Origin of the sequence: Corynebacterium sp. CCUG 71335 (assembly GCF_024454075.1) — a bacterium.
Taxonomy (GTDB): Bacteria; Actinomycetota; Actinomycetes; order Mycobacteriales; family Mycobacteriaceae; genus Corynebacterium; species Corynebacterium genitalium.
Genome location: NZ_JAGPYY010000007.1, coordinates 1 through 56,573, shown reverse-complemented (window position 1 = coordinate 56,573; position 56,573 = coordinate 1). Strand labels below are relative to the sequence as shown.

Here is a 56,573-nt window from a genome sequence, read left to right as displayed (position 1 = left end):
CCAGGCGGCCCCTACACCGAGGAAGGGGCGGGCACGTTCCGCCCCATCGGTGCGCCCGGAATGAACGTGGGCAAGGGCGAAGAGCAGGTGGTGCGCTTCAGCACCGAGGTTGAAGACGGCATTGACACCAGCCGCTTCGGTGGTGATGACAGCTTTGCCACGATGGTGGACACCACCTTGTCCGACCCGCGCGGGTGGACTAATGATCCGGGTGTGCGCTTCGAGCACGTCAGCGCCAGTGATGAACCGGATCTGCGTATCCAACTGGCATCGGTGGGAACAGCCCGCGAGTTGTGCGGCGACGACTTGGGCCTGGAAACGTCGTGCCGTCTCTTCAGTGAGGAGCACGGTGACAGGGTGCTCATCAACGAGTCCCGCTGGGTCCGCGGTGCCGCCCCCTTCAACGGTGACTTGGGGTCCTACCGCCAGTACGTGATCAACCACGAGGTCGGCCACGCCCTGGGGTATGCGGCCCACGAGCCGTGCCCGACCAACGGGGAGCTCGCGCCGATCATGATGCAGCAGACTCTGAGCCTGAACAACGCTGAGCTGCTGCGTGTCGCGCCGAGCGAGGTCTACCCGGATAACGCGGACACCTGCCTTGCGAACCCGTGGCCGTATCCGCGCCCGGCTGCGTTGTAGGAAGGGCGGCTGATATGGCGATTCCGGGGCATGTATTGACGTCTTTCCAAGTCGATGACGCACGCCCGGAGCCGCTCGGCAACGAGTGGGGCAACGGGGTACGCTACGGGCGCATCGTCATTTCTTCTGCGCCCGCGCACGCCGCGTGGTCGTCGAAACTGCGGGAAAAGGTCACCGTTCCGGGTCTGCGGATCGCGCGGCCCGTCCGAACCACCGACGGCCGCTTCACTCTGGCCGGTTTCCGCGCCACCGACTTCATCGAGGGCCAGCCCGGCCCCCGTATCGACGAGGCGATCGCCGCAGCCTTGCGTTTCGACGACGCTGTCGCCTATTTCCCCGCCCCCGCCATCCAGCGTGATGATGCTTGGGCCCGCGCCGAGCGTGCCGCTTGGTCTTCCGCGCCCGGCGCCGCCGTCAAGGGCGGGCAGCTCACCCACGCGGATTTCCTCGCCTGTTGCCTTTTCTCCGGCTCGCTCGCCCCCGCGCTCAGCGACATTGTGCCCAGCGCTGAGCCGCGCCCGCACGGTTACACCGCGGCCCTGACGCTTATCGACGGGCTGTTGGCCGGCGCCGTCGACGACCACGTCCTCAGCCGCTGGTCCCACATCCCGGACCTGTTCTTCCTGTGCGAGCGCGCGTTGGAGTACAGGGCGATCTTAGCGGCCGGTAACCCTCGCGTGGCGGCGGCACAGACCGAGCGGATCGAGCGCGTTCGGGCTTTGTTGGCGCTCTAGCCGTCTGCGCTTGGGGCTCGCCGAGGCCTGCGGCCCCCTCCCCATGGCGATTAGCTAGATCCAGACGACTAGAAGGCTCCGTTTCGGGCCAAAATTCGGACAATCTAGCTGTCTGGCTCTAGCTATTCGCCGGGTGGGGCCTGCACCGGACCCCTATTCGCCGAGCGGGGCGCGCACCGGACCCGATTAGAAAACGTGTTCCAATCCTTTGCGGCGTGTTCCGCCCCGGTGTCGGGGTGAGATGAGAGACTGTTATCCATGAGTTCGCCGCACCTGACTCTCCCTCCGAACCCGCAGGCCTACCTGGTCCACCGGGAGCGCCGCGACAGCACGCGGTCGTGGCCGGTTGATCTGCCCGAACGCGGTGTGCACAAGGTCACCGGTGAGGCTGGGGCCGGTGTGACGAGCTTCCTCATCGACGTTGCCGCCGCCCGCATCGCAGCTGGACAGGACCCCTCCAGCATCGTCTTCGTCACAGCGTCGAAGGAGTCGGCTGCCCGCGTGCGCGAGGAATTGTCCGAGAAGCTCACCTCTTCCGGGTTCGTGGCTGACGAGCCGATCGCCCGCTCCGTCCACTCCTTGGCCTTCGCGTTGCTGCGCGCCAGCGAGGATCCGGCGGCCGCCGCGGCGACCCCGATTCGGTTGATCTCGGGTGCTGAGCAGGACTTCGCCATCCGTGAGCTGTTGCAGGGCAATGCCGCCGACGGCACTGGCTCGTGGCCGGAGGAGCTGCGGCCTGCGTTGCCCATGGTCGGGTTTGCGCGCCAGCTGCGCGATTTCCTGCTCCGCGCCGTTGAACGCACCCTCACTCCCGGTCAGCTGCGGGACATGGGCCGCACTCACGGCATTCCGGTCTGGTCCGCGGCGGGGGATTTCCTCGCCGAGTACCAGGATGTCATGGCGCTCTACGGCGCTCGCAGTTATTCCGCCTCCGAGCTCGTGGCCGAGGTCGTGCGGCGCCCGCTGCCGCGCACGTGGGGCACAGTGCTTATCGACGATGCTCAGCACCTCGACCCCGCCTCCGGCATCCTTGTGAACCAACTCATCGCGGAGGCGGACCTTGCCGTGGTGGGTGGTGACGAGGAGCAGGCTGTATTCCGGTTCCGCGGCGCCTCCCCGTTGTTTTTCAAGAATCTGGCCGCGCCCACCATCGACCTCGGTGTTTCCCGGCGCACTCCCACTGCACGGGCAGTCATCGCTCCGGATGCCGCGATGAACAACGCGTTCGTGGCCGACACCTTGCGCCGCGCTCATCTGGAAGAGGGGGTGCCGTGGCGGGACATGGCAGTCGTCGTGCGCTCGGTAGGGATGATCGAACCGCTGCGTCGCACGCTCCTCCAAGCAGGGGTGCCAGTGGCGATCAACCCGACGGACCTCGTGCTGGGGGAGCAACGCATTGTCGCTGCGATGCTGCTGGGTCTGCGCGCTCTGAACGGTCTGGATGCCACGCACTGGCGTGAGCTCCTGCTCGGACCGGTCGGTGGTGCAGATCCGGTCACGTTGCGTCGTCTGCTGCGCGGCCTGCGCCGCTGGCGGCCAGAGGTCCGCGCGGAGGACACGCTGAGCGAACTGCTGGCGTTGCGCGGAGAGTTGCCCGATTTCGGAGCCATGCTCACCCAGCGCGAGCTGGACATCCTGGACCGCATCCGCGGGGTTCTGGAAGCTGGGCGCACTTCGCTTGATGACGGCGGCAGCGTCGAAGAGGTGCTCTGGGCCGTCTGGGCGCAGACTGGTCTGGCAGAATCCCTCATGGCCATTGCGCTGCGCGGCGGGGCGGCCGGATCCCAGGCAGACCGTGACCTAGACGCGATGATGGCGCTGTTCGACGCAGCGGGTGACTTCACTGAGCGTCGCCCGACTGCCACCATTGAGGCTTTCATCGCGCACATTGAGGAGCAGGAGTTGCCCACCGGTGTGCGCGACCGGCGCACCGCCGTTCCGGACGCGGTGCCGTTGCTCACGGCCCACGGTGTGGCGGGGCGTGAGTTCGCCCGGGTCATCGTCAGTGAAGTGCAGGAGCTGTCCTGGCCCACATTGAGCGAGACCGGCACGCTCATGCGCCAGGAAGACCTCATCGACCTTGTTGATCAAGGCATTGATCCAGCGACACCGGTCTCTCACACCGTGGACCGCCTCAAGGAGGAACGCCGCCTCTTCCACGTCGCTGTCACCCGTGCAACGGAGCAGGTGATCGTCACCGCTGTGGACGCTCCGGACGGGGATGAGGTCATCGAGCCCTCGCGCTTCCTACAGCAGTTCGCCGACGCGCGTGGCACCATTCCGGAGCATGTTAGCACCGGCACTGCCGCGTCCGGAGCTGCCGAGCAGCAGCCCCTGTTCGACGGGGTGGACACCGGCACCACCGGTAGAGAAGAAGTGCACGTCGATGTGGCACCGGTCCGGGTGCTCGCAGTCGAAGACATTGTCGCTGAACTGCGCCGCGCCATCGCCGACGAGTCCTCCAGCGAGGACGTCAAACGCCAGGCTGCCCGCCAGCTCGCCCGCCTCGCCGAGGCCGGTGTGCCTGGGGCGGATCCGGGTCAGTGGTGGGGGATCAGGGAGGCGTCGATAAGCGAAGGTGTGGAACCGCCTGGACGCCTGTCGCCGTCGCGCATTGAGGGACTACTGGAATGCCCCATGCGCAACGTGCTGGAGCGCGATGTCGCGCCTGCGTCGAGCGACGCAATGACACGCGGAACGCTCGCGCACTACTTCTTCGAGGCTGTCGGAAACGGGGCCGATGTGGAACTCGCCCAAGCGGACACGCTGGAGGCATACCGCGCACTGTTCACCGTTCCGTCCTGGAAAGAGGTCAGCGATCTGGGGGAGTTCACGCGTCTGCTCGGTCGCGCGGCGCAATGGGTCGAGGAGACGCGCGGCACGTTCGAGCTTGTGGACACAGAAGTTCCGGTCGACGTGGAGGTCGCACCGGGGCTGCGCATCGGCGGTCGGATCGACCGGCTGGAGCGCGAGGAAAGCGGAGCGGTCCACATCGTCGACTTGAAGACCGGCAAGAATCATCCGTCTGCCGCAGAGGCGGAAGAAAACCCGCAGCTGTTCGCCTACCAGCTCGCACTGTCGCGCGGGGCTCTCAGGGAGGGCACAGACGCCTCGGTGGCGACGGCGGGTGAGACCGACTCCCTCGACGTCGGCGGGGGAACGCTGATTTACCCTGGCAGCGACCAGGTGAAGGTGACCGCTGCCCACCAAGCCCCAAAGGACGCGGAGCAACTCGAGGAGTTCGCGGCGCGCATTGCCACGCTGCCTGCGGAGATGACGGGGCCGCGGCTGCGCGCTGTGACAGGCAAGCACTGTGACTTCTGCCATGTCAAAGCAATCTGTCCGGTGCAACCGGAAGGGGAGGTGACCACCCGTGGCTGACATGCAACCCGTGACACTGTCGCGGTATCTGAAGGAGAAGTTCCCGCCGACCGATCAGCAGGCGGCGGTCATCGGGGCAGACCCCGGCCCGCTCCTCGTTGTCGCCGGCGCGGGCGCAGGCAAGACCGAAACGATGGCGGCCCGCGTCGTGTGGCTGGTGGCCAACGGCTACGTCCGGCCGGAGGAAGTGCTCGGCCTGACGTTCACGCGAAAGGCCGCGCAAGAGCTGGGTAGGCGCATTCGCACCCGGTTGGAGAAGCTCGCCGCGAATGAGCAGCTGGTGCGCCATTTGGACCCCAGCGGCGGACTGGCCGAGACACTCGAGGTCATCGCGCCGACCGTGTCCACCTATGACGCCTATGCCGGCGACCTCATCCGCGAATACGGCCTGCTCGTCCCCGTGGAGCCTGACGCGCGGCTTATCACCGACGCCGAGCTGCATTCCATCGCCTGGGACGTAGTGAGCAATCACGGTGGCGCTTTGCTCGACGGCGTCGATGCCAACCCGGGCGTGAGCACCGTCGTGGACACTCTGCTGCGGCTCGTGGCCAACATGGGCAACGACCTCATGCCGCCGTCGCGGGTGCGGGAGGAAGCGGAGGCGTTCATCGATAACGTCGCAGCCCTTCCCCGCGGCAGAGCGAAAGAGCAGTACGCCAAGGAAGTCCGCGGCTGGATAGACAAGCAGCGTCTTCGCGCCGCCTACACCGACCTCGCGGAGGAGCTCAGCCGCGAGCTGCGCGAACGCGGAGTGGTCACGTTCAACGAGCAAATGTCCGTCGCGGCGCAACTGGCCAGCAACCACCCGTCGGTCGGGGAGAGCCAACGCGGCCGCTTCCGGGTGGTCATGTTGGATGAATACCAGGACACCTCCCACGCCCAGCGCGTGCTTCTGCGCAGCTTGTTCGGCGAAAACCGCGACAACCCCGCGCGGCACCCGCACCCGCTGACCGTCACCGCCGTCGGTGACCCGATGCAAGCGATTTACGGCTGGCGCGGAGCCACTGCCGCTAATCTGCAGGCGTTCGTCGACGACTTTCCGCTTGCCGACGGTGCCTCCGCCCCGAAAGCCCAGCTCACCACCTCATGGCGCAACCCACCGGAAGTGCTGGCACTGGCCAACTCAGTGTCGTCGGCCGTGCTCGGCGCCCCGGGGCCGCAGCGCGCCGTCGAACCGCTCAATCCGAATCCGGCGTCTGAGCCTGGCACTGTAGAGGTAGGCTTCTACGGGCCTGTGGACGAGGAAATCGCCGCCGTCGCTGACATGCTGGCCGCGGACTTCCACGAGCAGCTCGCTGAGCACGGTGATGTCTCCTCGGCTGTGCTGGTGCGCAAGAACAAGCAGTCCGCGCTGATCGCTGAAGCTCTGGAGGAGCGCGGCATTCCATATGAGATTGTCGGTCTGGCAGGTCTACTGACCGTGCCGGAGGTCGCCGATGCGGTGGCTGTCGCGAAAATGCTCGTTCACCCGCAAGATTCTGCCGCTGCTCTGCGCATCCTGGCTGGCCCCGCATGCGGATTGGGGCTGAAAGACATCACGGCCTTGTCTCGGCGAGCAGTGAACCTGGCCGGCGGCCGGGCGCACGACCAAGAAGACAGCGCCGTAGCGGGGCTGGGGCCTGATGCAGATCCGCGGGAACGGTTGCAAGCCCAGCTCACCGACTTGATCCGCGAGGCCGAGAACGCCGTCGGGGAGAACGAGCGCTCCGTTGGTCTAGCCGACGCGGTGGCAGACCTCGGTGAGCCGGAGCGCTACACGGAGGAAGGTCTGGCCCGCCTGCAGGTGCTGTCCTCACAGCTGCGCGCCCTGCGCAAGCGCAGCTTGGGGAAGCGCCTGCCGGACCTGTTCGACGACATCGTCTCCATCTTCGGCATCCGCACCGAGGTGCTCTCCCGCCCCTCCGACACCGGCACTGTGCATCTGGACAAATTCGCTGAAACGGTCGCGTCCTATCCGGGTGCGGATCTGGAAGGCTTCCTGAACTACCTGGAGCTAGCCACCGAGCATGAGGACGGCCTGGCGCCCGGAACTGTTGCCAACACCGGCGACCGAGTGCAGATTCTCACCGCGCACAAGGCGAAAGGCTTGGAATGGCGCACCGTCGCTGTCGCCCACGCTGACGCCGCAACGTACGGCGGAACGGCGGAGACTTTCCTTGGGTATGTGGCGACGATCCCGGACGACACGTACACGGCGCTCGACGAAGCCGACACCCGCAGCGACTTCCAGAAGCTCACCAACCAGTACAAAAAGGACAAGACCGCCGAGCTTGCCGAAGAGTCAGCGCGCCTGTTCTATGTCGCGGTGACCCGGGCGGAGCGGCGTCTTTTGGTCACGGCGTCCGGGATCTCTCCGACGCGGAAGAAGCCGGTGGAGCCCTACGCCCACTTCCTGCCTTTCCGGGATATGGCGGAGGTGTTGTCCTGGTGGGACGGGACGGTGACGGATGAGCTGACGGACATTCGCGAACGCGAAGGCTTCTGGCCGCACTACAGCGCCGAGCCTGCCGCAGTGGATGCCGCTGAGCGCGTCAACGCGGCCCTTACGGACCTGCCGCAGCTCACCGCCGGTGAGCTCTACGGGCTGTGGGAGCGCGATGTGACAGCGCTGATCGAGGAGCATGAGGCCACCATGAGCCCGTCGGTGCCGGTCATCATGCCCGCAATGCTCACCGCCTCCGACATCGTCGCGCTGCGCGCTAACCCGGAGCAGTTCGCCCGCCGCGCGCGCCGCCCTGTGCCGTTCAAACCGAACTCTTACGCCAAGCGCGGAACAGCGTTCCACGAGTGGATCGAGGGGTTCTTCGGCGCGCGTCCGCTTCTCGACGACGACGAGCTGCCCGGCAACACCGAACCCGACGTCGACGCGACCACACTGGCACGCCTCAAGGCGTCCTTTGAGGCCAGCCACTGGGCACAGCGCGCTCCGGCGCACATCGAGCACCCCTTTGAGATCGACTTGGGCTCGGCGACCGTGCGCGGCCGCATTGACGCTGTGTACCGTGACGCGCCCACACCAGAGGCGCCGCACGGCAGCTGGACCATCGTCGACTGGAAGACCGGCGCCAAACCCCAGGCGACGGAGATGCGGGCCGCGAAACTGCAGCTGGCCGTCTACCGGGAGGCGTGGAAACGCATCGCCGGCGACGGGCTGCCAGTCAACGCAGTGTTCTTCTACGTCCGCACCGGGGAAGACTTCGCCCCGCACGACCTGCCAGAACGCGGCGAGCTGGAGGAGCTGCTGCAAACCGCCGCGGCGACAGGTCTAGAGTCCGATATAGACATGCAGCATTAAGGAGGTGACCCATGGCGCCATCGTTTCGTCCGCCGATCCGTTTCCGCGATAACCGCAGCGACGAGTTGACGGCGTTGCCAGACCACGCTCTACTAAATGTCATCCGTCTGCCGCAGGCGGACAAGGCGACGCCGTGGGCACTGATCAGCCGGCGGTTCCTGTACGCCATCTTGCTTGTTGTCATCGTCGCTGTGCTCGTGTGGCTGGACAAGGACGGTTATTCGGAGCACCTCACCTTCATCGACGCGGTGTACTACTCAGCGGTGTCGCTATCCACCACAGGTTACGGCGACATCACCCCGGTGACGCAGACGGCGCGCCTAGTGAATATCTTGGTGGTCACCCCGATGCGTGTGGCGTTCCTGATGCTGCTCGTCGGTACCACCTTGTCCGTCCTGACCGAAGACTCGCGTAAGACCCTGCAACTGCAGCGCTGGAGGAAAACCGTGCGCAACCACACCATCGTCGTCGGCTATGGAACGAAGGGCCGCTCCGCGGTCGAGGCGTTGATCGCAGAAGGCATGCCACCCTCCGACATTGTCGTCATCGACGACAATCAGGAGGCCTTGTCCCACGCCGAAAACCGTGGCCTCATTGCCGTCCACGGCAACGCCACGAAGTCCGATGTGCTCAAAATCGCCGGAGTGAGCCGCGCCCGCTCTGTCGTGGTCGCACCGTCCAGCGACGACACAGCCGTTTTGGTCACGTTGTCGGTGCGCGAGATCAACCAGGGGGTCAACATCGTCGCGTCGGTACGCGAAGGCGAGAACCAGCACCTGCTCGAGCAGTCCGGGGCGGACTCGGTGGTCATCTCCTCGGAAACCGCGGGCCGCCTGCTCGGCATCGCTACGTCGACACCGACGGTGGTGGAGATGATCGAGGACCTGCTCAGCCCCGATGCCGGTTTCGCCGTGGCTGAGCGCGCGATTATTGATGACGAAGTCGGCGCCAACCCCCGGCACCTCGCCGATATTGTGCTGGGCGTGGTCCGCTCCGGCGAGCTCTACCGCCTCGATTCGCCGGAAGCGGAGACCGTCGAGCCGGGCGACCGCCTGCTGTACATCCGCTACACCGACGAGACTCCGGACGACCTGAGCGAAGCCGCCCGCGCAGAGGAAGAGGACCGCTAGCCGATGATCGACCTGAGCCAGCTCGAAACTCAGCTCGACCCCGATCAGCTCGTCGCCGCCACCGCTCCGCGCGGGCCGGTGTGCATTCTCGCCGGCGCTGGCACCGGTAAGACGCGCACCATCACCTACCGCATCGCGCACCTCATCGATCAAGGTTTTGTCGCCCCGCAGCGCGTGCTCGCCGTGACGTTCACCTCGCGTGCGGCAGGGGAGATGCGTGACCGTTTGCGCGACATGGGTATCGGTGGTGTGCAGGCGCGCACGTTCCACGCTGCAGCGTTGCGCCAGCTGCGTTACTTCTGGCCGCAGGTGGCAGGCGACATGCCGTGGCACCTCATTGACAACAAGTTCCCCCTGGTCGGTCGCGCAGCGCGCTCTGTGGGGCTCGAGTCCCACAAGGATATGGTGCGTGACCTGCTCAGCGAGATCGAGTGGGCCAAAGCGTCTCTAGTCACCCCGGAAAGCTACGCCGAGACCGTCGCTAACTCTCACCGTGAGCCGCCAACGGACGCGGAGAAGGTCGCCGCCGTGTACAAGCGCTACGAGCAGTCGAAGACCAGCCCCGAGGGCATGGCGCTCGACTTCGACGACCTGCTGCTCCACGTCGCCGGAGCCCTGGAGAACGCGCCAGCGGTGGCAGAGGAGTTCCGCACCCAGTACCAAACCTTCGTCGTCGACGAGTACCAAGATGTCACCCCGCTCCAGCAACGTGTGCTTGAAGGCTGGCTGGGCCAGCGCGATGATCTGACTGTCGTCGGCGACGCTAACCAGACCATTTACTCGTTCACCGGGGCTTCCCCGGACTATCTGCTGAACTTTTCGCGGACGTACGGGCACGCGACCGTGGTCAAGCTGCAGCGCGACTACCGCTCCACCCCGGAGGTGACGGATCTGGCGAACACCGTGATCTCCAAAGCGTCCGGCCGCGCTGCTGGCACCCGCCTTGAGCTGCAGGGCATGCGCGCACCAGGCCCGGAGCCGACGTTCGCGTCCTATGCTGATGAGCCGACGGAGGCGCGCGAAGTCGCGGCACAGATTCGCACGCTTATCGACGGCGGCGTCCCACCCCGCGAGATCGCCATCCTCTACCGCCTCAACGCGCAGTCGGCGGTGTTCGAGCAGGCGTTGTCTGACGCTGGCATCGTCTACCAAGTCCGCGGCGGCGAAGGCTTTTTCAACCGCCCAGAGATCCGCGAGGCGATCGGCGTGCTCGTGCAGGCCACCCGCCGCAACGACCTGCCGGACGACCCGGTGACTGTCGCCCGCGCCGCTTTCGCCCCGCTGGGTCTGAGTGCCACGGAACCCGAGGGTGCGCAGCAGCGTGAACGGTGGCAGACACTCAACGCGTTGGTGGAGCTCATCGCCGACATCGTGAACACTGGGGAAGCAGACTCGCTGCCCGGAGTGTTGCAGTCGCTGCGCCAGCGCGCGGAGTCGAAGCAGCCCCCGGCTGTCGACGGTGTGACGTTGGCCAGCCTGCACGCCGCCAAAGGCCTTGAGTGGGATGCGGTCTTCCTTGTTGGCCTGGTGGAGAAGACGCTGCCCATCTCGCATGCGATCAAGGCTGGCGACGAGCAGATTGAGGAGGAGCGGCGCCTGTTCTACGTGGGCATCACCCGCGCCCGCGAACACCTGCACTTGTCGTGGTCGTTTGCCCGCCAGGAGGGTGGTCGGAAAAGCCGCGACAGGTCCCGGTTCCTCGACGGTATTGCCCCGCAGCTCGACGTCGAGACCACCCCTGACCGCCTCAAGCGTCCGAAGAGATGCCGGGTGTGCGGCAACCCCATCACCACGCCCGCCGAGAAGACCCTCGGCCGGCACGAGGAGTGCGAACCGACCTACAACGAGGCCGCATTCACAGCCTTGAAGCAGTGGCGCTTGGACACCGCCCGCGAGAAGCAGCACCCGCCGTACATGGTCTTCACTGATGCGACACTTCTGTCTGTCGTCGAGGCGATGCCGGCAAGCCTCGCAGAACTACTGGACATCTCCGGCATCGGCCCGTCCAAGCTGGAACAGTACGGCGAGGACGTGCTGGCCGTCTTGGAAGACTTCCGCTGACCCCTTCCGTGCCCCCTCACAAGCAGGCAGGGCAGCTCTTGTGCGTGCCCAGGGGGTGCTCAGCCACCCACTGCGGCCCGAAGGGGTCGATGATCAGCGCGATTCCGGGCTCCGCTTCCGGAACGAGCACACCGGGAGGTTCTGGCACCTCCGCGCACCGGCGCACGATCACCGCGGCGGCAGCTGCGCCAGCGGCGACCACCGCAGGATCCGGGGCATTCGTGCTCGAGGCCTGCGACAGTGCCGTAGCGGTGACATGCGTGTGCGGGTCGCGCTCCTGGGCGTGCATGAGCACACACTCAAGGCACGGACCGTCCCCGTCGAGGCTTGCCGGGCCGACCACCACCCGCGAATCCAACGTGAATACCGGGATGATCCACCCGGTGTGATCGGCCAGCGCCTCGCGCAGCCGCACCAGCTGGGGCACCTGGTCAACAACCACGACGGGTGTATCAGGGGATTGGCGGGAAAGGAAGGGGTGGAGGGGTTCGTCGATAAGCGGTGTGCGCACTGTGATCCCGCCGGTGCGCAGCAACCGCACCACCTCGTCCGCCAAAGCTGAAGTGCCGAGCACCACGACGGTGCGTTCGCTGGCGTCGACGAGGATGCGGTAGTTCAGCAAATCGTTGACCAGCGCCCGCGCCTCCGGCTCATCAATCTCGGGAATGCCTCGCAGGGCGTTGAGAACATCGCGCACGGCCGTAGGCTCGAGCATGGCATCCAGGATGGCCTTGAGCTGGCGCGGGTGCGCCGTGTCCAGCACCGCGCTTCTCGACGCATCCAGCCCGAACTGCACCGATCCCTCCCCACGGACCAGCACATTCACACCGGGCGCCAAACGAACTAATGTTGAGTCCCCCATAGGAGCCATTGCAGCACACGGGAGGACACTGCGCATGCTCGACCGCGACAACGTGGACGTGATCCGCTCTGAGCGCAGGACCCGCACGGTACAGGCGCGGTTCAAAGGCGACCGCATTGAAGTCCGCATTCCGGCACGTTTCACCGCCGCACAGGAACGCGAAGCTGTCGACGGAATCCTGGCGAAGATGGAGCGCAAGCTCACTACCAGCACGGTCTCCGATGAAGATCTGCTCGCTCGCGCTCAATCCCTCAACGACTCCGTCCTCGACGGGCAAGCGCGCATCGGGTCCGTGCGGTGGACCTCCAACCAGTCGACACTGTGGGGGTCCTGCAGCACGGCGACCGGTGACATTCGCATTTCTGACCGGCTACGGGACGTGCCCGACTGGGTGGTCGACGCTGTGCTGGTCCACGAACTCGTGCACACCTTCATCCCCGGCCACGGCCCTGAGTTCTGGGAGCACGCCGACAAAGCCCCCCGCGCTGAACGCGCGAAGGGCTATTTAGAGGCGTTCCAGAGGTTCGGGCAGAACTAGTCGTTCTTGTCGTCCTCGGTGCCGGAGCTGCCGTCAGTACCGCGGTCGTCCTCGCTTGGGCCGGGCTCTTCAGCGAGCATCTCCTCGAGTTTGGCGATCTCTTCGTCGAACTGGTCGTCCGGAGCATCGTCGAGAAGCGTGTCGATGAAGGCTGCCGGATTCTCCAGGTGCTCGCCCGTGGGCAACAGGTCCGGGTGATCCCACACCTTGTCGCGGCGCTCCGCACCGACGGCAGTGGTAGCGCGGCGCCACAGGTCAGCGGCTTCGTTCGTCTTCGGAGCGCCCAGCTCAATGCCGACGACGTTGGCAAAGGCGTTCTCAGCGGACCCGCCGGTCGCGCGGCGGCGTGCCCACGACTCCGTCATCGCCGCAGTGGACGGGATGCGGGAGCCGAGGGCGTCCTCGACGACAACCTCGACCCAGCCTTCGACGAGCGCGAGCAGCGTCTCCAAACGATCTGCTGCGGCAGCGTTGCGCGAAGTGACGCGCGGGGACATGTCCATGCCCTGCATCTCCTGCATCGCCTCCTGGATCTTCGCTGGGTCGCCCGACTCAAGGTTGAGATCCCGGATCTTCTCCTCAATGTGGGAAGTGTCCAGCTCCAGGCCGACGGAGTATTCCTCAACCGACGACACGATGCGCTCGACGAGCCACGGCACGTGGGTGAACAGGCGCTGGCGAGCGGCCTCGCGCGCCGAGATGTAGACGAGCACCTCTTGCCCCGGCACAGACAGCTGCTCCGAAATCGGCTCAATGTTCTTCGGCACGATGCCGATGACACCCTTCGGCGCGACCGGAAGGCCGAAGTCATTGCCGGTCAGCGCCTGGTTGGCTAAGTCACCGAGTGCCTGGCCGAGCTTGGCGCCGAAGTTCATCGAGTTGAAGTGGCCGAGCATCTGCGTGATGGGGCCGAAGATCTCGCGTGCTTCTTCCGGCATCGCGTCGAGCTGGGCGCGGGCCATGTGCTCCGCGACTGGACTGACCATGCGCTTCCAGGTGGGGAGGGTGTTGGTCAGCCAGTCGTCCGCGCTCCATGCCTCGGGGCGGGAGCCGGAATCGGGGAGCGCCGTTGCGTCATCAATCCACAGGTTCGCAAGCCTCGTCGACTCCGTAACGGCGTTCGTGTCGCCTGCAGTCGCACCACGCGGGTTCTTGACCACCTGGCGGGCAGCGCGCAGCGCCACGTCGTAGTTGACCGCGTCCTGCTTGGGGCGCTCTTGGCCGGCCTTATTGGCCTGCTCGCCCAAGCCGGAGAGCATCTCGCTGAACTGGCCCAGGACCTCGCCGAGGTTGCCGAAGCCGCCGCTAAAGCCTTGGGTGCCGCCAATGCCGAACCCGAACTGGCCGAACGGGTTGTCCTGGCGGCCCTGATCGTCGCGGCCGTTGCCGTCGTTGCGGCCGTTTCCGTCCTGGCCGTCCCGGTCGTCGCGATCATCGCGGTCGTCGTTAGGGAAAGAGAACCCGAATCCATTAACCATGGTGGCCAGCCTACCGGCGGTGAAACACGCCCTACAATGAAAAACGGGCTGAGCAGGCAACGCTCTAAGCGAACACGGTCTTTTGAACGGGCTGTTGTAGGCTTTACTGCCGTGACTTTGCCTGCTACTGCGGACCAACCCGCTCCTTCCGTGAAACGCCGCCGTGCTGCGGTGGTGTGGGGCGGTATTCCCCTTGCGGTGGCGGCGGCGTTGTTCGTGGCCGGGGGCATTCCGGGGACCGATATCCGGTTCACAGTGCCGTTCGCGGCGCAGGGGCCGGGGCCGACGTTCAACACCCTGGAAGAAGTCGATGGCACTCCCGTCATCGAAATTGAGGGGGTGGATGTCGATCCGACCGCAGGCAACCTGGACATGACGACAGTGTCTGTGCGCACCAACATGACCGTGGGGCAAGCACTGAGCCGCTGGCTGATCTCCGATGACACGCTCGTACCGATCAACCAGATCATGCCGGCAAATATGTCGGACGAGGAGATGCGCAAGCACAATGAGGCCACGTTCGTCGCCTCCGAAGCTGCCGCCACGGTCGCGGCAATGCGCTACCTGGGGGAGCCGACCCGCGTCCTCATTCACGACGTCCTCGAAGACGGCGCTGCGGCCGACGCACTCAAGCCCGAAGACATCATCACAGCTGTCGATGGCACCGATGTTTCCGCCCCGCAGGAGGTCCAGGACCTCGTCCGGTCAAAGAATCCCGGAGACGAGCTCACTATTTCTTACGAGCGCGACGGTGAGCCGGGGGAGGCCACCATCACCCTCGGCACCAACCCCCAGGATGAGTCCGTCCCGCTGCTGGGTGTGACCATGTCCTCGGAGCCCACTGGCGATGTTGCGGTGAACTACAACTTCAACGACGTGGGAGGCCCGAGCGCAGGAATGATCTTCTCGCTCGCGGTCATCGATAAGCTCTCGCCCGGCGAACTCAACGGCGGCAAGCACGTCGCGGGCACCGGCACCATCTCCGAAGATGGCTCCGTCGGTCCGATCGGCGGCATCACGCACAAGATCGAAGGCGCACGCGACGGCGGCGCAGAACTCTTCCTCGCGCCCGAGAACAACTGCAAGGAAGCAAGCAAGGTCGATGCGGGGGATATGGTTGTCGCGAGCGTCGCCACGCTTGACGACGCAGTAGCCGCCATGTCCGCCTTCTCCGAAGGATCCCCCGTCAAAACCTGCGCGGCGGACTAGCGCGCTACTGCTCGTTGGTGAGCTGCTTCGCGTCTTGCTCTTCTTGCTCGCCTTCCTGCTCTTCTTCATCCGTGGCGAGCGCAGGGGTCTTCACTCCGCTGCCGTCGTCTTCAGCTAGCCCCAGCTCGTAAATGCGCTGCTCAGGGTCAACATCTCCGCTGTCGACCATCTGCTGCAGCAGCTGGCCCTTGTCGGAGTCCACCACGGTGAGGACGGCGGTCCGGCCCAGCATCGACCAGCCGACGATCTTGTTGCCGTCCTCGGACTCTTCAACGATGCGGGAGCTCCTCAGCCCAGTCAGCAGATCCTTTGTGTCTGCGGCCATGGACTCGGACTCGAAGAACTGGATCTTTCCCACATCAGCGCCGGTGCATTCGATGGAGCCTTTCAGGCTGGTTTCCGAGCAGGTATCTAGTGCGTCGAAAAGCTCTGCGGGCGCAAGCGCCGCGAATTGCTCCGCGACTTGAGCCACGAGTTCTGAATCGTCGCTGCGGCGGCGCCACCCGTTCTGCTTGCTGGTTTCCGCCGTGGATTCCTCAGCCGTGGATTCGTCGGCCACAGTCTCAGCGGAGGTGGATTCCGGCGCAGGTGCCGGCAAAGGCTCTTTGCTCTCTTTGTCAGAGCAGGCGGCGAGCGTGACAACCAAGCTCATCGCCGCGAGCGCGACAGGCGCACGGCGATGGCGGGGCAGGGACGAAGACGGCACGGGGGTAACTCCTTTAAAGTAGACCCCCTTAGTGTAGATCGTCTTCCTGCGGATCGTTCTCCAAGCTGTACCGCAATGCGCCGATGACTGCGGGTGCGACGTTGGGTCCGCCGCGCAGTTGGATATCGTCTTCTGCGAACGGGCCAGCCGCTTCCAGCTCCTCTTCGGTCGGGCGGATCTGCAGCAAGGTCTGCTCAATATCTTCGTCCCGCAGCACGCCGGAGAACAACCGGGCCGGGGACGCTTCGGCAGTGCCGCTGGTGTCCATGAAGACGATCTCCTGCGCCAGGATGACGCCCTCGACCTCTGCTGGCCATGCCAGGCGCGCGATATAGTCGCCTAACTCGTCTGAACCAGGCAGGATGTGCTCCGGGAGCTCCTGAACCACCAAGGTCAACGGGGAATCCGCCTCCTCGTCGAGTGCGGCGAGCTGGTCCACGACCAACTCCGTCGGCACCAGGGCGAACAGCGTGGGCGGCGCGTCCCAGCCTTCCGCGTGGACGAACTCGACGGCCTCCATCATGGCCTTGTTGAGAGCTTGCTGGCGCAACTGGGGAACCCTTCTGGTCTTTTAGGCGTTAGGCACTTTAGTGTTAAAGCTTAATAGTTCATCGTTCTAAGCCGTTATAAGGAGCTGGATTTGGCCACGCGCCTGAACCGCCCCCGCCCGGAGTCGGGGAAATCCACGAATAAACTACTGGTGACCTTCGGAATCATTGCGCTGATTCTGTTCCTCGTCCCCCTACTTGTGGGCCTCTACACAGAGTTCCGCTGGTTCGGTGAGGTGGGGTACCGCGGGGTGTTCACCAACGTCATCCTCGCCCGTGTGGCACTGTTCGTGATCTTCGGTCTGCTCGGCGGCGCGATCACGTGGGCCGCAGCCTTCATCGCGTGGCGCACCCGCGAACGGGTCTCCGTCTTCGCCGACCCGAATTCGCCGATGGCGGCATACCAGTCCTCCATCCAGTCCAGCGTGCGCTCCATGCTGGTGTGGCTGCCCATCGTGGTGGGGCTCATCAGCGGCATGATCGGGCAGGGTTCCTGGCGGACATTCCTGCTGTGGATCAACTCCTCTTCCTTCGGCTCCCAGGACCCGCAATTCGGCCGTGACTTAGGCTTCTACGCCTTCGCGCTGCCGGCGCTGTCCACGCTGGTCAGCGTGCTGTCGATGCTGCTGATCGTTGCTTTCCTTGTCGCTTTGGTGACCCACTACTTGCTGGGCAGCATCCGGGTGGCCAACCAAGTCAGCGGGACGAAGGGCCACATTTCCAAGCCTGCGCGCGTCCAGCTCGCGGTCACTGCCGGTCTGTGGATGCTGGTCAAGGCGCTCGACTACTGGCTGGAGCGCTACACGCTGCTCTACGACAGCAATGACATCTTCACCGGTGCCTCCTACACCGATATCAACGCTCAGCTGCCGGCGCGCATCATCCTGGTAGTCATCGCGGTGCTGGTAGCGGCGGCATTCTTTGTGTCGATCATCTTCCGCGATTTCCGCATCCCCGTGCTGGCGACTGTGCTGATGCTGTTCTCCTCGCTCATTATCGGCCAGGCATGGCCCGCGATGGTTGAGCAGTTCTCCGTCAAACCCAACCGCCAGGCGCGCGAGTCCGAGTACATTCAGCGCAACATTGAAGCCACGCGTGAGGCGTACGGGCTTACCGACGCCACAGTGACCTACGAAAGCAACTGGGGTTCCGAAAGCACGAACGACGGGGAAGTGGGCCGCGACTCCGCGACCATCTCCAACATCCGTCTGCTCGACCCGGAGATCCTGTCGCCGACGTTCACGCAGAATCAGCAGCTGCGCAACTTCTACGGCTTCCCCGACCAGCTGGCCATGGACCGCTACACAGTCGACGGGGAGCTGCGCGACTATGTCGTCGCGGCTCGCGAGCTCGACCCGAATGCTCTGCGTGAGAACCAGCAAGACTGGCTCAACCGCCACACGGTGTACACGCACGGAAACGGCTTTGTGGCTGCACAGGCCAACATTGTCGACGAAGCTGCCCAGGACGCCGGCTCCACCCGCGGTGGCCTGCCGGTGTTCACGGTGTCGGACCTGCAAGCCAACGCCAACGCGGAAGAAAAGGAAGACGCCGAAGAGCTGGGTATCCGTGTGGACCAGCCGCGCGTCTACTACGGCCCAGTCATTGCGTCCGCTGAAGATGGCCTCGACTACGCCATCGTCGGCGATGTCGGCCAGGGCCCGCTCGAGTACGACACCGACTCTTCCTCGTTCACCTATGACGGTGAAGGCGGCGTGAGCATCGGCAACTGGATCGACCGCCTCGCGTACGCGGTGCAGTACCAGGAACTCAACCTCATCCTGTCGGACCGTGTCGGCAGCGAGTCCAAGATCTTGTACGACCGTGACCCGCGCCAGCGCGTGGAGAAGGTCGCACCGTGGCTGACCACCGACAGCACCACGTACCCCGCTGTTATCGACGGCCGCATCAAGTGGATCGTCGACGGCTACACCACGCTGTCTGCCCTGCCGTACTCCACCCGTGAATCCCTGCAGAACACCACGCAGGACGCGCTCAACCCGGAGGGCACCAACCAGCGATTGGTCAACAACGAGGTCGGTTACATCCGCAACTCCGTCAAGGCGACAGTCGACGCCTACGACGGTTCGGTCGACCTCTACGCCTTCGACGAAGAGGACCCCGTCCTCAAGGCGTGGATGGGTGCTTTTCCGGACACGGTGAAGCCCGCTTCGGAGATTTCCGATTCGCTGCGCGACCACCTGCGCTACCCGGAAGACCTGTTCAAGGTCCAGCGCGAGCTGCTGGCCCGCTACCACGTGTCTGACCCGGGCGTGTTCTTCAACAACGACGCGTTCTGGTCTGTCCCGAACGATCCGACCGCGCCGGAAGGCCGCCAGGAGCTCAACCAGCCGCCGTACTACGTCGTGGCCGCGGACCCAGAAACGGGTGACCCGGCCTTCCAGTTGATCACCCCGTACCGCGGTCTGAGCCGTGAGTTCCTCGCTGCGCACATGACGGTCACCTCCGACCCGGACAACTACGGCCAGATCACCGTCCGCGTTCTGCCGACTAATACGCAGACGCAGGGTCCGAAGCAGGCTCAGGACGCGCTGATGTCCTCTGACCAGGTCGCCCGCGACCGCACCCTGTGGGAGGGCTCCAACACGCTGAAGAATGGTAATTTGCTCACCCTGCCGGTTGCTAACGGCGAGATCCTGTATGTCGAGCCGATTTACTCGCAGCGCAAGGACCAGGAGTCCGCGTTCCCGAAGCTGCTGCGTGTGCTGGTGTTCTACAAGGGCCGTGTCGGTTACGCCCCGACGATCTCCCAGGCGCTCAGCCAGGTGGGCATTGACGCCAAGGAGGCCCAAGACATCTCCATCGTGGACTCCGACGACTCGACTACTTCCGACGCTGAGGATCAGGCCACGGCAACGGACCCGGACAACACCGACGCGGAGAGCGAGGAAAGCGAGGCCGACGGCGACACAGCCCCGCCGGCTAACCAAGAGGAAGCCCTGACGGCTATCGACGAGGCCCTGCGCGGCCTCGAGGACGCTCGTGACGGTTCCTTCGAGGAATACGGCCGAGCCCTTGACGAGCTCGATCGTGCCGTTGAGGACTACCAGAAGGGGCAGTAGTCGGGTGCGGCCCGACGGCCGTACCTGACCCATTAGCGGTGAACGATTTGAGGGTTCCAGCCCCATAACGGTCGCGCCATAAGCTCCTGACCGGCAGTTATTGTCTTGGACTTATGGGTCGGTGCGCTAAATCGTTCACGCAGTCTCAACCTGAATAGCTGGCGAACCCCCGGCGAACGGGCGGTGAACACCCCCACGAGCCCCTGGCCCACTTTCACGTGTGGCCAGGGGATTTGTTGTTCAGGACAAGTCTGCGTATAGTTAACACCCGTTGCCGATACGGCAGCAGGTGAAGTTCATAACTCACTCGACGCGGGGTGGAGCAGCTCGGTAGCTCGCTGGGCTCATAACCCAGAGGTCGTAGGTTCGAATCCTGCCCCCGCTACCAACGTTCAAACCTCCTAGCTGGCGTGATACCGGCTAGGGGGTTTTGTATCGGATGGTGCCGTCTTCGAGGATGGTGCCATCGCTCAGACGCACAGCAGCCAAGCCCCACAACTTGGCTTCGTCGCGGATGCCGAACTCGCTCATGGATTCTTCTTCGAGGTCGAGGCGCATATCGATGAAGTTCTCGCCATGCCCGATGATGTCGACGACATCGCACCACCGATAGCCAACTATGTCGATGGCTTTCGTGGGCTCTGCCGTGTCGTCAACTACGAAAGCCATTTCGGCGTAGGCCTCGGGGGTGAGAGCTTCACCGCCGGTGTCGATGTAGCGGTAGTGCTCAATGGGGTAGTCGGGGTGGATGACGCCGTATCCCGCCTCGTAGTCAGCGGGCTCGGCCAGGGTTGTCACTTTCACGGTCCCAGTGAAGTCGCTAAAGGCCATGCGGTCTTCCGGGCTGGCGTTGTTTGCGCGGATGCGGAAGGTGCCTGGCTCGACTTCGTCGATAAGCATGGCGTGGTTGCCGAGGTCTTGGATGAACTGCCCACCGAATGTGCGGTCCATCCAGGCGTTCGTGACGGTCACGATGGGATCGTCGCCAAGCTTATCGACGATCACCCACCCCCGGTTCGCCTCCGCGTGCACCCCGAGCACCTCTTTGGATGTGTCCATGCCGGGGAACCGGAAGCTGCAGCGAAACGCTTTGACCCGGATGGCGACCTCTTCCGGAGGGTGGGGCGAGTCAAAGTACCACTCGATGAGAGTTTGGTGCTCCTTCTGAGGATTGATTCTCAGGCGTCCGTGAAGGGTTTTCCCTTCAAACTCAATGCTCGATGATCCTGACTCGCCGAACATCTGATTGAACGTAGTGGACATGAGCCGGTCTCCTTATTGTGCGGGTCTCGGCGGTGTCCAGCCGATCTCTGCGTAGAGTTCGGCGATCGGTTCGCGGATCCATTCGGGTTTCGTCGTGCCAGACAGTTCATCGATGTAGCGTGCTCCGCGCCGCTCGTCGTAACCGAGGCTGTCCAGGTCGGGACGATGAAGGTCGTACTTCGAGCGGAAGTTGGATGCGTCCGCTTCGATGATGTTGAACAGCTGCTCTGCCGCTTTACGTTTGCGCGAGTTCTCGTCGTCGAAGTAGGACAATGTGAGCTGGCGGAGTTCATCAGCGGTCTGGATCCAGTTCTCGTCGACAAAGCTCTGGTCATGCTCCGACAGTTTGACGCGCTGCATCGGCACGCCGGTGAAGCTGACGTTCGCCAGGGTGCACTGGGACAGGTCGACCTCGTCCAGCTGCGTCTTGGTGTGATGCTCCATGAAGCTGACGTCTTCGAGGTGTCCGCTGATCGTGGTGTGCTCGACGATGTCGTAGAGGAATTTACCCTTGCGCAGGACGACATCGGTCAGCGTGCTTCCACTGATCCGGTCGAACCAATCGCCTTTCAGCGGGTGAACGGGGGAGATGACTGCGGTATCAATCAAGGCGATGTGTTCAACCGTTGATTTTTCGAACCGTGGTTGCTGAATGCGGCAGTTTTCAAACCGCACGGTTCTAAACGTGCAATTGTGGAAAGCCACGGCATTGAATGTGCAATTGCGGAACAGGGCGCCATGGAACGTCACGGACTCAAACACGTGCTCGTCGAAAAGCATGTCGTCGACAGGCCCCATGACCTTGTCGGGCAGTGCGTTTGCGGGATCGGTCATCAGATTTCCTCCGTGTAGGTGCGCATCCAGTCTGTCATTGTCGGGAATGGACCTTCGACATATTCCAGGTCCTCGAAGTGGAAGTGGCCGAACTCCGTGGAGCCGTCGTCCTTGAGGTGGTACAACGCGAATTCATCGAGGTCAAAGATTGCAACCGAGAACCATCTATCCGGGTCTTCTCCGAACATCTCTGCTGATTGGGTCAGTTGCTCATGCCCAGATTCAACGCTGAAAGGGCTATTTGGTGCGGAGGCCGGCGAAAGCCAGTCCACACCGGCGATGTGGAAAACTCCGTGCTGTTCAAGGAAGTTCCGGTATTCAGCGGGAACCCACCCCGGCATGCATGCCAGGCCCGTTTCGAAATCAGCTTCGGTGAATCTGCAAGGGACAATTTCTCCTAGGTGATCGTCGTTCGGTTCGCTCATCCGTTTACCCCTCCAGCTTGTCGGTCAGGCCAGCCTAGCTGGATGGGTGGGCCGTCGCTGTGCGAGCCGCGGCCCAGGTCCCGGGCGACAGCAAAACCGCAGGGACTCCGCAATGCGGAGTCAACGAAACGCCCCGCCCGGGCGACTAGCCAAAAGAGAAACTGTGGGTGAACTTATCGGGCCAGCTCAAAGCGGCTCTGGTAAGAAAGGGCATCGTGACAACCTCGACCGGCAAAACTGGAGCAGCAAACATTAGCCGAGGTTCGGCCTTTGAAGTGTTCAGGATTTTCCTGCGCCTCGGCTGTACTTCGTTCGGCGGCCCGACGGCGCACCTGGGCTTCTTCCGCGACGAATTCGTCGAGCGCCGGAAGTGGTTCAGAGACAAGGAGTACGCCGACCTCGTAGCGCTGTGCCAGTTCCTTCCCGGTCCGGCATCTAGCCAGGTCGGCATGGCCATTGGTCTGCAGCGCGCCGGATATATGGGCATGTTCGCGGCGTGGTTCGCATTCACTATGCCGTCGGTCGTGCTCATGGTGGTGTTCGCTGCCGGGGTGGCATACCTCGGCGACATCAGCGACGCCGGTTGGCTCATCGGTTTGAAGGCAGCTGCTGTGGCCGTCGTCGCCCAGGCGGTTTACGGCATGGCGCAGAACTTAATCACCGGCAAGATCCGTGCGGCCATCGCGGTGGCGGCGCTCGTCGTCGTGCTGCTCGTGCCGCATCCGCTGGTGCAGGTGCTCGCGATTGCGGTGGGCATCGTTGCGGGTCTGGCTTTTCTGAAGGGGGAGGGCCGTGAGGAGGAGCCGTCGGCAAGCGAAGGGAGCGGCTCGCGCACAGTCGGCATTGTCTGCCTCGTGCTCTTCGTGGTGCTGTTACTCGCTCTGCCGGCGATCGCACGCGCTGTCGGCGGAACCGGCATGGGGATCTTCGAATCCTTCTACCGCGCCGGCGCGCTCGTCTTCGGAGGCGGACACGTGGTGCTGCCGCTGCTGGAATCGGTGACGGTGCCCGACATGGTCAGCCATGACACTTTCCTCGCTGGGTATGGCGCTGCCCAGGCCATGCCTGGTCCGCTGTTCACGTTCGCATCGTTCCTCGGGGCCAGCGCGGACGGCATGCACTGGCTTGTGGGCGCGGCCATTGCCACGGTCGCGATCTTCCTACCCGCCGCGCTGCTGGTGCTCGGCGCGATGCCGTTCTGGGAACGCATCCGCCAGATGCCACGAGCAGGCAGTGCGCTCGCCGGAGCGAACGCAGCAGTGGTCGGCATCCTGGGCGCGGCCCTGTACACACCGGTGTTCACCGCGGGCATCACGGGCGTGGCGACGATGTCCGTCGCTGTCGTCTGCTTTACGGCTCTGACGTCGTGGAAGGTTCCGCCGTGGGCAGTGGTCATTGGCGCCGCCCTCGTTGGCGCGGTCGTGCTTTAACACACTCCCGCTAGGCTGGGCGCATGGACCACGAACAGTCGCTTCTTGACCTCTCCACCTCTCCGTACTGGGAGCTTCCCGGTTTCCAGCGGACCTTCCGTCCCGGCGAGCTCACAGTGGGCCTGTCGCTGCCGATCGAAGAGAACGCCGAGGCCAACCCCACCGACAGCCTGGATAACCAGCTGCGTCTTGTGCAGAAAGCGCAGGACGGTGGGATCGCAGCCGTGTGGGTGCGCGATATCCCGCTGCGCGTGGAGACCTTCGGCGATGTTGGCCAAGTCTACGACCCGTGGATGTATCTAAGCTACCTCGCCGCGCACACATCTGACATCGCGTTGGGTACAGCGGCGATTGTGGTGCCCTTCCAGCACCCGCTCCTGCTGGCTAAGCGCGCAGCGACGATTGACCGGCTGTCTGGCGGACGTTTCCTCATGGGTGTGGCCACGGGGGACCGGCCGGAAGAGTTCCCTGCGTTCGGCATGGACAAAGGCATCCGCGCGGAGGTCTTCCGCGAGCATGTGCATGCTTATCGACGCGCCACCACCACCTCCCACAAACCCCTCCGCTGGGAAGTTGCCGGGCAGGGCTTCAAGATGGGCGGAGCGGATGTGGTGCCTAAGCCGTCTGCGCGTGAAGTGCCCTTGCTGGCCACTGGCTCATGCCAGCAAACCCTTGAGTGGCGTGCGGAGCACACCCACGGCTGGTTCATGTACCACAAGGGCCTCGACGTGCAGCGGGTGAACGTGGCGAACTGGAATGCCGCAGTCGCCGAGTGGGCCGCACGCGAGGGCGCCACGGGGCCGGCAGCGTTCAAGCCGTTCGCTGAGTCGCTGTGGCTCGACTTGTCCACCGACCCGGATGAGCCAGCCAGCGGCGGGACTTTCGGCTACCGGCTCGGGCGCAATGTGCTCGTCCAGCTGCTGAAATCACAGCGCAGCATGGGCATTCACCATGTGTCGGTGAACTTCCGCACTTCCACGCGGCCGGCAGAGGAGCAGATCGACGAGCTGACCGAACACGTTTTGCCTGCGCTGCGCTAGGACAGCACCTGCTTGAGCGCGTCCTCGAAGCGCTCGACAGCGCGGTCAACATCGCCCCACTTATCCAGGCCGAACAGGCCAATGCGGAAGGTGGAGAAGTCTTCAGCTTCACCAATCTGGAGCGGGACGCCCGCGGCGATCTGCAGACCGGCTTGCTTGAAGGCGGAGCCGTTCTGCTGCTCGGGGGCGGTGGCGTGCATGACCACGATGGAGGAAGCCTCAAAACCTTCGGCGGCGACGGAGCGGAAGCCAGCGTCTGCCAGCACGCCACGGATGCGGCTGCCCAGCTCGACCTGGCGCTCGATGAGCTGCTCCAGGCCGGTCTCTTGCGCTTCCTTCATCACCTCGAGGTTGTGCTCGATGGTGTCCGTCGGCATCGTCGCGTGGTAGGCAGCGGAAGCGCCCACGTACCCCTCAGAAATGGCGGTCCACTTGGCCAGGTCCATGGCGAAAGAGTCGGAGGTGGTGTTGTCCAGCTCGGCTCGGGCAGCTTCAGAGAACATGACGTAACCGGTGGCCGGGGAGCCAGACCAGCCCTTCTGCGGGGCGGTGAGCAAGATGTCCACTCCAGTTGCTGCCATGTCGATCCATTTCGCGCCGGAGGCGACGCAGTCAAGAATCATCAGTCCGCCGGCGTCGTGGGCGGCGCGGGCCAGCTCGGTGATGTAGTCGGCCGGCAGTTCAAGACCGGCTGCGGTTTCCACGTGCGCGGCGATGACGAAGGATGGGCGCTCCTCACGAATGCGGGCGACGGCATTCTCAATTGCCGGCGGGGCGTAGGACGGGCGTGCCTCCTCGGTGGTCGGCTCGGCGCCCAGCACGATTGTCTCGTCGGCGAGCGAACCCATCTCGAAGATCTGGGACCAGCGGTAGGAGAACTGGCCGGTCCGGATGACCAGTGCCTTCTTCCCGCGCACGAACTGGCGGGCGACGGACTCCATAGCGAAGGTGCCGCCGCCGGGGATCACAGCCATGCTGGAGGCGTTGTAGGTGGAGCGCAGAATCTCCTGCAGCTCTTGCATGACGCCGATGAAGCGGGCGGACATGTGGTTGAGAGACCGGTCGCTGAACACGGCCGAGTATTCAAGAAGACCGCCGGGGTCGACGTCGTGGCGGGGGAGCTGGTTGCACGCGGAATCAGTCATGCCCACAACGCTAGCACCAGCAATGCCCTACCATGGGGCCCATTAATAATTAAGGAGAATCAATTATGAACTGGGTCGTTGCTATTGCCGGAGCTGTCATTGGTGCCTTGCTGACGGGGTGGATCCTGTCGATGCTGGGCGTCAGCGGCATCCTTTACACCATCCTCGTCCTGATCGGCTCCGCCTGCGTTTCCTCGCTAGCGGGCACTCTGTACCACCGCAGCAAGATGCGCTAGAGCGCGTTCACACCGCCCGGCAGGTTGACTAGCCGGATGTCGCGCTGGTCTGCCAGTGGCTGGAACGTGTCCACGAACCATTGGGACCGCACGCCGGATGCGCAGTAGACAACGACTTCGGAGTGCTCCGGGAGATCGTCGATAAGCTCCGCGGCCATGTTCGGGTGGAGCTCGATGTCGGACGTGGGCAACAAATGCCCGGGCACCGGCAGGTCTTTAATGGCTTTCTCGTGCGGTTCACGCACATCGAGCGCGATCGCCTCACCGCGCTCAAGCTTATCGACGAGTGGACCCGCCCCCTCCGGCACCGTGCACACCTCGCCATAATCTGGAGCTACCTTGGTGACCAGCGGTCGGCCTGGATCCCGGGTGACAGTGAACTGGCGGATGGACACGGTCAGAGCGTCATAAATGTGCAGCTTGCCGGGTGTGGAGTCGCCGATGCCGGTGAGGAACTTCACCACCTCAGTGGACATGAGTCCGCCGACCACCGACGTAGTCACACCGAGCACACCCGCCGTCGCGCAATCCGGCACGGAGTCCGCGTCTGGTTGCTCGGGGTAGAGGTCACGCATGCCAGCTCCGGTCTCAGGTGCACCGGGGCCGGTCCACCACAACGCCACATCGCCGCGGTAACGCAGCACCGAGCCCCACACCAGGGGAGTGCCGGTGATCTCGGCGGCGTCGGCGGCGAGGAACTTGGTGGAGAAGGTGTCGGAGCCGTCGATCAGCACATCGACCCCGTCGAGGAGATCCGTCGCGTTCGACGCATCCAGCCGGCCCTCGATCGTGTCAACGCGGATGCCTGGTTGCAGTTCCCGGAGGCGTTCTGCTGCCACCTCGATCTTCTTCCGCCCAACGTCGGAGGCCCCGAAGAGGATCTGGCGGTGGATGTTGGTCAAGTCGACCACGTCATCGTCGATAAGCGAAATGTGCCCGACGCCTGTCGCCGCAAGCGTCTGCATGATCGGGCACCCCAAGCCACCTGCGCCGATGACGAACACATGGGCGCGCTGAAGCGCTTCTTGCTGCTCAGGCCCGAAGCCGGGCAGGTTCATCTGCCGGGCAGTACGGCGAAGCTCATTCTCGTGTAGATCGCTCATAACCTAAACCTAATCACCATGTCCAAATTACGCTCGGACCCGCTGATCTTCTTCTCCGCGGCCGGATTCATCACAGTCTTCGTCGCCGCCACGATTGGATTCGGCGACTCTGCTAGAGAACTCTACTCCCACGTCTCCGCTTGGATGATGGACCACTTCTCGTGGCTCTACATCGGCGGAGTCTCTGCGGTGTTCCTGTTCCTCATCGTCATTTTCGTCTCCCGCTACGGAAATTTCCGTCTCGGTGATGACGACGACGAGCCAGAGTACTCGCTGCCCGTCTGATTCTCCATGCTCTTCGCAGCCGGCATGGGTGCGACCCTGATGTTCTGGGGTGCCGCAGAACCGCTGCACCACGCATTCAACCCGCCACGCGGCGGGTTTGAGTCCATGAGCGACGGTGCTGTGCGCCAAGCATTCGAGTTCACCTACTACCACTTTGGCATCCACATGTGGGTGATCTTCACCCTGCCGGGGCTGGCCATGGGCTAGTTCGTGTACAAGCGCAAGATGCCCGCCCGCTACTCGTCGATTTTCTCGCCGCTTCTGGGCAAGCGTGTTTACGAGTGGCCGCATCGATTTCTGTGGCGACGGGTCTGGACAAGGGCGTGAAGATTCTGTCCAACCTCAACATCGTCGGTTCCGTGATTCTGCTGGTGTTCCTGGTCTTGGCAGGACCGACGCTGAAGATTGTCCAGCACCTGACCGAGTCCTTCGGCATCTACGCGTCCTCGCTGCCGGAGTTGATGTTCTGGGTCGATGCCAACAACGAGAACCCCGGCTGGCACGCCACCTGGACCGCGTTCTACTGGGCGTGGACGATTTGTTGGTCGCCGTTCGTGGGCATGTTCTTCGCCCGCATTTCCCGCGGCCGCACCGTGCGCCAGTACATCGCCGGTACCATCCTTGCGCCGACCATTTTCGACATTGTCTGGTTCGCCGCCTTCGGCCGCACCGCCATCGAAGTGGAGCGCAACGACCCGGGAGTCCTTACCGGCCCCGTCGTCGAGGACGGCGATACTCCGCAGGCGCTGTTCACTTTGTTGGCGCAGTATCCGCTGTACATGATCACCGGAACGATCGCGCTGGCGGTCATCGTGTTCTACTTTGTCACCTCGATCGACTCCGCCGCCCTGGTGATGGACACATTCGCCACTGGCGAAGAGGAAGCGACGCCGTGGTACTACCGCGTTGCGTGGGCGATCTCTGTCGGCGTGGTCACGGCCGCGCTGCTGTTCATTAACGATTCCGGTATCCAGGCGCTGCAGGAAGTGGTGATCATCATCGCCCTGCCGTTCTTCTTCGTGTACTTCATCATGATGTTCGCCCTGGTCAAGGCGATGGATGATGACGCTGCTGCGGACCGTAAGTTCCGCTCCCGCCAGTGGGAGAAGACGGACACCCCGGAGAAGTACGAGGAAGCTGAAGCGAAGCCCGCGCCGGGCTATGACGAAGAGGGCAATGAGATCGACCGCCCTGAGCTCGAATACGACTACGACAACGAGACGTGGCGTCTCACCGAGACCCTCGTCATCGAAGGCGAGGCCGAGACCGAAGACGGCGATGAAGAGGTCGTCGAGGTTGAAGTTCCCGAGGGCACCCCAGTTGAGATCGACACCGTCGAGTCAGCAGGGTCGACGAAGGTTGAGGGTGAGCGCTAGTCAGCGCTCACCGGGGGGCTTTGCGGCGTCATCGGCCCGACGGTGGTCGGGTGGCCCAACGGCTCAACGTGAATGATCGTTTCGGCCCCGCCCAGGGCTGCGGCAATGCCTTCTTCGACGGCGTCAGCGTGGTCGTGGGACTTATCCACGGTCCACTGACCCGGCACCTGCATCACCAGGTCAACGAAGCGCTGACGGCCTGCGGCTGTCGTGCGCACGGAGGTGAACTCGACGCCGTGAGCAGCGGAGTAGTCGGCGAGGAAGGACTTCACAGTGGCGACCTCGTCCTCCGGCAGCGTTTCCGCTAGCAGACCCAGGATGGCTCCGCGCAGCAGAGAGTAACCGGTGAACAGGATGTTCGCGCCGACCAGCAGGGCGACGATCGGGTCGAGGATCTCCCAACCTGTCAGCCACACCAATGCCATGCCCACGATGACGCCGACGGTGGTCCACACGTCGGTGATCAGGTGACGCCCGTCCGCGTCAAGGGTGGTGGAGCGGTACTTCTTGCCGGCGCGGATGAGCATAATCCCCACACCAGCGTTGATGGCGGTGGCCACGATGGAGAACACCAAGCCGATGCCGAGCTGCTCCAGCGGCTGAGGGTTGATGATGCGCCCTACCGCGGTGATGATGATGACCACCGACGCCACCAGGATGAGGAAGCCTTCCACCTGCGCAGCGAAGTATTCGGCGCGGGCGTGGCCGAAGTTGTGGTTGTCGTCTGCTGGCTTCGCGGCCAGCTTGATTGCCCACAATCCGACGCTCGCGGCGACGAGATTGATGGTCGATTCGATCGCGTCCGATAAGAAACCGACCGACCCGGTCACCCAGGCCGCGACGAGTTTCAGGCCGATGACAAAGACCGATGCGGCGATGGACAGCCACATGAACCGTTCCAGCAGTTTCTGCTCGTCCATGGGCTCTACAGCACCTGGTCTGCCCAGCTTGCTAGCCCTTCAAAGCTTGACGACGCCACCGCGTGCTCCCGTTTCGGAATCCGCCCCGCCCCGCGCGCAGACAAACCGGCCTCGACCGCGAGACGCATCGCTCGCGCCATCGCCTCGGGGTCCTGGCACCGGTTGACGGCGCTGGCGAGCAGCACGCCCGAGCAGCCGAGTTCCATGGCTAGGGCGGCATCCGAGGCGGTGCCGACTCCAGCGTCGACAAGCACGGGAACCTCGGCCCGCGAGCAAATGAGCTCGATGTTGTGCGGGTTGAGAATGCCCAAGCCCGTGCCAATGGGCGAACCCAGCGGCATCACGGCCGCCGCACCGATGTCCTCGAGCTTCTTCGCGGCCACCGGGTCATCAGAGCTGTAAGCGAGGACGGTGAAGCCTTCATCGATGAGCATCTCGCACGCGTCGACGGTCTCCACGACGTCGGGCAGTAGCGTGCGGTCGTCCGCAATGACCTCGAGCTTCACCCAGTCGGTACCCAGCGCCTCACGCGCGAGCTTCGCGGTGATGACCGCGTCGCGGGCGGTGCGGCACCCAGCAGTGTTGGGCAGGGGAGCGATGCCAAGACGTTCGAGCAGGTCGAAGACGCTCTCACCTTGCTCGCCGTCGTTCTTCTGGGCAGCAAAGCGGCGCATCGCGACTGTCGTCAGCTCTGTGCCCGATGCGACAAGCGCACGCTCGAGCATGTCCTGCGAGGTCGCCCCGCCAGTGCCCATGATCAGGTGCGAGTCGAACTGCTTGCCGGCGATCTCGAGCACGCCTAGCCTCCTTGGACAGCGGTGAGGATGTCCACGTGGGCGCCGTCCTCAAGCACGCGGGTGGCCCACTCCGACTGCGGCACAACATCGCCGTTGATGGCGACAGCGGTGCCCTTGGGCACCTCGCCCAGGCGCTCTTCCAGCAACTTCTGAACGTCGGTGGTGTCGGTGGTGACGTTTTCATCGTTCACGATCAGATTCATTCTTGCCTCCTGTGGCGCATTGGATCGCAGGCTTTCAAGTCTACGGACGGCTCCTGCTTTTCGACGAGCTCAGCCCCGCACCGAGCCCCCACCGCCGCGAGCAAGATACCGTGCCGGAAGTACCCCGTGGACACGACCACTCGGTCACTGACTCTGCCGAGGTATGGCAGGTCGTCGGGGGAGCCCGGCCGTGCACCGGCATGGGTTTCCACGATGTCGCAGTCTTCGATGGCGGGCAGGATCTCAATCCCGTCACGCAGCAATTGGAACACGCCTCCGGCCTGCGGGTCGGGGCGGTTGTCTTCCCGGGTGGTCGCACCGAGGGTCAGCCCGTCGCCGTCGCGCGGAATGACATAGATGGGCCGGTCCTCGACGAAGCCGCGGATCACCCGGTCCGCCAACGGGCGCTGGTGCTCCGGCACGCGCAGCTCCACCATGTCGCCATACACGGGGCGCAACTTGAGCGGGTTCTCGCCCTCGAACCAGCCGGTGGTCTCTCGGGCGCCGAGGCCGTTGGCCAACACAATCTGGTCCGCATCGAGTTCATCGACGTCATGGATCGCTTCGTGGATGAAGGTGACGTTTGCGTTGCGGCAGGCGTCGATAAGCGCCTCTGCGAACAGCCGCGGCCGAACCTGGTGGTCACCGGGGATGTGCACGGCGCCGGCAATAGCGGGATGGAGCGCGGGCTCGAGCGTGCGGGCCTCGCGGGTGGTCACGCGCTCGGTAGTCATGCCGTGCAGTTCCTGGTATTCCTGCAGCTCCTCAAGGTGCGTCTTGTCCGCGCGATCCTTGGCCACGATGATTGTCCCGTCGGTCCGGTAACCGGTGGGCTTATCTGTGTGCTTCGCGGTGAGATTGATGAGCTCGGGGTACCACTGTCCAGCCGCAATCATGAGCGGAAAGAGCGGGTCCTGCTTGTACACGACCTCTGCGGCGGGGGCGAGCATGCCGCCCGCGTGCCACGTCGCGCCGCTGACCGGATCAGGGTCATAGACAGTGACGCTGTGGCCGCGGTCCGCTAGCGTCAGAGCGGTGGACAGGCCAATGATGCCTGCCCCAACGACTGCAATATTCCCTGCCATATTGCCATCCAGCCTACGCCTTTCTCAGGACTTCAGAGCCAGCCATTGTCGTTGCAGGTGCGTGCGGCAGCGTAGCGGTTGGGCGCGCCGGTCTTGGTCATGATGGCCGAGATGTGGTTGCGCACCGTCCCAGTTGAGAGGTTCAGCCGTGCTGCGATCTGCTTGATCTCCGCGCCGGTGAGGGCTTCGCGGGCCACCTCGACCTCCCGGGCAGTCAGTGGCGACGGTGGGGTGAACAGGGATTCTTCCGCAACCTGCGGGTCGACCACCCGCATGCCAGCGTGAGCGCGCCGTACTGCGTCGGCGAGCTGATCCGGGGGAGTGTCCTTGACGATGAACCCCGCGGCCCCAGCCTCCAGGGCTGTGCGCAGGTATCCGGGCCGGCCGAACGTGGTGACAATGACTACCTTGCACGGCGACCCTGCCAAGTCAGCGGCGAGTTCCAACCCGGTCCGGCCGGGCATTTCAATGTCGAGCAACGCCACATCTACGTTATGCTCCCGCACAGCGTCGACGACACCGTCACCGGTCCGGCAGGTGGCTACGACCTCAATATCCTTCTCCAGGTTGAGCAAGGCCGATAGCGCGCCCACGAGCAACCCTTGGTCGTCGGCGATGAGCACGCGAATCATGCTGTCACCTCCAGCCGCGTTCCGGAATCGGTGGGTGGAACCACGAGTGAACCGCCCGCAGCGCTCACCCTGTCGGCGATGCTCCCCAGACGCGTGCCCGGCGGCAAGCCGATGCCATTATCGGCCACGACCAGCCTGTGCGGAGTTACGTCGATCTCGCACTCCGTCGCCTGGGAGTGCCGAATCACGTTGGTCACCGCCTCTCGCAGCACCCATCCGAACAGTGACGAGTCGGTGGCGCCGTGAACGTTGATCCGCGGCTCGATTCCAGCCGCCGCCAGTGCCGAGCTCGCCGCTTCCACCTCGGCGGTCAACGACGGCGTGTGGGTTGTCCGCACAGCACGCCGGACGTCCTCAAGTGATTGGCGGGACAGCTCCACGATCTCATCCAGCTCCTTCGCCGCTTCTTGCTTGTCGACGTCCACCAGCCTGCGCGCCAGCGACGTCTTCACATTGATCACGGTCAGCGAATGACCCAATAGATCGTGCACGTCCCGGTAAATCGACTCGCGTTGTCGCGCCAGCTCGAGCTCAGCGGCGAGGTGGACGCGCTCGTCGCTAAGCCTGGTCGCGCTGACCTGCGTTCCTACCGTCACCGCGATGAGCACGGACGCGCCGAAGAAAATCCACGCCGTCAGGTTTCCCGTGAGGAATACGAAGACACCGAACACCGAAATGATGGCGAGATCCACGATCGTGTGCATGCGCACTGGCATGAGTGATCCGGTCACGGCCGTGATGTAGGGGAGCATTGTGGCCCCCCACACCCCCATGATGGCGGTCACCCCGATCATGGGGATCAGGAGGGCGATCACCCACAACGCCGCGTTGACAGTGTCCTTACTGTGCACACGGATCGTGTGCGCGCACAGGTACACCGCGCCGAAGACCACGATCAATCCGGCACCGGCTACGTACTGCCAGGTGGGGAGCTCCATGGTGAACAAGCCGGCGAGCGGGCTGACCAAGAGGATCAGCCAGATGCCGGCCTCAACGAGGTGGTAGTGGCCACCGTTCGTTTTCTGGGTCACGCACGCCCTTTCTCGCGGCTATCCAAGGCCAGACTGATCACAGCGAAAATGACTGTCCAGGCAATGATACTGAGCACGGGTTGCCACAGGGGGTCGGTGACTTGGAAGGGTTCGTCCTGGATCAGCTGGAGCCCTTCGGCCACAGGCCACCGCGACAGCATGGTGGCGCCGTACATCGGGGTGAACCGGGAGAAGTCGATCAAGTTGCTCGTCAGCGGGAACAGGGTGTTTCCAGCGAAGGCCAACAGAGTGACTGAGGTGGCAGCAATCGAGACTGCCGTGAGGGACTTCAGCGATTGCGCCCAGACCAAACCGTAGAAGCCGAAAGGCAAGGACACGCCGACGGTGATGAGGAAACTCCAGAACCATGCGCTGGCGTCCATCTTGGCGTCGACCAATGCGCCGGTGAGGAACACCGCAGCTACGGGCAGCACGACGTTGACGATGATGACGAGCAATCTCGCGACCGCAATCTGCATGTTCGTCAGGGGAGTCAGCGCTAGCTGCCGCCCCCATCCGCTGTTGTGCTCCACGACCACCAGGGACGATTGGGAAACAGCTCCCGAAATTCCCGCGTAGAGGGCCATGCCGAGCATGACGAAGGCGGCGACGTTGCCGTTGCCCAGTTCATCGTCTGAATACTGCTGGGCAGCACCGAAAATGAGGTAGAGAATCACCGGAAGAACGATGTTGAAGAACAGCGAAGAGGCATCGGATTTGAGGCGTTTGAGGTTGTGCAGCGCGAACTTCAGGGTGGTCATGGTTGCTCCTCGCTTTCTGGGTCATCTGAGGTGAGTGCGATGAAGGAGTCCTCTAGGGACGTTCTGGTGATGGTCAGGTCGTGAGCATCGGTCTCGGTGAGTAGTTTCCGGGCGTAGGAATCGGCGTCGCTGGTGGTGACGTCGATAAGCCCCTGCGATGACTGCGCTGTGACCCGCTTCTTGTTCGCGTCGGCAGTGAGTCGGTCTGTCGGCCCATCCGCGATGACCTGGCCGTGGTCAAGCACGATGATGCGCTCCGCGAGGTTTTCAGCTTCCTCGAGGTAGTGCGTGGAGAAGATGATGGTGCGTCCAGAGTGGGCCTGGGCGCGCATCGTGTCCCAGAACTCGTGGCGGCTGGTGGCGTCCATCCCGGTGGTTGGTTCGTCGAGGATGAGAATGTCCGGCTTGCCCAGCAACGCAATGGCGAAGCGGACCCGCTGCTGTTCGCCGCCAGAGCATTTGCCCACCCGGCGGTTCTGAATCTTGGTGAGATTCGCCTGCTCGATCGCGGCCTCCACGCCGATGGAATCGCGGTGCGTGGAGTTGATCATGGCCAGGGTGTCTTTGATGGTGACAGTGTCGAGGAGACCGCCGGTCTGCATCACCGCACCGATGCGTGCGTCCCGGATCGCCTGCGCCGCGGTCATGTCGGCCACGCGCACTGTGCCGCTCGTCGGCTTGGTCAATCCGAGAATGAGGTCCACCAGGGTGGTTTTGCCTGCTCCGTTGCGCCCAAGCAGGCCGACGATTTCACCGCGGCCAATGCTCAGGCTGACATCTTCAACGGCTTTCACCGATCCGAAATGCTTGCTCACGTTCTGTGTTTCGATCATGCTTCACATTCCACTGCGCGCCGGGAAGGCGAGCGTAGCCCTGCTGTCACGATCTCGGCGTGACAGTTGTCATGGGTGTTAGCCTGGGGTCGAGATTGCGAACCGATCGATAAGGAGCACTAGCTATGTTCACCCGTTCCCGCGACGAAGTGGAAAAGGTCGAGTGGGGCGGCGGCACCTCTGAGCGTGTCGTCACCGCCAAGGACAACATGGGCTTCGCCATCGCCCACACTGTTGTCCGTGCTGGCACTGAGTCCAAGCTGCAGTACCGTAACCACCTCGAGGCTTGCTACTGCATCGGCGGTTCCGGCGAGGTCGAGGACACCGAGGGCAACGTGTACCCCATCACTCCGGGCACGGTTTATGTGCTTGATGAGCACGATGCCCACTACCTCCGCGGCGGCAAGGACGAGGATCTGATCCTCGTCTCCGTGTTCAACCCGGCCATCACCGGCGACGAGAAGCACGAGCTGACTGAGGACGGCTTCAGCTCCTACTAAACACGGTAAAACCCCAGGGACTCCGCAATGCGGAGTCTCTTTTTGTGTGAAAGGCCTGCTGCGAGCACCATGGGCAGTATGAACACTGACCGAATCCGCCGCGCCGTTCTCATCGTGGCGCTGCTGAACCTGCTCTACTTCTTCGTCGAGTTCGCCGCAGCTGTAGTGATTGGCTCAGCCTCGTTGTTCGCCGACTCGGCCGACTTCCTCGAGGACACGGCGATCAACCTGCTGGTCTTCTTTGCCGTGGCGTGGCCGGCGTCGCGCCGTCGAAAAGCAGGAAGCGTGCTCGCGGCGCTCATCCTGATTCCTGCGATCGCAGCGATCGTGATGGTTGTGACTAAGATTCTCAACCCGGAACCGCCATCTGCGGAAGGGCTGACTGCGGTGGCATTCGGTGCGCTGGTGGTCAACGTCATTTGCGCAGTGATCTTGCTGCAGTTGCGGGAGCAGGGCTCGTCACTCGCGACAGGTGCGTGGCTCGCGGCGCGTAACGACGCCCTTGCCAACATCCTCATCATTCTCGCCGGTCTACTCACCTTCGTATGGCCGACAGCGTGGTTCGACATCGTGGTCGGCGCGATCATCGCCGCGGTGAACCTCTCCGCCGCCAAGGAAGTGTGGGAAGAAGCGCGCGAGGAGCACGATTCTGTCGAGGAAGCCTTCGCGGAAATGGAGGACTAGCTTTACGACGTTTTAGTCCGCCGCAAAACCCCAGGGACTCCGCAATGCGGAGTCTTTTTCATCGGTGATATTCGAACAATTGATCGATGGGTGTCCGGGTCGTTGTGTAGAGTCGGGGTAACCGACAACGTGGGGCATTAACAGGGGTGGTGGTCAGCGTGAACATACTGGATGAAGAGCTGGATCTGGAGTGGTTGGCTGAGGAAATCGTGGCGACATACGTTACGGTTGTTCGTTCGAAAGCGCGATTGATGGTGCTGATTGGCGATTTCGATCAGATGGGGTTAGCGAATGAGTGCGGAGCGACGAGTACGGCGGCCTGGCTAATCAGGCGGCTCGGGGTATCGGAGTCGACGGCGCATGAGTACGTGAGTGTTGCACGGCAACTGAACGATTTCCCATACCTGACGGAGATGTTCCTCGATGGTAACCTGAGCTACTCTGCGGTGCGTCTACTGCTCAAGTACCTGACCGCTGACAATGAGTTCGAGCTGGTGAAGATGGGCATGGAGCTGAACTACCACGGCCTGGAAAGCGCTCTCGCCGGAAAGCAGAAACCTAACGAGGCGAAGGAGGAGGGCAGGGAGTATTACCTGCGGTTGAAGCAGGAGGCAGACGGTGGCCTGAAGCTGTGGGGGAGGCTCAACGCCGCAGATGGTGAAGCTTTCAAGGCTGCGCTCAAAATTGGGCATCTCGCGTCCGCTGCCGAGGATGGGGAGCTAGAGAAGCTGCTGGGTGGGGATGGGGTGGTCGACAATGAGAAGGTAGATGAGCTCATCCATGAAAAAGAGAAGGATGAGGAGGCTCGACAGGCAAAGCGGGAGGTGTCTGGCTTCGGCTTGCCGACGCCGCGCGCCTTGGTCTTCTCCCTCATGGGAATAGTGAACATGGCCCGTACAAAACCCATCAGCACTCTTCGGGCGCCGGGCGCGCACGTGAACGTCATGATGACCGTGGACGGGCGAGCCTACTTGCCTAACAACGCTGGAGCGACGACCGAGACGCTGGAGCACCTCGTATCCAACGCCTTAGTCAGGTTGGATACGGTGAGTAATCAGGGCCTCATCCTGAACACCGGTCGGTCAACCCGCCTAGCAACGGACGGACAGGTCAACGCGCTCATGGCCATGTGGGGCGGGCAGTGCGCGACTCCGGGCTGTACGCATCGACGCTTCATGGAAATGCACCACATCCGCGACTGGGCTGAGGGCGGTATGACCGACCTGGATAATTTGCTGCCATTGTGCTCCGGATGCCACTCTCTGGTCACAGAAGGGTACACAACCATCACGCGCAATGGCCATGAGATCGTCTTCGAGTTCCGCGACGGTTCCAAATACGTCTCCTACAACCATTCCCTGCCCGTTCGGAATGACGGTTACGAGACTGCCGATTTGAACGAACCCCTGTGGGCCGACAGTTTCGCCGGATAAAGTAGTTCGGAACATGTCACCAACCGCAGAAGGGAACAGCGATGTCCACTGCAGTAAACGATCGCGACGACTCTGAGGTTACGGCTAAACGACGGTCAGGCTGGCTCGGTCCGGGCCTGCTCATTAGTGCCTCGTTCATTGGCCCGGGCACAGTCACCACGGCGACGGTCACAGGTGCAAGCTTCGGTTTCGCCCTGACATGGGCGATCGTGTTCTCGATCGTGGCCACGATCATCCTGCAAGAAATGTCTGCGCGCCTGGGACTCATGGGCGGGTTGAGCACGGGCGAAGCAATGCGCGAAACGTTCGAGTCGCCGGTGGCGAAGCTGCTGATGATCTCGCTCATTGTCACGGCTATCGGCATCGGCGGCGCCGCATACGCTGGCGGTGACACCACAGGTACAGCCCTCGCGCTTTCCGACGTCACCGGCCTGAGCATCCCCGTCCTGTCCTGCATCATCGTCGCTGTGATCGTTGTCCTTCTGCTGACCGGCAGCTACAAGGTCATCGAGAAATTCATGACCGCGCTGGTGATCATCCTGGCACTGATCTTCCTGATCACCGCAGTGGCAGTGAAGCCGGATCTCGGCGCGATGTTCAAAGGCATCTTCGTGCCGGGCCTTCCAGACGGCTCGGTGCTCACGGCGATCGCGCTGATCGGTACGACAGTGGTGCCCTACAACGTCTTCCTCCACTCCAACCTGGTCCAGGAAAAGTGGGGCGATGAGCCGGGCAAGCTGAGCTTGAAGAAAGCCCGCGTGGACAACATTGTGTCGATCTCCATCGGTGGGTTGATCACGTTGGCGATCGTGGCTACAGCAGCGTCGACGCTCTTTGCCCAGGGCATTGCAGCCGAATCAGCTGCGGAGCTGGCGGAGCCGTTGCGTCCGGTGCTCGGCGACTTCGCGCCGTGGGCGTTGGCGATCGGTCTGTTCGCGGCTGGCCTGACCTCGGCTATCGCCGGCCCGCTTGGCGCTGCCTACGCGATCTCCGGCGTGCTCGGCTGGTCCTCTGACCTGAAAGACAACAGGTTCCGCGCGATCTACCTGGCCGTGGTGCTCATCGGGCTGGTGATCGCGGTGACCGGTGTCAACCCGATCCAAGTGATTGTCCTGGCGCAGGCAGCCAACGGCATCCTGCTGCCAGTGGTGGCGTTCTTCTTGCTCTACACCATGAACAACAAGAAGCTGCTGGGAGACAACGCCAATGGCCTCGCCTCCAACATCCTCGGCGGCTTCATCTTCTTGGTCACCGTGGTGCTCGGCGGGTACTCGCTGTATAGCTTGTTCTAGCGGGATTGCTTGCCCCTGTCGAAGGCGGCGATCACGCGCTCAACGTACGCCTGCGGATCCTCGGCGTTCATGATGCCGCGGACGATAGCTACGCCGTCAACGCCGGCTGCGGCGAGGTCAGCGGCATCGTCGACGGTGACGTCGCCGATGGCGACGACGGGCAGCGAAGATGCAGCGACGAGCGGCGGATAGCCCTCCAGCCCCAGCGGTTCGCGGCCAGAGTCTTTTGTGGGAGTCGCGCGGAAGGGCCCTGCGCCGATGTAGTCGATGACGTCAGCGTACTGGTTGGCATCCTGCACGAGTTCCAGCGTCCCCGTGGTCAGGCCGATGATCGCATCTGGCCCAAGCAATTCGCGCGCGATGCGCGGATCGAGGTCGTCCTGGCCGATGTGCACGCCGGCGACGTTAGGAACGCGGGATTGGCGGAGGGCGAGGGCGACGTCGGCGCGATCGTCGATAAGCACGTGCGTGGCGGGGTTGACCTCGTAGACAGCCTCCGCGACGGCCTGGCCGAGCTCGAACAGCGAGCGCGCAGAGATGGGTTTGCTGCGCACTTGGATCATTCCGGCGCCACCAGCGGCGGCTGCGCGCGCAGTGCCGACGATGTCAGGCCCCTGGCCGGTGATGAAGTAGCAGCGGAGATCAAGCTCAGTCATTGCGCAGCGCCTCGATGAGCTCGTCCTTGGTCATGTCGGATCGGCCGGGGATGTCCAGCTCCTGCGCGCGGGAGTAGAGCTCCTCGCGCGTCCAGTCATCGTAGGAGCCAGACTCGCCGCCCTTCGCACCGACATCGGAGCGCGAAGAGTTCGCCGCCGCGTTAGCGATGGCCGCCGCCTTCGACTTCGAATTGCCCTCCTGGCGGAGGCGTTGGTAGAGCTCCCCGTCCTTCACCGACGGGCCGCCGGGCGTGTTCTCCGGGTGCTTGTCCTGCGTCATGAGGGCCATTGTAGGCCTCCGCGTAGGGTTCGATCCGCCCCGTGCGCCCGTAGGCGAGACGGCGGTGGACCCACTCGAACGGGCCGGGGGTGTTTGTGGCTTCGAGGATGACTGCGAGCACCAGGGTGACCAACCAGACACCGGTGGCGATGAGGAGCTTCTCCGAGATGGTGCTGTCCACGCCGAGACCGAAGCCAAAGGGCATGACCAGGATGATGAACAGGAAGGACTGTGCGATGTAACCGGACATTGAGCGCTTGCCCAGCGCGACGAAGGGGTACAGGATCTTCGGGGCTGCGACTGGCCGGCCGGCTGCGGCATCGTCGTACATGCGCTTCTGAATCCCGTTCGTGGCCAGTGCGACCAGCGCCAAGATGCCGGGGCCGGTGAATGTGCCCAAGCCCATATTGAGGGCCATGAAGACCTGATCCAATTGGTCGTTAATGACACCCATCGCCGCTAGGCCCCACGGTATGCCGACAGCGAGGCTGATGACTACAGCGAGCGTGGCCCAAAAAGTGAGCGTTCTTCGGTGCGCGTCGACGTTGGCCAGAACCCCCTCCCGCGCCCAGATGAATCCGATGAGCATGACGCATAGGACCGCGAGAACGGCGAACGTCGAGTTCACCATGAAAAATGGTGCTTGTTGGATAGTCGTGATGAAGTAGGTGCCGGCTGTGGTGATTTGCTCAGTTGGGGTGAACTCTGGCACGACGTCCACACCGGCGAGGGCGGTAATCACCGACATCGTCGACAGGAGCAGGGCGATGCAGAAGGACACCGCAGCAAAGATGCGCAGTGTCTTCGAACTGAGCTTGATCATCGTGGCGATGAGCATTCCCGCCAAGCCATAGGTGAACATGATGTCGCCGTTGAACAGCAGGTACATGTGCAGTAAGCCGAAGACGGCGAGGATGCCGTAGCGTTTAACCAGCATGCGTGTGGCTTTGCCCACTGGGTAGTTCTTCCGGTGCAAGCTCGAAGTGAGTAGCCCGATGCCGAAACCGAGCAGGGTAGCGAACATTGGCAGGCCTCGAGTGTGGACGAGCATGCCCGAGAACAGGGCAGCGAAACGGTCTGAAGCACTGTCTGGGTCTACCCAGCCGAGGCTCTTACCAATGGCACCCTCAGGGGAGTTCATAATCCAGAAGGTGGTCAGATTCGCCATGGCGATCCCCCAAAGAGCCAGCCCGCGAGCGAGATCGGGGACAACGAGGCGAGGGGGTTTCTGGGTGGGAGCAGGTGCGGTCATGACAGTCTCCTTAGAACAGCATCATGCAGCAAGTTGTTGGTGGCCACCGCGTCACCGCCGTGCGGGCCATCCTCGCCGGCGCGTGAGGTGAACCTCCCGCCAGCCTCGGTGACCAGAACAGACAGTGCTGCGAGATCCCACAGCGAGACTTCGGGCTCCGCGGCGATGTCCACGGCGCCTTCGGCCACCAGACAATAGGAGAAGAAGTCTCCGTAGCCGCGCAGCCGCCAGACATCATCGGTCAGGGAGATCAGCTGGTCGCGCAAGCCGCGGTCGTGCCAGCCTTTCAAAGACGAGATGCTTATCGACGCATCCTCTAACCCCGCAACCCCCGACACCCCGAGCCGCTTCACGCTGCCATCGGAGAATGTGCGCCACGCACCGGAGCCCTGGCTGGCGTACCAGCGGCGGGCAAGACCTGGAGCACTGACTACCCCGACGACGGGCTGGCCGTCGTCAAGCAGCGCGATGAGGGTGGCCCACACGGGCACACCGCGCACGAAGTTCTTGGTGCCATCAATGGGGTCAATGACCCATTGGCGGCCCTCGAACTGCACGTCGCCACCGAACTCCTCACCAAGGACCGCGTCGGACGGGCGGGCAGATTCCAGCTTGGCGCGCAGCGCAGCCTCCACGGCGATATCCGCGTCGGAGACGGGAGTCATGTCCGGTTTCGAGTCGACTTTGAGGTCGGCGGATTCGAAACGGTCGAGGGTGATGCCGTCGGCAAGCTCTGCGAGCTCGAGTGCGAGCGCTAGATCATCTGAATAGGTGGTCATGGCGCCCAATCCTAGCGAGATCGGGGCGTTGTTACTCCGCCAAAAGTGCCTCGACCTCGTCCACCAGTTGCTCGTTGCCGGCCACGCACCAGGTCACCCCACCTGCGTCGACTTTGATGGCCTTCCCGCCGACACCTTCGACCAGCGCTTTACCGGGCAGCCAGTCCCAATCGGCGACCGAGTGTTGGATCCAACCGCCAATTCCGCTCGAGGCCACCGTGGCCAAATCGACAGAACCTGCGCCCCACATGCGCACCGTGGCGGCCTGGCTCGCAGCTCGCATCCAGGCGCCCCGAATGTCCGCGTTGTCCATGTCGCGCGGGTGCAGGTACGTGGCCAGCGCGAGCTGCGCCAACGGTGCGTTCTCCAAGTGAGGGATCTGTTCACCGTTGCGCTCGGAGGTTCCGCCGTGTGCCACCCAGGTCGTATCTAACGCGGGGCGCGTGATAGCGCTGGTGAGGATGCGTTCTGGATCGCTCGGTGCGCCGCTGACAAGCGCGAGCGCCGAACAGAAGTAATCCGAGCCGCACGAGAAGTTGTACGTCCCGTCCACCGGGTCAATCACCCACGTGCGGCCCGAAGTAGATTCTTTGGCCGCGCCCTCCTCGCCCAGGATGCCGTCATCAGGGCGCAGCGCCATCAACGCGTCGGCCACGAAGCGCTCGGCGGCCATGTCAGCCTGCGTGACCACATCCGACACGGATGTCTTCTGCGACGTCTCCAAACCTTCGTTGCGCATGCGCAAAGCGAGCTCCCCGGCCGTGCGGGTCAGCGCCGCGGCGAGCTCGTGGTCGGGGGCGTCGGTATGGCTTTCGATGAATGCTGCGGTAGACACAGCAGCCATTATCCCCGAATTACTCCTTCACGTAGACGTTCGAGCCGAGCTCGCGGAACTCCTTGGCCATCTCGCGCTCGCCGCGGCGGAAATCCTCCCCGCCCGCGAAGGTGGGGATGCCCAGGTCGGCGATGAGCTTCTTGTTCTCGTCATCCAGCGCCTCGTCGATGGCATCACCGAACTCGTCGCGGATGTCCTGGCTGATGCGCATGGAGCAGAACTTCGGGCCGCACATGGAGCAGAAGTGCGCCGTCTTCGCAGGTTCAGCCGGCAGCGTCTCATCGTGGTAGGCCTGCGCGGTCTCCGGGTCAAGCGAGAGAGCGAACTGGTCGTTCCAGCGGAACTCGAAGCGCGCCTTGCTCATTGCGTCGTCCCAGTCACGGGCGCCCGGGTGGCCTTTGGCCACGTCGGCTGCGTGCGCGGCGACCTTGTACGTGATCACACCGGTCTTGACATCATCCTTGTTGGGCAGGCCCAGGTGCTCCTTCGGGGTGACGTAGCACAGCATCGCGGTGCCGCCCATGGCGATATTGGCGGCGCCGATTGCAGAGGTGATGTGATCGTAGCCCGGGGCGATGTCGGTCACCAGCGGGCCGAGGGTGTAAAACGGCGCGCCGCCGCACCACTCCTCTTCCTTCTCGTTGTTGACCTGGATCATGTTCAGCGGGACGTGGCCCGGCCCCTCGATCATGACCTGGACATCGTGGTCCCAGGCGCGCTTGCACAGTTCGCCGATGGTTTTCAGCTCAGCGAACTGTGCAGCATCGTTGGCGTCGGCGACGGAGCCGGGACGCAAACCGTCCCCAAGCGAGAAGGCGATGTCGTACTGGGCGAAGATCTCGCACAGCTCGTCGAAGTTCTCGTACAGGAAGGATTCCTTGTGGTGCGCGAGGCACCAGCCGGCCATGATCGAGCCGCCGCGGGAGACAATGCCGGTCACGCGCTTCGAGGTCAGCGGAACGTACGGCAGGCGCACGCCGGCGTGGACAGTCATGTAATCAACGCCCTGCTCAGCCTGCTCGATGACGGTGTCGCGGAAGATCTCCCACGTCAAGTCCTCAGCGACGCCACCCATTTTCTCCAGCGCCTGGTAGATCGGCACCGTGCCGATGGGAACCGGGGAATTGCGCAGGATCCACTCGCGAGTGGTGTGAATGTCGTTTCCGGTGGACAAGTCCATGACCGTGTCCGCGCCCCAGCGGGTGGCCCAGCGCAACTTGTCTACTTCCTCACGGATGGAGGAGGTCACGGCGGAGTTGCCGATATTCGCGTTGATCTTGGTCAAGAACGCATTGCCGATAATCATCGGCTCGCTCTCCGGGTGGTTGATGTTGTTCGGGATGATTGCGCGGCCAGCGGCGACTTCCTCGCGGACTTTCTCCGGAGAGCAGTGTTCGCGCAGTGCCACAAAGCGCATTTCGGAGGTGATCTCGCCGCGGCGGGCGTAGGCCATCTGGGTCACGCGCTTTCCGCTTTTCGCGCGCAGGGGCTCGCGCTTAGCCCCGCGCCACTCTTCGCTAGCGGCACCGCGTTTCATCGCGCGGACACCGTCGTCCTCGAGGTTGCGCTCGCGGCCGGCGTAGCTCTCCACGTCATCACGGGCTTCAATCCACTCGGTGCGCAGATCCGGCAGGCCCTCTTCCGGCTCAGCCCACGGGCCGCGTGTGCGGTAGATCTTGAACGGCGCGTTCGGGCCGGTCGGTGAGTCATCGAGCTGGATTTCCGTCTCCGGGACTTCCAGACCATCTTCCACGATCGGCGCGTACGAGTGCTTCAGGTGAATTTCCTGGGCGTAGATGTCGGCCATTGCCTCTCCTTTACTTCCTTCGCTGGTGCTAACCAGACAGGTTCGAACGGTGCTCGCACGGCCTATCAGTGCGATCTCAGCCCGCTGCCGCGGGCGCCCGTGTGGGGGTGTAGTTCGAGTCTATCGTCTCCTACTACACTGCGCTTACATGAATCCCGACACCAGCAACCGCATCCAGTCGCTCGACTCCACCTTGACCACCATTGAGAAGGTCATGGACCTCGAGGAGATGGACGCCCGGGCGCGCGAGCTGGAGCAGCAGGCCGCCGACCCGAGCCTGTGGGACGACCCCGAGCACGCTCAGAGCGTGACCACTGAACTCTCCAGCGTCCAAGCGCGCGTGCGCAGGGTGCGCAGCCTACGCCAGCGTATCGACGACTTGCCCGTCATGTACGAGCTCGCCGCGGAAGAGGGCGATTACACGCTTGCCGAGGATGAACTCGCTGACCTGACCACGGCCGTCGAAACCCTCGAAGTGACCACAATGTTGTCGGGCGAGTACGACCAGCGCGAAGCGGTGGTGAACATCCGCTCCGGAGCAGGCGGCGTCGACGCGGCGGATTGGGCAGAGATGCTCATGCGCATGTACATCCGTTGGGCGGAGAAGAACGGGCACAAGGTCGATGTCTACGACATTTCCTACGCCGAGGAGGCCGGCATCAAGTCGGCGACGTTCGTCGTGCACGGCGAGTACATGTACGGCCAGTTATCCGTCGAGCAGGGTGCGCACCGGTTGGTGCGCATCTCGCCGTTCGACAACCAGGGGCGCCGTCAAACCTCCTTCGCCGAAGTCGAAGTTCTGCCGGTGGTTGAGAAGACTGACCACATCGACATCCCGGACTCGGAAATCCGCATCGACGTCTATCGCTCGTCCGGTCCTGGTGGCCAATCGGTCAACACCACCGACTCGGCGGTGCGCATCACCCACGAGCCCACCGGCATTGTGGTGACCTGCCAAAACGAAAAGTCGCAGATTCAGAACAAGGCCTCCGCCATGAACGTCCTGCAGTCCAAGCTGCTTGAGCGCAAACGGCAGGAAGAAAAAGCTGAGCTCGACGCCCTCGGTGCTGGCGGCAACGCCAGCTGGGGCAACCAGATGCGCTCCTACGTCCTCCACCCGTACCAAATGGTCAAAGACCTACGCACCAACTACGAAGTAGGCGACCCGCAGAAGGTGCTCGATGGCGACATCGACGGGTTCCTCGAAAGCGGCATTCGTTGGCGCAGCACCGAATCTGCATGATCTGACTATGGCTTAGGTAGGCAATGACTCGTTCGGCGTAAGGAGCCTTTTTATGGGTGAAGCGCGCTCTAGTACGAATCTGGACAAGCCCCTGCGGGATGCGTCTCTGTCGCAAGCGGTGTACAGATTTTTTGCGAAGTTCTTTGTTTTCAAGGGACGAGCCTCGCGGAGCGAGTATTGGTGGGTCTTTCTTGCTATCACTGTGGGCTCAATCCCGGTCAGTATGCTCGAGATTCACTTCGGAATTCCGGTTGGCAAGGTGGTCGGGGTCATTCTTCTGATCCCGTTTCTGGCACTGATCTCGAGGAGGCTGCAAGACGCGGGTTTTTCAGGGCTTCTGACGATTCTCGTCTTTGTGCCTGTACTTGGATCGATAGCCATCATGATCATGACTCTCATGCCATCGGAGATGACCTCAAGCATGGACAGCGAAGGTTCTGAATGAACCGGTCGCCCTGTCGTGGTGTGCGGTGCTTTCCACCGTGCTTGAGCAGCTATTCTCCGTTGTCTTTGCTTCCTGCTGGAGGAACTCTCGCATCGCCATATCGCGCATTGTGGGCTTGTCCACCTTGCCGACGGGATTGCGCGGCAGATCTTCCACGGTAGTGATGTGTACCGGCCACTTGACCTTGGCCAACAGGGGACGGACGTGATCCAATAGTGCGGTTGTGTCGACAGTGGCGGGGTCGGAATTGCTCACGTAGGCGACGGGGACTTCCCCAAGCACTTCGTGCGGCAACCCGACCACAGCGGATTCGACAACGTCAGGGTGGGTGTTCAGCGCGTTCTCAATCTCGGAGGGGTAGAGGTTCTCTCCGCCGCGGATGATCATGTCTTTGATCCGGTCAACGAGGAACAGGAAACCGTTGTCGTCCAAGTAGCCGACGTCGCCAGTGTGGAGCCAGCCGTCGACGACGGTCTTCGCGGTTTCCTCTGGCCGGTTGAGGTAGCCGACCATGACGTTGTCGCCTTTGATCACCACCTCTCCGGCTTCCCCAGTGGGCAGAAAGCCGCCCTCGCCGTCGCTGATGCGCACTTCTTGTCCCGGTAGGGCTCGGCCCACGGTGCCGGCGGGCGGGTCGTCGTCAAGGCGGACAGCGGTCGAGCCGACGGTTCCCTCGGTCAGGCCGTACGCGCCGCGGATCTTCACACCGTACTTCTGCTGGAAGGATTCGATGAGCTGCACGGAGGCCGGTGCGGCGCCGCAGACAGCGAACTCGAGACTGGAGAAGTCGACACCGGAGTCCGGCGGCAGCTGCAGCAGGTAAGCGAAGATTGCCGGCACGGCGGAGAAGTATGTCGGCCGGTACTGTGCCACGGCGGAAATGAACTCCATTGGGTTGAAGCGGTCGAGGATGGTCACCTTGCCACCGCGGCTGTACGGCGCGAGGAAGCTGACCAGAATCGCGTTGGAGTGAAACAGCGGCAACGGCATCAGCGCGTGGATCTCACCGTCCATGTCCAGGGCGCCGGAGATGCTTTCCACCATGGCGTTGAGGTTGCTGTGGCTGAGCATAACGCCTTTCGGGCGGCCAGTAGATCCGGAGGTGTAGACCAGTAGCGCGATGTCATCGGCTGAAGGTGGCTCGGGCAAGGAGCTGGGGGAGCTGGGCACTTCATGTTCGCGGTGCTGGCCGGATACTGCGAGCTCGAAGAGGGGTGCCACGCGAGCGCCGGGGAAGTAGTCCTCTGGTTGACGGGCGGCGAAGTCGTTCGTGGTCACCACGACCTTCGCACCGGAATCCTCGATCTGGTAGGCGGATTCAGGTGCCGCGAAGGTCGGGTTCATGGGTGTGCACGCGGCCCGCAGCCGCCATGCCGCCGCCATGGTGGTCAGCAGTTCAAGGCGGTTGGGCAAGAACGTGGCTACGACGTCGCCGGGGCCGACGCCCATCGCGGCTAGCTGGTGGGCGAGGATGTCTACTTCTTCGGCGAACTCTTGGCCGGTCAGAGAGCGGAAGGAATCCCGGAGGCGTGATCCTTCGATTCCCTGATGAAATTCGTGCCACGGCTGAAAGCGGTAATCGGTCATGATCCCTCCGATATGTGATGTGAGTTACACGGGTAAGGGTCACTATAGAGGTTCGGAGCCAGATGGTGAGTGAGGGGAAAGAATCTGCTGGTCCGCGGTAAGGGGTACCGTGCACGTCTGAGTACCTGCGGTTATGGGGCGCGTGATTTCTAACCGGGAGCTATCTGTCACTAGAGTGACACGCGTGATCACTTTCTCTAACGTGACAAAGGTGTACCCGACGTCCACGCGGCCGGCGCTCGACAACATCTCCGTCGACATCGAAAACGGGGAGTTCGTCTTCCTCATCGGCCCGTCCGGCTCGGGCAAATCGTCCTTCCTGGAATTGCTCATCCGCGAAGAGAACGTCACCTCCGGCGACATTTACTTCGACAAATTCCACGTCAACGCCCTCAAGGGGAGCGAGGTGAACAAGCTGCGTCAGTCCATCGGATATGTCTTCCAGGACTTCCGGTTGCTGCCGAAGCTCAACGTCTACGACAACGTTGCATTCGCCCTCGAGGTGATCGGTAAGTCGAAGACGAAGATCAACAAGCTTGTTCCGGAGGCCCTCGAGATTGTTGGGCTCGATGCCAAAGCGAACCGGATGCCGAATGAGCTTTCCGGCGGTGAGCAGCAGCGTGTGGCGATCGCGCGCGCGTTTGTCGACCGCCCTCGGCTTTTGCTTGCCGACGAGCCTACCGGCAACCTCGACCCCTCCACCGCCGACGACATCATGGCGTTGCTCGCCCGGATCAACCGGATGGGAACGACAGTGGTGATGTCCACGCACAACGCCCGTGCGGTCAACGACATGCGCAAACGCGTCATTGAGCTCCACCTGGGCAAGCTCATCCGCGACGATAAGCACGGTGTCTACGGGAGGGAAAGCTAATGAACTGGAACTTCATCTTCCGTGAGGGCTTCCGCGGTTTGGGCCGCAACCTCACCATGACGGTCGCGCTGATCATCACCACGGCTCTGTCCTTGGCGCTCGTGGGCGCCGGCATCCTCATGTCACAGGTAACCAGCGAGACGAAGGACCTGTATCTCGACCGCGTCGAAGTCATGGTTGAACTCAGTGATGAGGTTTCGGAGACGGACAAGGATTGTTCGTCGCAAAGCTGCACGCAGGTGCGCGATATCTTGCAGGCCGATGAACGCGTCGAGTCAGTGACTTTCCGCAACCGTGATCAGTCCTACGAGCGCTTCGTTGAGCTGTTCAAGGAGTCTGACCCGGTCCTGGTGGAGGAGACATCCCGCGATTCGATGCCAGCGGCACTGCACGTGCGGCTGGAGGATCCGACGGATACGTCGCCGATTGATGCTGTCCGCGACCTGCCCCAGGTTGCCTACGTGGCTGACCAAGCCAGTGATGTGCGTGGTCTCGCTGACTCGATGGATTCGTTCCGCAACGCCACCTTCATCATCGCGGCGGCTCAGGCGCTTGCTGCGATCTTCCTGATTTCCAACATGGTGCAGCTGGCGGCGTATTCGCGCCGCGAGGAAATCAGCATCATGCGCATGGTGGGTGCCAGCCGCTGGTTCACGCAGGCCCCGTTCATTCTCGAGGCAGCTCTCTCGGTGCTCATCGGCGGGATCATCGCTACGGTTGGCGTGTGGCTGATCAAGACACAGATTGTCGACCAGATGCTCGACCCCGTCTACCAGAATCTGCTCATTGCCCGTCTGCCGGATTCCGCGGTGTGGACCGTTATGCCGCTGGTCAGCCTCGCCGCGCTGGTCGTGTCCGGCCTTGTCGCGCAGGTCGCGCTGCGCTCCTACGTCCGGAAGTAGCCTATGGCCAAGAAGAAGAAAACCGACGGCTCCAACGTCATTGCTTCCAACCGCAAGGCGCGCCACGATTACACGATCCTGGATACCTACGAGACAGGCATCGTGCTGCAGGGCACGGAGATCAAGTCGCTTCGCGACGGCAAAGCGTCCCTCGTCGAAGCCTTTGCCACCATCGACAACGGCGAGGTGTGGCTGCGCAATCTGCACATCCCCGAGTATTCGATGGGGTCGTGGACGAACCACTCGCCGCGCCGCACCCGCAAACTGCTGCTGCACCGTCGCGAGATTGACACCCTCGAGGGCAAACTGCGCGACGGCAACCGGACGCTTGTGCCCCTGAAGCTCTACCTCAAAGAGGGCCGGGTCAAAGTCGAGCTCGGTCTGGCCCAGGGTAAGCAGGATTACGACAAGCGTCGCGCCATTAAGCAGCGCACTGAAGATCGCGAGATCACGCGCGATCTGGGGCGGAAACTCAAGGGGATCAAGGCTTAACGCTGATCCTGCCTAGACTGGGTGGCATGAAAACAGCGTTGATTACAGGAGCGTCCCGTGGCATTGGTCGCGCGATCGCGGAAGAGCTGGGTAAGGATCACCACATCATCGCGGGGGCATCGCGCGACGCGTCCGACATTGTCAGTGCGCTGCCCAGCGCCGAGCCGTTTGAGGTTGACCTACGCGACACCGAGGCGCTGCTTGCGGCTGCGTCGCGGATCGAGAACGTCGATGTGGTGGTCCTTGCCGCTGGTGTCCTGCACAAGGATCCCTTCGAGCAGATCTCCGATGAGCAATGGCGTGAAACGATGGATATCAACGTGCTCGCGCCCGTTACGCTCACGCGCGCATTGCTGCCTGCTTTGCGACGATCGGGTGGCCTGCTTGTGACCATCAACTCCGGCGCCGGTTTCCACGGGGTGGAAGAGAACACCGCTTACTGCGCCTCGAAGTTCGCGCTGCGCGGTTTCACCGATTCACTGCGGCTGGAGGAGAAGGGGCGCATCCGTGTGACCTCGATCCACCCGGGCCGGACCGACACCGACATGCTGGCGGACCCGAAGCACGGCGACCGGCCGAAGATGGACGCGGGCAACGTGGCCAACGCCGTGCGCTTGGCGGTCGACGCGGGGCCGGGCGCGACTGTCGAGCACTTGCGTGTGGCCCCGTCAGGGATGTAAAGTAACTGCTCCTGCGGTGTTACTGTACGTTCCCGCCGCAGGAGGGAAGTGAAGTTCACTCCAAGGGGATGACTTGGTTTCGACTTCGCCGACTAAGCCAGGGGAAGCGTGCCGGTGCAGGCTGGAGACCACCGATTGAAGCGTCGCAGCATGTTATAAGCGCAGAGAAGAACTCTCAGCGTGACTACGCCCTCGCTGCCTAAGTAGCGACCGCGTGTCTGTCAGGCCGGGCTCGCTCCCGTCCCGGACCCTGGCATCGACTAGGGAGCTTGCCCTTCCACCGTGTCAGTGCGGTGATTGAAGGGGACACCTCTCACTGACTGGGCCCATCATCCGGACATGTTCGCCTGATCCGGAGGGTCGAGCAGAGATCTGTGCGGACTGCGCACGGAGAAGCCCTGGTGCGGTGGCGAAGGACGCGGGTTCAATTCCCGCCATCTCCACAACAAGCGGCCCCGGTTCTGATCAAGGACCGGGGCCGCTTGCGTTTTACCCCGTCGCGTAGACTTGGGCGCGCTATGACCACCGCGAAGACGATGTCGAAGAAGCTGGGCTGCCTCGCAGCGTGCGCCACGTTGACCGTGGTTCTGGGGGCGTGCGTGCCGGCCGGGGAGGAAGCCACCGCCGGTGCCCCTGAGTCCACTGAAAGTCACGCGGGTGGCGAGTGGGCGGGGGACACAGTGGACGTCGTCGACAACGAGGGCGCGAAAACTGTGCCGTTCAAACCGGAGCGGGTGGTGGTATTCGACCCACGCATGGCGGCGCTGTTGAAAGATCTCGGTATCGACGCAATTGTCGCGACCAGCCCCGAAGAGGCTGCAGATGCCGAACCGGATATGGTTCTGGTCGGCGCAGAAGCGTCCCACAGCGCCTCCGAGCTCCAAGATGTCGCGGGAGCGCCGGTGGTGGATCTCACTCCGCGCCCCGATCCGCCGCTGGATTGGGAAATGGTGCGTCAAGTGCAGGTTCTGGGCGTCATCTTCGACAAAGAAGAAGAAGCGGAGCAGATGGACAGCGACTTCTCCGACGCTCTCGAGCGGGCCCGCAACGCGGTCGGGGAAGACTGGTCGGCGGCGGCTGTGGAAGCTAATGGTGATGCTGCCGAGCTCCTTCCTGTAGACGGTGGGAAACTGTGGGGTCCCGTGATGGACATGGTGGGCCTCGCTCCGGTGGAGCTGAACGAAGAGCCAGACGTCATTCTCGTCGAGGAGCGTGAACCGGATATGCGCTCGTCCGATTATGTACCGGCGTTGAAGCTGCTTCTGGATGATGAAGAGCTTGCGGAAACTCCGGCGGTTGAGAACGTGAACATCTACGTCGGCCCGTTTGACGTCCCAGAGGTGGCAGGGGCAAGCACGTACACCCTCATCCTCAACGAGTTGGCCGACCACTGGTCAATCAACGGTTAGGAAATGTGATGTCGGGGGAGGGGTATTGACCCTCAGGGATCATGTGCTAGGTTAGGCAAAGCTTACCAACTTTCTATGTACGGAGGATCTCCTATGAAACGTGTTTCCCGGCTCGCTGCCATCGTGGCTGCTGCCTCACTGACCCTCGCCGGCTGCGCTGGCAACGCGGATGACTCTGCCGGCGATTCGGCTGAAACCACCCAGGCAGACTCCGGTTCCTCCGACAACGGTGCTGAGGGAGACGGAGCCTCTGACACGGTCACCATCGAAGATAACGAGGGATCCAAGGAGGTTCCGGTCAACCCGTCTTCCGTCGTCGCCCTGGACAACCGCAGTTTCGAGATCCTCGACGAATGGGGTGTGCAACCTGTCGCTGCCGCCCGCGCGCTCGTGCCGGAGACTATTCCGGGCATCGCCGACAATGAAGACATCATCGACATCGGCAACCACCGCGAGCCGAACCTCGAGGCGATTGTCGCAGCTGAGCCGCAGGTGATCGTTTCGGGTCAGCGTTTCTCCGAATACAACGAGGAGATTGAGAAGCTGGTTCCGGATGCAGTCCTCATCGACCTCGAGCCGCGCGAGGGCGAGCCGTTGGACGAGGAGCTCCTGCGCCAGGTCGACGCCCTGGGCAAGATCTTCGACCGCGAAGAAGAAGCCAAGAAGATGGCCGATGACTTCACCTCCGCGCTCGACCGCGCGAAGGAGGCTTACAACGATGAGTGGAAGGTCATGGCCGTCAACGTCTCCGGCGGTGAGATCGGCTATGTCGCTCCGAAGGTCGGTCGTACCTGGGGGCCGCTGTTCGACCTGCTTGGCCTGACCCCCGCCCTGGAGATCGAGGGCGGTAGTGATGACCACCAGGGCGACGACATCTCCGTGGAGGCAATCGCCGAGGCGAACCCGGACTGGATGCTCGTGCTCGACCGTGACGCCGGCGTGCGCACCGAGGATTCCGCACCCGCCCAGCAGGTGCTGGATGAGAGCCAGGCTCTGGGCAACGTCACCGCCGTGAAGGAAGGCAACATCTACATTGCTCCTGCGGACACGTACACTAACGAGTCGATTGTGACCTACACCGAGATTCTCAACGACCTTGCCGATCAGTGGGAGGCTGGCGCTTAGTGTCGCATCGCTTATCCGCGAAAACCCGCCCGCCGCTCGCCGAATGGAAGCTGCTGGCGGGTATCGCCGTTGTTGCCGGGTTGCTCGCCGTCTCGTTGGTGGTGGGACAGTACGACATCCTCGGCAACGACGACGGCACCGACATGTTCTGGACTACCCGCGTCCCACGCACCATCGCACTCGTGCTGTCAGGGATGGCGATGGCCATGAGCGGCATGGTGATGCAGCTGCTTACCCAGAACAGGTTCGTCGAACCCACTACGACTGGTACAACAGAGTGGGCCGGGCTCGGCCTGTTGGTGGCGCTTTACTTCATCCCGAACCCTTCGCTGACTGTGCGCATGGTCGTCGCAGTGGTGTTCGCCTTCGTGGGCACCATGGTGTTCTTTGGATTCCTGCGCCGGGTGGCGCTGAAATCCTCGCTGATTGTGCCGATCATCGGGATCATGCTCGGGGCGGTGGTCAGTTCTATCTCCACGTTTTTCGCCATGCAGACCGACATGCTCCAGTCGCTGGGCATTTGGTTCGCCGGCTCCTACACGTCGGTGATCCGCGGGCAGTATGAAGTGCTGTGGGTCGTTGCCATTGTCGTTGTCCTCGTGTTCGTCTTCGCTGACCGGCTCACTGTGGCTGGCCTGGGTAAAGACATCGCCACGAATGTCGGCTTGAACTACGAGCGGGTTGTGCTGCTCGGCGTCGGTCTGGTCGCCATCGCCTCAGGCGTGGTCACAGTCGTAGTAGGCATGCTGCCGTTTATCGGTTTGATCGTGCCCAATCTGGTGTCCATGTTCCGGGGCGATGATTTGCGCTCCAACCTTCCCTGGGTGTGCCTGCTCGGCATCGCCGTGGTGACGGTGTGCGACATCATCGGCCGGACCATCATCGCGCCGTTCGAGATGCCCGTCTCGGTCATCCTCGGCGTCGTCGGTGCAGTCGTGTTCGTGGTGTTGATCATCAGGCAGGAGCGGTCATGACGGCAGTAACAACGGAAATTGCTGCAGCTCGAGGCAGGCATGTGGGGGCGTTTCAGTCGTCGACAAGCAAACGGCGTTACTGGATCGTCATCGCGTGCCTGCTGGTGCTGGCCGCGGGCCTGACGTGGGGGCTGCTTGCATATGAGAACCCGATGGACTTTGGTACCCGGGGGTACTGGCTCATTGCGGAGCGCCGCGCGAACTCCGTCCTGGTCATGGTGCTGGTGGCGATATGCCAGGCGATGGCAACTGTGGCATTCCACACGGTGACCGGCAACCGCATTATCACGCCGTCGATCATGGGCTTCGAGGCCCTCTACGTGGCCATTCACACCACCACCGTCTACTTCTTCGGTGCGGTGGGTTTGACCAACGCGCGCACGGTGGAGATGTTTCTGCTGCAGCTCGTAGTCATGGTCGGGTTTTCGCTGCTGCTGTACTCGTGGCTGCTGACCGGCAAGAACAACATGCACGCAATGCTGCTCGTCGGTGTAGTCATGGGCGGCGGACTCGCGAGCTTGTCGACGTTCATGCAGCGCATGCTCACCCCGAGCGAATTCGACGTGCTCACAGCGCGGCTGTTCGGATCCGTCAACAACGCCGACCCCGACTACTTCCCGGTGGCCATCCCGCTGGCGCTCGGCGGCGCACTGCTGCTGCTTCTGCACTCGCGGATTCTCAACGTCCTGGCGCTCGGGCGCGACCCGGCGATCAACCTCGGCGTGAACCACCGCGGCCACGCGATCTATGTTCTGGTCCTTGTCAGCCTGCTCATGGCCGTGTCGACCGCGCTGGTGGGGCCGATGACGTTCCTCGGATTCCTCGTGGCCACTTTGGCGTACCAGTTCGCGGACACCTACGATCACCGGTACATCTTCCCGATGGCTGCGCTCATCGGATTCGTCGTCATGACCGGGGCGTACTTCGTGATGAACCACATTTTCTACGCCCAGGGCATCGTGTCCATCATCATTGAACTCGTCGGCGGCGTCGTGTTCCTCGCTGTGATTCTGAGAAAGGGGTCGCTGTGATCAAGCTGTCCTCGGTCGAGAAAACGTACGGCCAAGAAACAGAGATCGGGCCGATCGACCTAGAAATTCCCGCTGGCGGCATGACCGCCCTCATCGGACCGAACGGCGCGGGCAAGTCCACGTTGCTCACCATCATTGGCCGGCTTCTGGAGCAGGACTCCGGCACCGTCACTGTGGCAGGCCACGACATCTCCGCCGTGAAGAGCAAGGAACTCGCCAAGGAATTGTCGATCCTGCGCCAGGAGAACAACTTTGTCACCAAGCTCACTGTGCGCCAACTCGTCGGATTCGGCCGTTTCCCCTACAGCAAGGGGCGCCTGACCGCCGAAGACGAGGAGATCATCTCGCGCTACATCGACTTCCTTGGTCTGCGCGGGCTCGAGGGGCGGTACCTGGACCAGTTGTCCGGCGGCCAGCGTCAGCGTGCATACGTCGCCATGGTTCTCGCGCAAGAGACGGACTATGTGCTTCTCGACGAACCCCTCAACAACCTTGACATCTCCCACTCCGTGGACATGATGCGCCACCTGCATGATGCCGCAGAGAACCTGGGCAGGACCATCATCGTCGTTCTGCACGACATCAACTTCGCGGCCCGCTACGCCGATTACATCTGCGCGGTCAAAGACGGCCAGATTGTTGAATTCGGCCCTCCCAAGGATGTCGTTCGCTCCGACCTGTTGTCCTCGATTTTCGGCACATCCATCGACGTGATCAACACCTCGCGCGGGCCGGTAGCCGCCTACTTTTAGAAGCTGGAAGCATGTGGCGCGCGTTTCAACGGTTGAGCGCCCAGTTTGATACTCGGGTTCGGGGCCCGTTTAAGCAGGTAGACTACCGGTTCTAAATAATATTTGCGTTCTTCGGAGCTTTGGAGTTATTGTGTTGTTCCGTCGCTGCGAGACGTTACCAACTGGTAAACGGAACGTAATGACGAAAACAAATCGAACTTAACAACGGAATTGACACAGAGTGTTGATCTCCAGTAAAGTCGATCAAGCCGCTTCAGACGGAGCAAAAAACAAAAGTTCCCGAAGAGCGTGCGTGTGTTGTGTGAGAACTCGATAGTGTGCCAATGTTTTTTGGTTGGTTGTGTGCGACCTTGATGCCTGCACGTGTTTGTGTGTGGTGTGTGCTGGTCGGTGGTGCTTGAACCTATTGATGGGGTGTCACTGTGCTGGTTGGTCGTGTGTGACTGATTGGAAATATATTTTTTGTTGCTTCTTC

The 56,573-nt window shown here is 63.0% G+C and carries 51 protein-coding genes, 1 tRNA gene, 1 other RNA gene, 1 pseudogene and 1 riboswitch (1 of these 55 running past the window's edge); of the genes and pseudogenes, 30 read left to right on the top strand and 24 right to left on the bottom strand.

The genetic code is table 11. The annotated features are described in order from the left end of the window. The 6 genes from KBX19_RS06665 to KBX19_RS06640 all read left to right on the top strand — a co-directional run. On the top strand, positions 1–642 hold the 3' portion of the coding sequence (locus KBX19_RS06665; RefSeq protein WP_255996080.1) for a DUF3152 domain-containing protein. Its footprint begins 255 nt before the window's first position; only the last 642 of its 897 coding nucleotides appear in the window; its start codon lies off the left edge, out of view; its stop codon occupies positions 640–642. Between the two features lie 14 nt (positions 643–656). Further along, entirely contained in the window at positions 657–1,376 is a 720-nt protein-coding gene (locus KBX19_RS06660) for a hypothetical protein (RefSeq protein ID WP_255997991.1), read from the top strand. Positions 1,377–1,634: 258 nt separating this feature from the next. Next, positions 1,635–4,757 (top strand): ATP-dependent DNA helicase, encoded by a 3,123-nt coding sequence (locus KBX19_RS06655; protein WP_255997990.1) that lies wholly within the window; start codon positions 1,635–1,637, stop codon positions 4,755–4,757. Between the two features lies 1 nt (position 4,758). Beyond that, a complete protein-coding gene (locus KBX19_RS06650; protein ID WP_255998043.1) occupies positions 4,759–8,052 on the top strand; it encodes an ATP-dependent helicase in 3,294 nt (1,097 codons plus the stop codon). An 11-nt stretch (positions 8,053–8,063) separates the two neighbouring features. Continuing rightward, positions 8,064–9,182: a TrkA family potassium uptake protein gene (locus KBX19_RS06645; RefSeq protein ID WP_255996074.1), complete on the top strand. Its 1,119-nt coding sequence runs from the start codon at positions 8,064–8,066 to the stop codon at positions 9,180–9,182. 3 nt (positions 9,183–9,185) lie between these two features. Beyond that, positions 9,186–11,243, top strand: coding sequence for an ATP-dependent DNA helicase UvrD2 (locus tag KBX19_RS06640; RefSeq protein WP_255997989.1), 2,058 nt, complete (start codon positions 9,186–9,188; stop codon positions 11,241–11,243). Between the two features lie 16 nt (positions 11,244–11,259). Here the strand turns inward: KBX19_RS06640 and KBX19_RS06635 are convergent, their stop codons facing one another. Then, positions 11,260–12,105: a hypothetical protein gene (locus KBX19_RS06635; RefSeq protein WP_255997987.1), complete on the bottom strand. Its 846-nt coding sequence runs from the start codon at positions 12,103–12,105 to the stop codon at positions 11,260–11,262. Positions 12,106–12,139: 34 nt separating this feature from the next. Between KBX19_RS06635 and KBX19_RS06630 the strand changes: the two genes are divergently transcribed. Beyond that, entirely contained in the window at positions 12,140–12,643 is a 504-nt protein-coding gene (locus KBX19_RS06630; RefSeq protein WP_255997985.1) for a M48 family metallopeptidase, read from the top strand. Here KBX19_RS06630 and KBX19_RS06625 read toward each other — a convergent pair. After that, positions 12,640–14,121, bottom strand: a complete 1,482-nt coding sequence (locus tag KBX19_RS06625) for a zinc-dependent metalloprotease (protein ID WP_255997984.1) — start codon at positions 14,119–14,121, stop codon at positions 12,640–12,642. The two genes, KBX19_RS06630 and KBX19_RS06625, sit on opposite strands and share 4 nt — an antisense overlap. A gap of 111 nt (positions 14,122–14,232) precedes the next feature. Here KBX19_RS06625 and KBX19_RS06620 point away from each other — a divergent pair, with 111 nt between their 5' ends. Next, a complete protein-coding gene (locus tag KBX19_RS06620; RefSeq protein WP_255996065.1) occupies positions 14,233–15,330 on the top strand; it encodes a PDZ domain-containing protein in 1,098 nt (365 codons plus the stop codon). 4 nt (positions 15,331–15,334) lie between these two features. On the opposite strand, the gene KBX19_RS06615 is transcribed toward KBX19_RS06620, so the two are convergent. Both KBX19_RS06615 and KBX19_RS06610 read right to left on the bottom strand, forming a co-directional pair. Then, on the bottom strand, positions 15,335–16,036 hold the full coding sequence (locus KBX19_RS06615; protein ID WP_255996063.1) for a hypothetical protein: 702 nt from the start codon (positions 16,034–16,036) through the stop codon (positions 15,335–15,337). 28 nt (positions 16,037–16,064) lie between these two features. Continuing rightward, the gene (locus KBX19_RS06610) at positions 16,065–16,559 is read right to left on the bottom strand and encodes a PPA1309 family protein (RefSeq protein WP_050748840.1); all 495 of its coding nucleotides are present in this window, start codon (positions 16,557–16,559) and stop codon (positions 16,065–16,067) included. A 117-nt stretch (positions 16,560–16,676) separates the two neighbouring features. Here KBX19_RS06610 and KBX19_RS06605 point away from each other — a divergent pair, with 117 nt between their 5' ends. Together KBX19_RS06605 and KBX19_RS06600 are read left to right on the top strand one after the other, a co-directional pair. Continuing rightward, complete coding sequence (locus tag KBX19_RS06605; RefSeq protein WP_370687007.1) at positions 16,677–19,667, top strand: UPF0182 family protein; 2,991 nt, start codon at positions 16,677–16,679, stop codon at positions 19,665–19,667. Positions 19,668–19,978: 311 nt separating this feature from the next. Next, positions 19,979–20,055 (top strand) — tRNA-Met (locus tag KBX19_RS06600). 32 nt (positions 20,056–20,087) lie between these two features. Here the strand turns inward: KBX19_RS06600 and KBX19_RS06595 are convergent. From KBX19_RS06595 to KBX19_RS06585, 3 genes are read right to left on the bottom strand one after another with little or no spacing between them, the layout of a single operon-like run. Further along, on the bottom strand, positions 20,088–20,930 hold the full coding sequence (locus tag KBX19_RS06595) for a hypothetical protein (protein WP_255997982.1): 843 nt from the start codon (positions 20,928–20,930) through the stop codon (positions 20,088–20,090). A 12-nt stretch (positions 20,931–20,942) separates the two neighbouring features. After that, positions 20,943–21,764, bottom strand: coding sequence for a pentapeptide repeat-containing protein (locus KBX19_RS06590; protein WP_255997981.1), 822 nt, complete (start codon positions 21,762–21,764; stop codon positions 20,943–20,945). Beyond that, positions 21,764–22,189: a hypothetical protein gene (locus KBX19_RS06585; protein WP_255997980.1), complete on the bottom strand. Its 426-nt coding sequence runs from the start codon at positions 22,187–22,189 to the stop codon at positions 21,764–21,766. Before KBX19_RS06585 ends, KBX19_RS06590 begins: the two co-directional genes overlap by 1 nt. A 215-nt stretch (positions 22,190–22,404) precedes the next feature. On the opposite strand from KBX19_RS06585, the gene chrA reads away from it, so the two are divergent. Together chrA and KBX19_RS06575 are read left to right on the top strand one after the other, a co-directional pair. Continuing rightward, on the top strand, positions 22,405–23,619 hold the full coding sequence (chrA, locus tag KBX19_RS06580; RefSeq protein ID WP_370687006.1) for a chromate efflux transporter: 1,215 nt from the start codon (positions 22,405–22,407) through the stop codon (positions 23,617–23,619). A 23-nt stretch (positions 23,620–23,642) separates the two neighbouring features. Continuing rightward, positions 23,643–24,659: an LLM class oxidoreductase gene (locus KBX19_RS06575; RefSeq protein WP_255997977.1), complete on the top strand. Its 1,017-nt coding sequence runs from the start codon at positions 23,643–23,645 to the stop codon at positions 24,657–24,659. Here KBX19_RS06575 and KBX19_RS06570 read toward each other — a convergent pair. Further along, positions 24,656–25,804, bottom strand: a complete 1,149-nt coding sequence (locus KBX19_RS06570; RefSeq protein WP_255997975.1) for an aminotransferase class V-fold PLP-dependent enzyme — start codon at positions 25,802–25,804, stop codon at positions 24,656–24,658. The genes KBX19_RS06575 and KBX19_RS06570 overlap by 4 nt on opposite strands. Before the next feature lie 65 nt (positions 25,805–25,869). Between KBX19_RS06570 and KBX19_RS06565 the strand changes: the two genes are divergently transcribed. Beyond that, entirely contained in the window at positions 25,870–26,040 is a 171-nt protein-coding gene (locus tag KBX19_RS06565; RefSeq protein ID WP_005291562.1) for a hypothetical protein, read from the top strand. Here KBX19_RS06565 and KBX19_RS06560 read toward each other — a convergent pair. Then, positions 26,037–27,143 carry a ThiF family adenylyltransferase gene (locus KBX19_RS06560; RefSeq protein ID WP_255997974.1) on the bottom strand — a complete coding sequence of 369 codons (1,107 nt, stop codon included), beginning with the start codon at positions 27,141–27,143 and terminating at the stop codon, positions 26,037–26,039. The genes KBX19_RS06565 and KBX19_RS06560 overlap by 4 nt on opposite strands. An 18-nt stretch (positions 27,144–27,161) precedes the next feature. Between KBX19_RS06560 and KBX19_RS06555 the strand changes: the two are divergent. After that, positions 27,162–28,804 (top strand): annotated as a pseudogene (locus KBX19_RS06555) (BCCT family transporter). Here the strand turns inward: KBX19_RS06555 and KBX19_RS06550 are convergent. The 8 genes from KBX19_RS06550 to KBX19_RS06515 are packed head-to-tail and all read right to left on the bottom strand — an operon-like array spanning position 28,801 to position 35,066. Next, positions 28,801–29,724, bottom strand: a complete 924-nt coding sequence (locus KBX19_RS06550) for a cation diffusion facilitator family transporter (protein WP_255997973.1) — start codon at positions 29,722–29,724, stop codon at positions 28,801–28,803. The pseudogene KBX19_RS06555 and the gene KBX19_RS06550 overlap by 4 nt on opposite strands. A gap of 5 nt (positions 29,725–29,729) precedes the next feature. Next, positions 29,730–30,521: a thiazole synthase gene (locus tag KBX19_RS06545; protein WP_255997972.1), complete on the bottom strand. Its 792-nt coding sequence runs from the start codon at positions 30,519–30,521 to the stop codon at positions 29,730–29,732. 2 nt (positions 30,522–30,523) lie between these two features. Beyond that, on the bottom strand, positions 30,524–30,724 hold the full coding sequence (gene thiS, locus KBX19_RS06540) for a sulfur carrier protein ThiS (RefSeq protein WP_005291550.1): 201 nt from the start codon (positions 30,722–30,724) through the stop codon (positions 30,524–30,526). Then, positions 30,721–31,809 (bottom strand): glycine oxidase ThiO, encoded by a 1,089-nt coding sequence (gene thiO, locus KBX19_RS06535; protein WP_005291547.1) that lies wholly within the window; start codon positions 31,807–31,809, stop codon positions 30,721–30,723. The genes thiS and thiO overlap by 4 nt, the downstream gene beginning before the upstream one ends. 32 nt (positions 31,810–31,841) lie before the next feature. Then, positions 31,842–32,441 (bottom strand): response regulator transcription factor, encoded by a 600-nt coding sequence (locus tag KBX19_RS06530; RefSeq protein WP_005291545.1) that lies wholly within the window; start codon positions 32,439–32,441, stop codon positions 31,842–31,844. Then, positions 32,438–33,472 (bottom strand): sensor histidine kinase, encoded by a 1,035-nt coding sequence (locus KBX19_RS06525; protein ID WP_005291543.1) that lies wholly within the window; start codon positions 33,470–33,472, stop codon positions 32,438–32,440. The genes KBX19_RS06530 and KBX19_RS06525 overlap by 4 nt, the downstream gene beginning before the upstream one ends. Next, positions 33,469–34,233 carry a hypothetical protein gene (locus tag KBX19_RS06520; RefSeq protein WP_005291542.1) on the bottom strand — a complete coding sequence of 255 codons (765 nt, stop codon included), beginning with the start codon at positions 34,231–34,233 and terminating at the stop codon, positions 33,469–33,471. Before KBX19_RS06520 ends, KBX19_RS06525 begins: the two co-directional genes overlap by 4 nt. Further along, positions 34,230–35,066, bottom strand: coding sequence for an ABC transporter ATP-binding protein (locus tag KBX19_RS06515; RefSeq protein ID WP_255997970.1), 837 nt, complete (start codon positions 35,064–35,066; stop codon positions 34,230–34,232). The genes KBX19_RS06520 and KBX19_RS06515 overlap by 4 nt, the downstream gene beginning before the upstream one ends. A gap of 125 nt (positions 35,067–35,191) precedes the next feature. Here KBX19_RS06515 and KBX19_RS06510 point away from each other — a divergent pair, with 125 nt between their 5' ends. The 4 genes from KBX19_RS06510 (at position 35,192) to KBX19_RS06495 (ending at position 38,975) form a co-directional block, all read left to right on the top strand. Continuing rightward, a complete protein-coding gene (locus KBX19_RS06510; protein WP_255997969.1) occupies positions 35,192–35,566 on the top strand; it encodes an ectoine synthase in 375 nt (124 codons plus the stop codon). 78 nt (positions 35,567–35,644) lie between these two features. Then, the gene (locus tag KBX19_RS06505; protein ID WP_255997968.1) at positions 35,645–36,250 is read left to right on the top strand and encodes a cation transporter; all 606 of its coding nucleotides are present in this window, start codon (positions 35,645–35,647) and stop codon (positions 36,248–36,250) included. A 158-nt stretch (positions 36,251–36,408) separates the two neighbouring features. Further along, positions 36,409–37,683: an HNH endonuclease signature motif containing protein gene (locus tag KBX19_RS06500; protein ID WP_156774852.1), complete on the top strand. Its 1,275-nt coding sequence runs from the start codon at positions 36,409–36,411 to the stop codon at positions 37,681–37,683. Between the two features lie 41 nt (positions 37,684–37,724). Continuing rightward, a complete protein-coding gene (locus KBX19_RS06495; protein ID WP_005291533.1) occupies positions 37,725–38,975 on the top strand; it encodes an Nramp family divalent metal transporter in 1,251 nt (416 codons plus the stop codon). Here KBX19_RS06495 and KBX19_RS06490 read toward each other — a convergent pair. From KBX19_RS06490 to thiC, 6 genes are all read right to left on the bottom strand, one after another. Beyond that, positions 38,972–39,631: a thiamine phosphate synthase gene (locus tag KBX19_RS06490; RefSeq protein ID WP_255997967.1), complete on the bottom strand. Its 660-nt coding sequence runs from the start codon at positions 39,629–39,631 to the stop codon at positions 38,972–38,974. The two genes, KBX19_RS06495 and KBX19_RS06490, sit on opposite strands and share 4 nt — an antisense overlap. Then, the gene (locus KBX19_RS06485) at positions 39,624–39,911 is read right to left on the bottom strand and encodes a Rho termination factor N-terminal domain-containing protein (protein ID WP_050748835.1); all 288 of its coding nucleotides are present in this window, start codon (positions 39,909–39,911) and stop codon (positions 39,624–39,626) included. The genes KBX19_RS06490 and KBX19_RS06485 overlap by 8 nt, the downstream gene beginning before the upstream one ends. After that, complete coding sequence (locus KBX19_RS06480) at positions 39,793–41,163, bottom strand: DUF418 domain-containing protein (protein WP_255997966.1); 1,371 nt, start codon at positions 41,161–41,163, stop codon at positions 39,793–39,795. Before KBX19_RS06480 ends, KBX19_RS06485 begins: the two co-directional genes overlap by 119 nt. Continuing rightward, positions 41,160–41,942, bottom strand: coding sequence for a histidinol-phosphatase (gene hisN, locus KBX19_RS06475; protein WP_255997964.1), 783 nt, complete (start codon positions 41,940–41,942; stop codon positions 41,160–41,162). Before hisN ends, KBX19_RS06480 begins: the two co-directional genes overlap by 4 nt. Before the next feature lie 31 nt (positions 41,943–41,973). Beyond that, the gene (locus KBX19_RS06470; RefSeq protein ID WP_255995995.1) at positions 41,974–42,786 is read right to left on the bottom strand and encodes an inositol monophosphatase; all 813 of its coding nucleotides are present in this window, start codon (positions 42,784–42,786) and stop codon (positions 41,974–41,976) included. Between the two features lie 10 nt (positions 42,787–42,796). Then, complete coding sequence (gene thiC / locus KBX19_RS06465; protein ID WP_255997963.1) at positions 42,797–44,584, bottom strand: phosphomethylpyrimidine synthase ThiC; 1,788 nt, start codon at positions 44,582–44,584, stop codon at positions 42,797–42,799. After that, positions 44,582–44,695, bottom strand: a riboswitch (TPP riboswitch). Its footprint overlaps the gene before it by 3 nt. Before the next feature lie 37 nt (positions 44,696–44,732). On the opposite strand from thiC, the gene prfB reads away from it, so the two are divergent. Beyond that, positions 44,733–45,827, top strand: a complete 1,095-nt coding sequence (gene prfB, locus KBX19_RS06460) for a peptide chain release factor 2 (RefSeq protein WP_255995999.1) — start codon at positions 44,733–44,735, stop codon at positions 45,825–45,827. A 52-nt stretch (positions 45,828–45,879) separates the two neighbouring features. Then, positions 45,880–46,272: a DUF805 domain-containing protein gene (locus KBX19_RS06455; protein ID WP_005291515.1), complete on the top strand. Its 393-nt coding sequence runs from the start codon at positions 45,880–45,882 to the stop codon at positions 46,270–46,272. On the opposite strand, the gene KBX19_RS06450 is transcribed toward KBX19_RS06455, so the two are convergent. Further along, entirely contained in the window at positions 46,243–47,859 is a 1,617-nt protein-coding gene (locus tag KBX19_RS06450; RefSeq protein WP_005291513.1) for a class I adenylate-forming enzyme family protein, read from the bottom strand. The genes KBX19_RS06455 and KBX19_RS06450 overlap by 30 nt on opposite strands. A gap of 184 nt (positions 47,860–48,043) precedes the next feature. Here KBX19_RS06450 and ftsE point away from each other — a divergent pair, with 184 nt between their 5' ends. From ftsE to KBX19_RS06400, 10 genes are all read left to right on the top strand, one after another. Next, positions 48,044–48,733 (top strand): cell division ATP-binding protein FtsE, encoded by a 690-nt coding sequence (gene ftsE / locus KBX19_RS06445; protein WP_255997961.1) that lies wholly within the window; start codon positions 48,044–48,046, stop codon positions 48,731–48,733. After that, a complete protein-coding gene (gene ftsX, locus KBX19_RS06440) occupies positions 48,733–49,635 on the top strand; it encodes a permease-like cell division protein FtsX (protein ID WP_005291509.1) in 903 nt (300 codons plus the stop codon). The genes ftsE and ftsX overlap by 1 nt, the downstream gene beginning before the upstream one ends. Positions 49,636–49,638: 3 nt before the next feature. After that, positions 49,639–50,127, top strand: coding sequence for an SsrA-binding protein SmpB (smpB, locus tag KBX19_RS06435; protein WP_005291508.1), 489 nt, complete (start codon positions 49,639–49,641; stop codon positions 50,125–50,127). Positions 50,128–50,153: 26 nt separating this feature from the next. Beyond that, positions 50,154–50,807 (top strand): SDR family oxidoreductase, encoded by a 654-nt coding sequence (locus KBX19_RS06430; protein WP_005291506.1) that lies wholly within the window; start codon positions 50,154–50,156, stop codon positions 50,805–50,807. Between the two features lie 64 nt (positions 50,808–50,871). Next, positions 50,872–51,253, top strand: a transfer-messenger RNA (tmRNA) gene (gene ssrA, locus KBX19_RS06425). 72 nt (positions 51,254–51,325) lie between these two features. Then, positions 51,326–52,216, top strand: a complete 891-nt coding sequence (locus KBX19_RS06420) for an ABC transporter substrate-binding protein (RefSeq protein ID WP_255997960.1) — start codon at positions 51,326–51,328, stop codon at positions 52,214–52,216. A 93-nt stretch (positions 52,217–52,309) separates the two neighbouring features. Further along, positions 52,310–53,341: a siderophore ABC transporter substrate-binding protein gene (locus KBX19_RS06415; RefSeq protein WP_255997959.1), complete on the top strand. Its 1,032-nt coding sequence runs from the start codon at positions 52,310–52,312 to the stop codon at positions 53,339–53,341. After that, positions 53,341–54,315, top strand: a complete 975-nt coding sequence (locus tag KBX19_RS06410) for an iron chelate uptake ABC transporter family permease subunit (RefSeq protein WP_255997958.1) — start codon at positions 53,341–53,343, stop codon at positions 54,313–54,315. Before KBX19_RS06415 ends, KBX19_RS06410 begins: the two co-directional genes overlap by 1 nt. Further along, on the top strand, positions 54,312–55,346 hold the full coding sequence (locus tag KBX19_RS06405; RefSeq protein ID WP_255997957.1) for an iron chelate uptake ABC transporter family permease subunit: 1,035 nt from the start codon (positions 54,312–54,314) through the stop codon (positions 55,344–55,346). The genes KBX19_RS06410 and KBX19_RS06405 overlap by 4 nt, the downstream gene beginning before the upstream one ends. Continuing rightward, positions 55,343–56,098: an ABC transporter ATP-binding protein gene (locus tag KBX19_RS06400; RefSeq protein WP_005291496.1), complete on the top strand. Its 756-nt coding sequence runs from the start codon at positions 55,343–55,345 to the stop codon at positions 56,096–56,098. Before KBX19_RS06405 ends, KBX19_RS06400 begins: the two co-directional genes overlap by 4 nt. Positions 56,099–56,573 lie beyond the last annotated feature (475 nt).

What these genes read in the sequence shown, in the direction of transcription:
- KBX19_RS06660 (WP_255997991.1), top strand. Translation starts at nt 657, where the DNA reads ATGGCGATTCCGGGGCATGTATTGACGTCTTTCCAAGTCGATGACGCA.
- KBX19_RS06655 (WP_255997990.1), top strand. Translation starts at nt 1,635, where the DNA reads ATGAGTTCGCCGCACCTGACTCTCCCTCCGAACCCGCAGGCCTACCTG.
- KBX19_RS06650 (WP_255998043.1), top strand. Translation starts at nt 4,759, where the DNA reads ATGCAACCCGTGACACTGTCGCGGTATCTGAAGGAGAAGTTCCCGCCG.
- KBX19_RS06645 (WP_255996074.1), top strand. Translation starts at nt 8,064, where the DNA reads ATGGCGCCATCGTTTCGTCCGCCGATCCGTTTCCGCGATAACCGCAGC.
- KBX19_RS06640 (WP_255997989.1), top strand. Translation starts at nt 9,186, where the DNA reads ATGATCGACCTGAGCCAGCTCGAAACTCAGCTCGACCCCGATCAGCTC.
- KBX19_RS06635 (WP_255997987.1), bottom strand. Translation starts at nt 12,105, where the DNA reads ATGGGGGACTCAACATTAGTTCGTTTGGCGCCCGGTGTGAATGTGCTG.
- KBX19_RS06630 (WP_255997985.1), top strand. Translation starts at nt 12,140, where the DNA reads ATGCTCGACCGCGACAACGTGGACGTGATCCGCTCTGAGCGCAGGACC.
- KBX19_RS06625 (WP_255997984.1), bottom strand. Translation starts at nt 14,121, where the DNA reads ATGGTTAATGGATTCGGGTTCTCTTTCCCTAACGACGACCGCGATGAT.
- KBX19_RS06610 (WP_050748840.1), bottom strand. Translation starts at nt 16,559, where the DNA reads ATGATGGAGGCCGTCGAGTTCGTCCACGCGGAAGGCTGGGACGCGCCG.
- KBX19_RS06595 (WP_255997982.1), bottom strand. Translation starts at nt 20,930, where the DNA reads ATGTCCACTACGTTCAATCAGATGTTCGGCGAGTCAGGATCATCGAGC.
- KBX19_RS06590 (WP_255997981.1), bottom strand. Translation starts at nt 21,764, where the DNA reads ATGACCGATCCCGCAAACGCACTGCCCGACAAGGTCATGGGGCCTGTC.
- KBX19_RS06585 (WP_255997980.1), bottom strand. Translation starts at nt 22,189, where the DNA reads ATGAGCGAACCGAACGACGATCACCTAGGAGAAATTGTCCCTTGCAGA.
- KBX19_RS06575 (WP_255997977.1), top strand. Translation starts at nt 23,643, where the DNA reads ATGGACCACGAACAGTCGCTTCTTGACCTCTCCACCTCTCCGTACTGG.
- KBX19_RS06570 (WP_255997975.1), bottom strand. Translation starts at nt 25,804, where the DNA reads ATGACTGATTCCGCGTGCAACCAGCTCCCCCGCCACGACGTCGACCCC.
- KBX19_RS06565 (WP_005291562.1), top strand. Translation starts at nt 25,870, where the DNA reads ATGAACTGGGTCGTTGCTATTGCCGGAGCTGTCATTGGTGCCTTGCTG.
- KBX19_RS06560 (WP_255997974.1), bottom strand. Translation starts at nt 27,143, where the DNA reads ATGAGCGATCTACACGAGAATGAGCTTCGCCGTACTGCCCGGCAGATG.
- KBX19_RS06550 (WP_255997973.1), bottom strand. Translation starts at nt 29,724, where the DNA reads ATGGACGAGCAGAAACTGCTGGAACGGTTCATGTGGCTGTCCATCGCC.
- thiS (WP_005291550.1), bottom strand. Translation starts at nt 30,724, where the DNA reads ATGAATCTGATCGTGAACGATGAAAACGTCACCACCGACACCACCGAC.
- thiO (WP_005291547.1), bottom strand. Translation starts at nt 31,809, where the DNA reads ATGGCAGGGAATATTGCAGTCGTTGGGGCAGGCATCATTGGCCTGTCC.
- KBX19_RS06530 (WP_005291545.1), bottom strand. Translation starts at nt 32,441, where the DNA reads ATGATTCGCGTGCTCATCGCCGACGACCAAGGGTTGCTCGTGGGCGCG.
- KBX19_RS06520 (WP_005291542.1), bottom strand. Translation starts at nt 34,233, where the DNA reads ATGACCACCCTGAAGTTCGCGCTGCACAACCTCAAACGCCTCAAATCC.
- KBX19_RS06515 (WP_255997970.1), bottom strand. Translation starts at nt 35,066, where the DNA reads ATGATCGAAACACAGAACGTGAGCAAGCATTTCGGATCGGTGAAAGCC.
- KBX19_RS06510 (WP_255997969.1), top strand. Translation starts at nt 35,192, where the DNA reads ATGTTCACCCGTTCCCGCGACGAAGTGGAAAAGGTCGAGTGGGGCGGC.
- KBX19_RS06505 (WP_255997968.1), top strand. Translation starts at nt 35,645, where the DNA reads ATGAACACTGACCGAATCCGCCGCGCCGTTCTCATCGTGGCGCTGCTG.
- KBX19_RS06495 (WP_005291533.1), top strand. Translation starts at nt 37,725, where the DNA reads ATGTCCACTGCAGTAAACGATCGCGACGACTCTGAGGTTACGGCTAAA.
- KBX19_RS06490 (WP_255997967.1), bottom strand. Translation starts at nt 39,631, where the DNA reads ATGACTGAGCTTGATCTCCGCTGCTACTTCATCACCGGCCAGGGGCCT.
- KBX19_RS06485 (WP_050748835.1), bottom strand. Translation starts at nt 39,911, where the DNA reads ATGACGCAGGACAAGCACCCGGAGAACACGCCCGGCGGCCCGTCGGTG.
- KBX19_RS06480 (WP_255997966.1), bottom strand. Translation starts at nt 41,163, where the DNA reads ATGACCGCACCTGCTCCCACCCAGAAACCCCCTCGCCTCGTTGTCCCC.
- hisN (WP_255997964.1), bottom strand. Translation starts at nt 41,942, where the DNA reads ATGACCACCTATTCAGATGATCTAGCGCTCGCACTCGAGCTCGCAGAG.
- KBX19_RS06470 (WP_255995995.1), bottom strand. Translation starts at nt 42,786, where the DNA reads ATGGCTGCTGTGTCTACCGCAGCATTCATCGAAAGCCATACCGACGCC.
- thiC (WP_255997963.1), bottom strand. Translation starts at nt 44,584, where the DNA reads ATGGCCGACATCTACGCCCAGGAAATTCACCTGAAGCACTCGTACGCG.
- prfB (WP_255995999.1), top strand. Translation starts at nt 44,733, where the DNA reads ATGAATCCCGACACCAGCAACCGCATCCAGTCGCTCGACTCCACCTTG.
- KBX19_RS06455 (WP_005291515.1), top strand. Translation starts at nt 45,880, where the DNA reads ATGGGTGAAGCGCGCTCTAGTACGAATCTGGACAAGCCCCTGCGGGAT.
- KBX19_RS06450 (WP_005291513.1), bottom strand. Translation starts at nt 47,859, where the DNA reads ATGACCGATTACCGCTTTCAGCCGTGGCACGAATTTCATCAGGGAATC.
- ftsX (WP_005291509.1), top strand. Translation starts at nt 48,733, where the DNA reads ATGAACTGGAACTTCATCTTCCGTGAGGGCTTCCGCGGTTTGGGCCGC.
- smpB (WP_005291508.1), top strand. Translation starts at nt 49,639, where the DNA reads ATGGCCAAGAAGAAGAAAACCGACGGCTCCAACGTCATTGCTTCCAAC.
- KBX19_RS06430 (WP_005291506.1), top strand. Translation starts at nt 50,154, where the DNA reads ATGAAAACAGCGTTGATTACAGGAGCGTCCCGTGGCATTGGTCGCGCG.
- KBX19_RS06420 (WP_255997960.1), top strand. Translation starts at nt 51,326, where the DNA reads ATGACCACCGCGAAGACGATGTCGAAGAAGCTGGGCTGCCTCGCAGCG.
- KBX19_RS06415 (WP_255997959.1), top strand. Translation starts at nt 52,310, where the DNA reads ATGAAACGTGTTTCCCGGCTCGCTGCCATCGTGGCTGCTGCCTCACTG.
- KBX19_RS06405 (WP_255997957.1), top strand. Translation starts at nt 54,312, where the DNA reads ATGACGGCAGTAACAACGGAAATTGCTGCAGCTCGAGGCAGGCATGTG.